General features: G+C 51.5%; 39 protein-coding genes, 1 tRNA gene and 1 pseudogene (1 of these 41 running past the window's edge). 8 read left to right on the plus strand and 33 right to left on the minus strand.

The genetic code is table 11. The features are described 5' to 3' along the window. On the plus strand, positions 1-538 hold the 3' portion of the coding sequence (gene metA / locus HUK38_RS02060) for a homoserine O-succinyltransferase MetA (protein ID WP_182582122.1). Its footprint begins 536 nt before the window's first position; 538 of the gene's 1,074 nt are visible here — the last part of the coding sequence; the start codon falls outside the window, past its left edge; the stop codon is at positions 536-538. 56 nt (positions 539-594) lie between these two features. Further along, a complete protein-coding gene (soeA, locus tag HUK38_RS02065) occupies positions 595-3,492 on the plus strand; it encodes a sulfite dehydrogenase subunit SoeA (RefSeq protein WP_182582123.1) in 2,898 nt (965 codons plus the stop codon). Between the two features lie 60 nt (positions 3,493-3,552). Here soeA and HUK38_RS02070 read toward each other — a convergent pair whose 3' ends face one another. From HUK38_RS02070 to HUK38_RS02090, 5 genes are all read right to left on the minus strand, one after another. Beyond that, a complete protein-coding gene (locus tag HUK38_RS02070; RefSeq protein ID WP_182582124.1) occupies positions 3,553-4,803 on the minus strand; it encodes a DNA methyltransferase in 1,251 nt (416 codons plus the stop codon). 202 nt (positions 4,804-5,005) lie between these two features. Continuing rightward, positions 5,006-5,575 (minus strand): NifB/NifX family molybdenum-iron cluster-binding protein, encoded by a 570-nt coding sequence (locus tag HUK38_RS15485; protein WP_182582125.1) that lies wholly within the window; start codon positions 5,573-5,575, stop codon positions 5,006-5,008. 197 nt (positions 5,576-5,772) lie between these two features. Then, positions 5,773-6,774, minus strand: a complete 1,002-nt coding sequence (locus tag HUK38_RS02080; protein ID WP_182582126.1) for an SLAC1 anion channel family protein — start codon at positions 6,772-6,774, stop codon at positions 5,773-5,775. 247 nt (positions 6,775-7,021) lie between these two features. Further along, the gene (locus tag HUK38_RS02085; RefSeq protein WP_182582127.1) at positions 7,022-7,192 is read right to left on the minus strand and encodes a hypothetical protein; all 171 of its coding nucleotides are present in this window, start codon (positions 7,190-7,192) and stop codon (positions 7,022-7,024) included. 410 nt (positions 7,193-7,602) lie between these two features. Further along, positions 7,603-14,985, minus strand: coding sequence for a hypothetical protein (locus HUK38_RS02090; RefSeq protein WP_182582128.1), 7,383 nt, complete (start codon positions 14,983-14,985; stop codon positions 7,603-7,605). A gap of 123 nt (positions 14,986-15,108) precedes the next feature. Between HUK38_RS02090 and HUK38_RS02095 the strand changes: the two genes are divergently transcribed. From HUK38_RS02095 to HUK38_RS02105, 3 genes are all read left to right on the plus strand, one after another. Beyond that, positions 15,109-15,465, plus strand: a complete 357-nt coding sequence (locus HUK38_RS02095; RefSeq protein ID WP_182582129.1) for a hypothetical protein — start codon at positions 15,109-15,111, stop codon at positions 15,463-15,465. Positions 15,466-16,028: 563 nt separating this feature from the next. Beyond that, the gene (locus HUK38_RS02100; RefSeq protein ID WP_182582130.1) at positions 16,029-16,262 is read left to right on the plus strand and encodes a type II toxin-antitoxin system Phd/YefM family antitoxin; all 234 of its coding nucleotides are present in this window, start codon (positions 16,029-16,031) and stop codon (positions 16,260-16,262) included. A 4-nt stretch (positions 16,263-16,266) separates the two neighbouring features. Beyond that, positions 16,267-16,653, plus strand: coding sequence for a type II toxin-antitoxin system VapC family toxin (locus tag HUK38_RS02105; RefSeq protein ID WP_182582131.1), 387 nt, complete (start codon positions 16,267-16,269; stop codon positions 16,651-16,653). Positions 16,654-16,814: 161 nt separating this feature from the next. On the opposite strand, the gene HUK38_RS02110 is transcribed toward HUK38_RS02105, so the two are convergent. The 17 genes from HUK38_RS02110 to moaA form a co-directional block, all read right to left on the minus strand. Continuing rightward, complete coding sequence (locus HUK38_RS02110; protein ID WP_182582132.1) at positions 16,815-18,551, minus strand: glutamine--tRNA ligase/YqeY domain fusion protein; 1,737 nt, start codon at positions 18,549-18,551, stop codon at positions 16,815-16,817. 154 nt (positions 18,552-18,705) lie between these two features. Next, the gene (gene soeC, locus HUK38_RS02115; protein WP_182582133.1) at positions 18,706-19,686 is read right to left on the minus strand and encodes a sulfite dehydrogenase subunit SoeC; all 981 of its coding nucleotides are present in this window, start codon (positions 19,684-19,686) and stop codon (positions 18,706-18,708) included. A 67-nt stretch (positions 19,687-19,753) separates the two neighbouring features. Next, positions 19,754-20,476 (minus strand): sulfite dehydrogenase subunit SoeB, encoded by a 723-nt coding sequence (soeB, locus tag HUK38_RS02120; RefSeq protein ID WP_182582134.1) that lies wholly within the window; start codon positions 20,474-20,476, stop codon positions 19,754-19,756. A 68-nt stretch (positions 20,477-20,544) separates the two neighbouring features. Next, positions 20,545-21,825 (minus strand): serine--tRNA ligase, encoded by a 1,281-nt coding sequence (gene serS, locus HUK38_RS02125; protein ID WP_182582135.1) that lies wholly within the window; start codon positions 21,823-21,825, stop codon positions 20,545-20,547. Between the two features lie 89 nt (positions 21,826-21,914). Next, positions 21,915-22,571 (minus strand): outer membrane lipoprotein periplasmic chaperone LolA, encoded by a 657-nt coding sequence (lolA, locus tag HUK38_RS02130; RefSeq protein WP_182582136.1) that lies wholly within the window; start codon positions 22,569-22,571, stop codon positions 21,915-21,917. Further along, positions 22,571-23,269, minus strand: a complete 699-nt coding sequence (locus HUK38_RS02135) for a hypothetical protein (RefSeq protein ID WP_182582137.1) — start codon at positions 23,267-23,269, stop codon at positions 22,571-22,573. The genes lolA and HUK38_RS02135 overlap by 1 nt, the downstream gene beginning before the upstream one ends. A gap of 59 nt (positions 23,270-23,328) precedes the next feature. Continuing rightward, positions 23,329-24,096 (minus strand): S-methyl-5'-thioinosine phosphorylase, encoded by a 768-nt coding sequence (locus HUK38_RS02140; protein WP_182582138.1) that lies wholly within the window; start codon positions 24,094-24,096, stop codon positions 23,329-23,331. Positions 24,097-24,128: 32 nt separating this feature from the next. Further along, positions 24,129-24,524 carry a type II toxin-antitoxin system HicB family antitoxin gene (locus tag HUK38_RS02145; protein WP_182582139.1) on the minus strand — a complete coding sequence of 132 codons (396 nt, stop codon included), beginning with the start codon at positions 24,522-24,524 and terminating at the stop codon, positions 24,129-24,131. A gap of 410 nt (positions 24,525-24,934) precedes the next feature. Further along, a complete protein-coding gene (locus HUK38_RS02150) occupies positions 24,935-25,066 on the minus strand; it encodes a type II toxin-antitoxin system HicA family toxin (RefSeq protein WP_182582140.1) in 132 nt (43 codons plus the stop codon). A gap of 153 nt (positions 25,067-25,219) precedes the next feature. Next, positions 25,220-25,414, minus strand: a complete 195-nt coding sequence (locus tag HUK38_RS15015) for a hypothetical protein (protein ID WP_182725703.1) — start codon at positions 25,412-25,414, stop codon at positions 25,220-25,222. After that, positions 25,392-25,667 (minus strand): BrnT family toxin, encoded by a 276-nt coding sequence (locus HUK38_RS02155; protein WP_182582141.1) that lies wholly within the window; start codon positions 25,665-25,667, stop codon positions 25,392-25,394. The genes HUK38_RS15015 and HUK38_RS02155 overlap by 23 nt, the downstream gene beginning before the upstream one ends. Before the next feature lie 182 nt (positions 25,668-25,849). After that, positions 25,850-26,818 (minus strand): tRNA modification radical SAM protein MnmL/YtqA, encoded by a 969-nt coding sequence (gene mnmL, locus HUK38_RS02160; protein ID WP_182582142.1) that lies wholly within the window; start codon positions 26,816-26,818, stop codon positions 25,850-25,852. A gap of 13 nt (positions 26,819-26,831) precedes the next feature. Further along, on the minus strand, positions 26,832-28,136 hold the full coding sequence (locus HUK38_RS02165) for a RuBisCO large subunit C-terminal-like domain-containing protein (RefSeq protein WP_182582143.1): 1,305 nt from the start codon (positions 28,134-28,136) through the stop codon (positions 26,832-26,834). A gap of 3 nt (positions 28,137-28,139) precedes the next feature. Then, positions 28,140-28,568, minus strand: a complete 429-nt coding sequence (locus tag HUK38_RS02170; RefSeq protein WP_182582144.1) for a secondary thiamine-phosphate synthase enzyme YjbQ — start codon at positions 28,566-28,568, stop codon at positions 28,140-28,142. Positions 28,569-28,664: 96 nt separating this feature from the next. Further along, positions 28,665-29,357 carry a DUF3782 domain-containing protein gene (locus tag HUK38_RS02175; RefSeq protein ID WP_182582145.1) on the minus strand — a complete coding sequence of 231 codons (693 nt, stop codon included), beginning with the start codon at positions 29,355-29,357 and terminating at the stop codon, positions 28,665-28,667. A 291-nt stretch (positions 29,358-29,648) separates the two neighbouring features. Then, complete coding sequence (locus HUK38_RS02180; protein WP_182725704.1) at positions 29,649-31,139, minus strand: DUF4214 domain-containing protein; 1,491 nt, start codon at positions 31,137-31,139, stop codon at positions 29,649-29,651. Positions 31,140-31,331: 192 nt separating this feature from the next. Further along, positions 31,332-32,369 (minus strand): GTP 3',8-cyclase MoaA, encoded by a 1,038-nt coding sequence (gene moaA, locus HUK38_RS02185; protein ID WP_182582147.1) that lies wholly within the window; start codon positions 32,367-32,369, stop codon positions 31,332-31,334. 144 nt (positions 32,370-32,513) lie between these two features. Between moaA and HUK38_RS02190 the strand changes: the two genes are divergently transcribed. The 3 genes from HUK38_RS02190 (at position 32,514) to HUK38_RS02200 (ending at position 36,151) form a co-directional block, all read left to right on the plus strand. Further along, positions 32,514-32,587: transfer RNA gene (locus HUK38_RS02190), tRNA-Gly, on the plus strand. 42 nt (positions 32,588-32,629) lie between these two features. Then, positions 32,630-33,751 (plus strand): A/G-specific adenine glycosylase, encoded by a 1,122-nt coding sequence (gene mutY, locus HUK38_RS02195; RefSeq protein WP_182582148.1) that lies wholly within the window; start codon positions 32,630-32,632, stop codon positions 33,749-33,751. 54 nt (positions 33,752-33,805) lie between these two features. After that, on the plus strand, positions 33,806-36,151 hold the full coding sequence (locus HUK38_RS02200; RefSeq protein WP_182582149.1) for a glycosyltransferase: 2,346 nt from the start codon (positions 33,806-33,808) through the stop codon (positions 36,149-36,151). Positions 36,152-36,309: 158 nt separating this feature from the next. On the opposite strand, the gene HUK38_RS02205 is transcribed toward HUK38_RS02200, so the two are convergent. The 11 genes and pseudogenes from HUK38_RS02205 to HUK38_RS02255 all read right to left on the minus strand — a co-directional run bounded on the left by HUK38_RS02205 (position 36,310) and on the right by HUK38_RS02255 (position 41,535). Continuing rightward, complete coding sequence (locus HUK38_RS02205) at positions 36,310-36,987, minus strand: hypothetical protein (RefSeq protein ID WP_238787362.1); 678 nt, start codon at positions 36,985-36,987, stop codon at positions 36,310-36,312. A gap of 310 nt (positions 36,988-37,297) precedes the next feature. Further along, positions 37,298-37,657, minus strand: a complete 360-nt coding sequence (locus tag HUK38_RS15575) for a transposase family protein (protein WP_182582151.1) — start codon at positions 37,655-37,657, stop codon at positions 37,298-37,300. Further along, on the minus strand, positions 37,641-37,916 hold the full coding sequence (locus HUK38_RS02215; RefSeq protein ID WP_182582152.1) for a hypothetical protein: 276 nt from the start codon (positions 37,914-37,916) through the stop codon (positions 37,641-37,643). The genes HUK38_RS15575 and HUK38_RS02215 overlap by 17 nt, the downstream gene beginning before the upstream one ends. Before the next feature lie 287 nt (positions 37,917-38,203). Beyond that, positions 38,204-38,440: pseudogene (locus HUK38_RS02220) on the minus strand (hypothetical protein); the annotation flags it as partial. Positions 38,441-38,524: 84 nt separating this feature from the next. Continuing rightward, positions 38,525-38,794 carry a DUF4160 domain-containing protein gene (locus HUK38_RS02225; protein ID WP_182582153.1) on the minus strand — a complete coding sequence of 90 codons (270 nt, stop codon included), beginning with the start codon at positions 38,792-38,794 and terminating at the stop codon, positions 38,525-38,527. 163 nt (positions 38,795-38,957) lie between these two features. Then, positions 38,958-39,194 carry a hypothetical protein gene (locus HUK38_RS02230; RefSeq protein WP_182582154.1) on the minus strand — a complete coding sequence of 79 codons (237 nt, stop codon included), beginning with the start codon at positions 39,192-39,194 and terminating at the stop codon, positions 38,958-38,960. A 577-nt stretch (positions 39,195-39,771) separates the two neighbouring features. Further along, positions 39,772-40,134, minus strand: coding sequence for a pepsin/retropepsin-like aspartic protease family protein (locus HUK38_RS02235; RefSeq protein WP_182582155.1), 363 nt, complete (start codon positions 40,132-40,134; stop codon positions 39,772-39,774). A 113-nt stretch (positions 40,135-40,247) separates the two neighbouring features. After that, entirely contained in the window at positions 40,248-40,478 is a 231-nt protein-coding gene (locus tag HUK38_RS02240; RefSeq protein ID WP_182582156.1) for a type II toxin-antitoxin system HicB family antitoxin, read from the minus strand. Further along, positions 40,478-40,681 carry a type II toxin-antitoxin system HicA family toxin gene (locus HUK38_RS02245; RefSeq protein ID WP_238787364.1) on the minus strand — a complete coding sequence of 68 codons (204 nt, stop codon included), beginning with the start codon at positions 40,679-40,681 and terminating at the stop codon, positions 40,478-40,480. Before HUK38_RS02245 ends, HUK38_RS02240 begins: the two co-directional genes overlap by 1 nt. Positions 40,682-41,029: 348 nt before the next feature. Beyond that, entirely contained in the window at positions 41,030-41,311 is a 282-nt protein-coding gene (locus HUK38_RS02250; protein WP_202985503.1) for a PIN domain-containing protein, read from the minus strand. Beyond that, a complete protein-coding gene (locus HUK38_RS02255) occupies positions 41,308-41,535 on the minus strand; it encodes a type II toxin-antitoxin system Phd/YefM family antitoxin (RefSeq protein WP_182582157.1) in 228 nt (75 codons plus the stop codon). The genes HUK38_RS02250 and HUK38_RS02255 overlap by 4 nt, the downstream gene beginning before the upstream one ends. Positions 41,536-41,625: the final 90 nt, after the last annotated feature.

Genomic DNA, 41,625 nt, shown 5'->3' on the forward strand with positions numbered 1-41,625 from the left:
TTATCATCCGTTGGTCAGCAATGTGAATACGTTATTTGATGTTCCGCATTCAAGATTTAATGAAATTACGCGGGCGCAATTTGAAGCAGTAGGATGCCATGTATTAGCAGAAAGCGCAATGGCCGGGGTACATCTTGCCGTCAGTGACGATGGATTAAGATTAATCATGCTACAAGGGCATCCCGAATACGACACCATCTCTTTATTAAAAGAATATAAACGTGAAATTCGCCGCTTTATTAGCAGTGACCGTGATAATTATCCCCCATTTCCTGACCATATTTTTAGCGTCAAAATTAAAGCGATTTTAACCGAATATCGTGAGCGCGTTGAATACTGTTTAATACATAGACAAACGCCGCCAGAGTTTCCAGAAGCGCGCATTGCAGCCGGATTGGATAATACTTGGCAAGATACTGCTGAAGGTGTCATGGATAATTGGATGGGTTTAATTTATCGCGTGACGCACAGTGATCGCCGTATTCCATTTATGGATGGCGTGGATCCGCTTAATCCGTTAGGCTTGTCATTTAAATAGTTTAGGTCATGTCAATATTTCTTGATTTTCATTCACTCATTAATTAAAGGTTTGCCATGCTTGATCCCGCCGCCCGTTCTGATCGTGATATTGGCCGCAGTGAAATAAAAGAAACGACTTGCTATATGTGCGCGTGTCGCTGTGGAATTCGTGTTCATTTACGCGATGGCGAAGTGCGGTATATTGAAGGCAACCCAAATCATCCATTAAATGCCGGTGTAATCTGTGCAAAAGGTTCATCCGGTATTATGAAGCAAATATCGCCTGCGCGATTAACACAGCCATTAAAACGTAAGGCTAATGCGCTACGCGGTGAATCCGAATTTGAGGTGATTTCTTGGGATGAAGCCTTCGCATTATTGCAAGAACGGTTAACGAAAATTCGCGCCACTGATCCAAAACAATTTGCATTGTTCACCGGACGCGATCAAATGCAAGCGCTCACGGGTTTATTTGCTAAACAATTCGGTACGCCGAATTATGCTGCGCACGGTGGTTTTTGTTCGGTCAATATGGCAGCGGGCTTAATTTATACGATTGGCGGCTCGTTTTGGGAATTTGGTGGGCCAGATTTAGAGCGCGCTAAATTGTTTGTGATGATTGGCACGGCTGAGGATCACCATTCCAATCCATTAAAAATTGCGTTGTCTAAATTCAAACGGCACGGCGGGCGGTTTATTTCCATCAATCCTATTCGCACGGGTTATTCAGCCATTGCGGACGAATGGGTACCAATTAAACCCGGCACCGATGGCGCTTTGTTATTGGCGTTAATTCACGAAATCATTCGACTGGGGTTGTTTGACCGTGAGTTTTTAGTGCAGTACACCAATGCGGCCGAATTGGTCAATGATGATGCAAGTAGTGATGATTACGGATTGTTTTGTCGTGATCTTGATGCAACCGTGACGGAGGGTTGTAGTGATCCCGAAAATAAACTGTGGTGGGATCGTGATCGCGGGCCGATATTAACGCGCAGTCGTGATGCCAATCCGCGTTTAATGGGTAATTATACATTACCGAATGGCACGGCCGTCAAACCGTCGTTTCAATTATTAAAAGAGCGGGTTGAACCCTATACACCGGAATGGGCGGAAGGCATTACTGGTATTCCAGTTGAGACTATTCGACGATTAGCGCAAGAAATGGGCGTTACGGCGCGGGATCAAAAAATCGAATTACCTATCACTTGGACGGATTGCTGGGATAATGAACATCAATCGGTGACGGGTAATCCCGTTGCTTTTCATGCCATGCGCGGATTAGCAGCGCATTCTAATGGCTTTCATACCATTCGGGCGCTCGGGATTTTAATGACATTATTAGGCACGATTGATCGGCCGGGGGGCTTTCGCCATCGCGCTCCATTCCCGCGCCCTATTCCGCCGTGTCCAAAACCGCCGCATCATCCTGATGCCGTACAACCGAATACGCCATTAGATGGTTTACCATTAGGTTGGCCGGCGCGCCCCGAAGATTTATTTGTTGATGATAATGGCGAACCGGTGCGAATTGATAAGGCATTTTCATGGGACTATCCATTGTCAGTGCATGGGTTAATGCACAACGTCATTACCAATGCGTGGCGCGGCGATCCGTATCGCATTGATACGCTATTTTTATTTATGGCAAATATGGCGTGGAATTCATCAATGAATACGGTTGGCACCCGCCAAATGCTGACCGATAAAGATGAGAATGGCGATTATAAAATTCCGTTTTTAGTCGTGTGCGATGCCTTTTCATCGGAGACGGTGGCCTTTGCCGATTTGGTATTGCCTGACACGACTTATTTAGAACGGCATGACGTGTTTTCTATGCTTGATCGCCCCATTTCTGAATTCGATGGGCCAGTGGATTCGGTGCGTATTCCCGTTTTACCGCCCAAAGGTGAATGCCGTCCATTCCAGGAGGTGTTAATTGAATTGGGTGGGCGATTAGGATTGCCAGCTTTTGTTAAAGCAGACGGGACGCCGAAATATCGCAATTATCCCGATTTTATTGTCAATTATGAAACGTCACCCGGGTCGGGCATTGGTTTTCTTGCCGGCTGGCGCGGTGAGTTTGGTGAGAAGTTCTTAAAAGGCGAACCCAATCCGCGACAATGGGAATTATATGCGGCAAATAATTGCGTGTATCATCACGAATTGCCGCGCAGTTATCAATACATGCGCAATTGGAATAAAGGCTATTTGCATTGGGCGCGGGCGCATGGGTTAACCCGCTGGGCAGAGCCAATTACATTACATATTTATTCAGAAGTTTTGCAACGGTTTCGTTCCGCTGCATTAGGGAAACGTGCCGGACGGCAACCGCCAGATCGCTTGCGTCAACGCATTGCTACCTATTTTGATCCATTGCCGTTTTATTATGAACCATTGGAGACAAGTTTAATTGATAAACGCCGGTATCCATTAGCCGCTTTAACGCAACGCCCAATGGCGATGTATCATAGTTGGGATAGTCAAAATGCGTGGTTGCGACAGATTCATAGCCATAATTATTTGTTTGTGAATCCGCGTTTTGCCGTAACGCATGGGATTGATGATGGCGATTGGATTTGGGTGGAATCGCATTTAGGGCGGGTGCGGTGTCAATGTCGCTTTTCTGAAGCCGTGGAGCCGGGAACGGTGTGGACGTGGAATGCAATTGGTAAAGCGGCGGGGGCATGGGGTTTAACACCGCAAGCGGATGAATCACAGCAGGGCTTTTTATTAAATCATCTCATTGGTGAAGAATTACCCGGCGGGGATGATGAAACGCGGTTTTCTAATTCAGATCCGGTGACTGGACAGGCGGCGTGGTTTGATTTGCGGGTGCGGATTTATAAAGCTGATGCAACAGAACCGCAGGTCACGTTCCCGCAATTTACGCCAATGAAACCATTGCCTGGTCAAGAACCGCGACGGGGAAAATGGCAAGCCTACGTTGCTGGTTTATTCCGGCGTTCATAATTGGTTGACTGTCGTTTAATTGTTCCTGCGTGGTGGCGCAGGAATGATTTTTTCAACGCGCTATTCACACTTTTTCATTACTACAATGTATTCGTTATTCATGGTCGAATCCGTGCGGCCGACGATATTGGTTGGGCTATTTTTTGACGGCATTCGTTTATTCGGAATATTGCGGATCACCGTTTCAATATGCACAAATCCCTGCCGCTCGAATAAACAACGAGTCACTTCATCGGTCGGCAAAGTGATGCCCTTCACTTTACGATTACCCACAACGTAACACACATGCCCGCCCGGTTTAACTGTTTTAGCAACGTTTTCAATGGATTGCTGATACTCCCAATAAAAGGCGCTGACCTCGTTGGCGCGTTTATCATCAATTGCGGCAATTTGTTCCATTGCAGAATTAAATTCATCTAATTCACATAAACTACCGGCAGCGGTGCGTTTTATTTGCCCGCCCATCAATTGATTATCAATGTGAGCGGCGCCATCAATACCCAGCCATTCATTCGCTAATCGGGAAAATTGACCATAGGCGACGGTGGTGCGACTGTCGCCGTAGGGTGGCGAGGTGACAATCAAATCAACACTGCCATTTTCAATCTGTTCTATGTGTTCAACGGTATTAAATGCACAGACTCGGCTGGTCGCGGTGCAGTGCATGTCCAGCAACGCTTTTAATCCCCGTTTATTGCGGGCTAATTTGCCCTGAATTAAACCGAACACGTCGGGATTAAACCGCTGCATTTGCTGGGGCGTCATTCTAAACAGTTTGAATTCACCATTGCGCGTCCAACTGCTTTCGCGCACTGTTTCACTAAACGCCACCTTGAAAAAATTGGCAATGGATTCATCGGTAATGCCGTTAATAAAAGTATTCACCACCGCCAGTTGTGTTTGAACGGGTGGCGAAAACCAGTAATCTATGTTTTTAATGTTCGGAGTGACAACGCTGATTTTGTGAATATCAAACAGAATAGAAAACAGGTAATCACTAAAGTCTTTTAAATATAAATCCAACACCTGTAGATTGAGTGGTGTCGTTTTTGCCTGTGCAATGAGGCGCGCCAGTGGATTTAAATCCGTGCCAATGGCGTGAATATTTTTGCGATTAGCCTCGACTAATGAGGTGCCGGTGCCGCAATAGGGATCGAATAATAACTTGGCATGTTGGCCGTGTTGTGCAATTAAACGCTCGGCAACTTGCGGGATCATCATGGCTGGGTACGCATGAAAACAATGCGTGGATTCTTTGGTATTAACGCCAATGAAATCCCAGGTGGAGTCAGAATAGGATTTGTTGGCCATTCACCAGCACATTTGCGGATGGTTTAATAAGATGCGGAATGGATTGAGAATAAATCGAGCGCGGGGAGTGTGGTTCTTAATTCCCTCTCCCAGCGGGAGAGGGAGAAATCTATCCTAATCTAGTTTTGATCGTTCCACGCTGGCGCATTAAGAACAATCAAATAAGCACTTAATAGCCAGAGGAATAAACAACAGGGCGGGATTAATGCTGGTGACGCCCATTGCCATGCTGGTGGCGACCATGCCCGCAGCCGCAACCGCCCTGCTCCGCGGGCGTGGCGTGGCGTTCATCGCACTCTTCTTGCGAACGCTCCTCGTGACCGCCGCAACACTCGTGGTCAGCGCCCACCGCGACCGCCAAACGTGGATCCGCCGCCGTGTCAGGGTCGGCATCGTCATCATCGTCGTGATCGTGGTCATGTTCATGCTCGTGATCATGCGGCGCCGCCGGCGGAAGTGGGCGCTGCGCTACCAATGCTGCCAGCGCGGTCTCAATTTCGGTTTCGCTGGTGGCAATCACCTGAATACCCGCCCGCCCCATGCGCTGCATAAAGCCCGCGCCCGCCCCGCCAGTCAAGATGGCGTCGAGCTTGAGTTGATAGAGCGGATGATCGGCTTCGTGATAATCGTGCAATGACATTTTCTTTGGTAAATCAAGCCGTTCGACCTCTTGTGCGCCGTCAGCGGCAACTTCATACACAATAAAACGACGGCTTTTGCCCGCGTGACCAGTGATGGTGCGGAAGTTTTGGCTGGAAACTGCAATACGCATAGTGGAATGATCCTGTGATTTTTTAATTGCGGCGTGAATGAAAACAACACGGCGTGTTGTTGGTTATACACTATTTGGTGACTAATGGTGAATTATCAAGTGCCAACAGTGCTGTGGTTGAAAGTATTGATTGGTCACAAAAGATCGCGTTCCCACGCGGCCGCTGGGAACGATCAATGTTTGAGGGCGGCGGTTTATTACACCTGCGGCACACAGATTTTTTCAGCACCGACCGCTTGGGCAGTGCGAAACAATAAAAACACCACCATTAACGTGACGAAAGTTAACAAACACCACGCAATGACGGCAAAGGCCGTTAATTGCGTGACCTGAAACATGATGATGGTGGCGACGGTAATGGCCGCGAGTGGAAATGAATACACCCACCATGATAAATAAAATTGAATACGCGCAAAGCGTTGCGCTTGCGTGATTAATAACAGTGTTAAAAATAGCCCGCTGTAATACAGAATGCGCCCAAAGGCATCAAGATCGCTGGTTTGCATTAAACCAATTAATTGGGCGTAGGCGATAAATCCAACGGCGGGTGGCGCGATGAGAATAAAAAAGGTCGGCATTAAGCGGTCAGGGAGTGGGTTGTGGAATAACACGCGGTAAAAGATGATGGCTAATAATACGAGCCAGAAGAGCATGGCGATGCTAAAGAAAAACCATGATAATTCGGTATAGCCTAATGGAACGCCGGCTAATGGGACGAGCGCGTTGCCGACGATGGGAATGAACCACGCGGGGTTGATGTGGTGAATATCCAATTTATTGTGGTGTAACCAGACGCTCATAATGTAGAGCGTGAGGATTAAATGTAACCCAGTGCCGATCAGCCAAAATCCCGTTGCTAAGATGGGTAGCGATGGCAGGAAGGCGGCGGCGAGTAATAATAAACTCATCGAAATGGTTGGGAAGAAGTTGACCTGAATAGGATGGGTGAATTCGGCAATGACAGTGTCACGGTAGCGAATGAACTTGAGGCAATAGACGCTGGTGGTGAGAATGAATAAACCGAGTGCCACCCAACGTAGGCCGCCGGCCATGTCGGGTTGAAATGCAAATAAGATTTGCGCTTTTTGCCAGGCAAGGGAGACGCCGGTTAATCCCAAAATGATGGAGAAAAATGCGACGGGAAATAATTCTAATCGTGACGGGGTGAGTGGAAAGGGGGCGGGATTGGAAACAGTCATAATTGCGAATCGTGTTGCGTGAATAATGGGGTTAATTAAGTTGGGGTGGTGGTGGTCAATTCAAGCGCGGGGCGGACACCTTGTGAGGTGCTAGTTTAAGCCAATCGAGCGGCATTGGCATTGCGTACTGTCAATTGGTCGCCAAACAGCTCGGCTGACTCTCTCTTTTTGCGGTGAGGCGGTATCACGAAAAAAACCGCTGTTCCATTCATCACCAATTGTCAAAAATTGAATCGTTTATTTTATGCTACCACACTTTTGGTTGAAAATCGGCGGGTGTATCTAATTGAAATACGCCTTCGTGAATTCGTGCTACATACAACCCTTCATTTAATACTTGTGCGCGTAAATCGGGTAATATAGTTAAACTACCGCAACATGATTTATAAAATGGAGTAGTTGATTGGGTTGTCCGCAAATCGCCCCGCGATCAATCCACTATCATCAATCGGGCAAACCAACATTCCCGCTAATAAACCGATGACGCGACGGCGGTTGGTTAATTCCGATTCAACCAAAGGTTCATTCAACTGAATTGGGTTGAACGGGCGGGTGGGAAATGTTGGGTTGTGTGCCGTTTGGATTGGTTATTCATTATCAACACCGCGCAAAGCACACAACCCAACCTACGCGGCTATATTTCAATCACCCAATAAAAAACCCGCCGATCAATTTATCATCAATCGGCGGGGATGTATTGTTAAATCTGTCAGCCCTGTTAAATCCCCCAACCCCCCTTTTGCAAAGGGGGGCTTTTCTTTCTTACCCCCTTTAACAAAGGAGAACTTTCTTACCCCCCTTTAACAAAGGGGGGCAGGGGGGATTTAATCAATCAATTTCCAACCAAATATCGGCTAATTGATGCGCCTGCCCATCGCTGGTTTCATACACACCAATTAAACCAATTTGATTACCGACCGCATCCGTCGGAATCTCCACCGCTTTACTCGCCAGGCTGAATTGCTGGATGTTGAGTTCGGTCAAACTCAGCAATTCTTCCGCTTGGCTGTGACCATCTTGGTTGATGTCGCGCCACACTTGCAGTTGCCCGAAGCTCGTATCGGCGGCGTTGACCACGCCATCGCGGTTGCTGTCCAAGTCAGCCAGTGCCACGAACCCGTCGCCGGCGCGGCTGCCGTCGGCTAAGGTCGTGCCGCTGCCGAACAACTCGCTGCCGTCGTTGACCATGCCGTCGCCGTTGCGATCCATGACTAACCAGCCGTCGTCGCCATTCAACCAACCCACGCGGGCGCTGTTGCCGGTGGCGTAGAGGTCGAAGGTGACGCTGCTGTCGCTGACGGCGATGGTGGCGATGCCGTTGTCGTCCAAGTCCAGCGCCAGCGGGGTGGCGGAAAGGGTGCTACGCTGGGCATCGCTCATAGCTAGGATTTGAGTACCTGTGAACGCCAATGTTGTCGCACAACTCAAGGCGGCGAGTTGCGCGGTAGTGATCCCGGTCAATCCAGTAATGGAGGGGATTTGCGCAGCAGTTAGCTTGGCAAAGGCGTCTGTCGTCATGCTGCCAATCCCAGCAGCGGGTAAACCTGACACAGCACTGAGGGACATGACAGCTACCTGTGCCGGCGTGATAGCAGCGATCTGTGCTGCCGTCATCGCAGCGGTATCCAGTGCATCAAGCCCGCTAAAGGCTTTTGTTGAAATGGCCGCAATCTGCGTTGCGGACAAGGTGAAGTCAACCGCTGCATCAGCCTCAGGCACCCCAGTTCCATTGTCAAACTCGATCAACTTGAATGCCGCAATTTGCGTCGAACTGAGCGCCGCAATTTGTCCGGTGGTCAAGGATCGAATCAGCCCAAGTTCCGTGTTTAAATTCCACTCTGCAATGTGATCCTCCGTTAAACCAGCAATGCCGCTTGTGGAAATCAACGGCAGTTCGGTTGCATCTAGGGTATTAAATTGCGTTACCGTCAAGGACGCGATGTGCGCACTTGTCAACGCGCCAAGTTGGCTATCGAACAAATACTCCATCTTGGCCGCATCACTCAATCTCGCCAGTTGTGCTGTTGTCATACCGGCTAAGGCGGCATTTGAGATATTGTCAATCTTGCCAGCCGTACCCAACGCATCAAACTGCGCCGCCGTCAACGCCGCCACTTGGGTACTTTTCAACGCTCCAACTTGGGCATCTGACAGAGCGGGAATTTGACCCGCGGCTGTCAACACCTTGATCTGCGCGGTGGTCAACGCCTGAATTTGCGTGGTGCTGAGGTGAGGAATGTCAGTAGCCGCAATCACCTGGATTTGACCGCTGGTCAGCTTCGCAATCGCCGCTGTGGAGATGGCAGAGATGCCGTTGGTATTGGCAAACAGATCGGTGATGTCCTCGTTTGGTATTGCCGGGATTTGTTTCGTCGAAAGCGCCGCCAGTTGCGTACTGGTCAAGGCCAACCAATCCTCTTCTATCAACCCACCAATCGCGCTGGACGACAGCGCGGCAAATTGCGCCGAGGTCATGGCGGCAAAGTCTTCCTTGTTAAAACCTTCCAGTTGCGCCGAGCTAAACGCACCGAGGACTGCCGCTGACAAGGCTTTGGCCTGATCGGGTGACAACGACGTCAAATCACCCGCTTGAAATCCCGCCGCTTGCTTAGAGGTAAAGGCCGCGAGTTGGGCGCTGGTCAGCGCTTGTATCTGATTGATTGGTGAGGCAAGTCCAGCACCATCAGTATCATCATTCAACGCCTTGATTTGCGCCGTCGTGAGCGCGGCAATTTGCGCGGTGGTCAGCGCCGCAATGGTGGCTGATCCCAGTTTTGCAAAGTCAGTCGTACCCATCGCCTCAATCGCAGCGGTGGACAGCCAGGGAATTTGCGTACTCGATAAACCACTCAAATCGAGCTTGCCAAATTGCGCGCCCGTCAAAACTGCCAACTGGGCGCTGGTCAACTGCCCAACGTCAGCCGCTTCAATCACGTCAATCTGCGTCGCCGTCAGCGCCTTAATCACCGCCGTTGAAATGGACGGGACTTGCCCGGTGGTCAAATCATCAATCACCGCAGCATTTAACCCCGCCGCTTGTGCCAAGGTCAGCGCCGCGATCTGCTGATTCGTCAAGATTGCAATGTCATCAGAACCCAACGCAGTGAGCATCGCGGTTGGCGTCAGTGCCGCAATTTGCGCCGGACTGAGGGCGAGGAAGTCATCCGTGCCAAACGCGCTCAACTGCGTGGCATCCAACGACTTGAGCGCCGCTGTTGACAGATGACCAATTTGTGAAGGCGTGAATGTCTTCAGTGGGTCAGTCGCCACAGCCCCAATTAATCCATCAGCTTGGCTACTCGTGATTGCCGCCAATTGCGATGGCGTCAAGACTTGGGCTTGGGCTTGAGTCAGGCTTTGCAAAGCCGTTGAGGTCAATGCGGCAATTTGCGCGGGGGTGAAGGCCACCAGTGCATCCGTTATAATGGTTGCAAATTGCAGCCCAGTCAGCCCTTTGATCGCCACTGTTGGCAGAGCGACGATTTGCGCTGAATCAAAGTTTCCGAATGTCGTGGCACCAGTGAGTTGACTGCCTTGCAATGCACCAACCTGTGCGGCGGTCAACTGGTCAAGATCAGCGCCAATCGCTTCGATCTGTGGGGCGGTCAACGCCTTTAATGTTGCCGTGTTGATGTACGGGATTTGGGCGGCGGTCAAATCCGCCAAATCTTCACCCGCAGCAGCGGACAACCCCCCAACTTGCTTGGAAGTCAGCGCGGCAATGTGCGCGTTATCCAACCCGCTAAAATCAACTGCTGCCAGCACGTTGATTTGCGCGGAGGTCATGGCGGCAAATGTTGCGGTTGGCAGTTTGTTAATTTGCGCGGCAGTCAATTCGCCAACGTCCGTCCCCAATCCTGCGATCTGTTTAGCGGTCATGCCGGCAAGTTGAGCGTCCGTGAGATCACCAATTTGCACCGAACTCAGCTCATCCAACGCCTCCGAAGACAGGGCGCCCAGTTGCGCGCCGTCGAGGCTGCCAACCGCCAACCCTTTGACTTGCGTCGTGGTCATGCCCGCAATGGCGGCGGCGGAGAGGTACTTAACATCCGTGTTCAGTGCTGCCACCTGTGCCGAACTGAGCGCCGCTACCTGCGTATTTTTGAGTACCGCCAATTGGGCAGGTTGCAATTGTCCGATCTGACCGCCGTCACCGGGCGCTGCTGTCTGGGTGGTCAAGTTTGCAATTTGCGCAGTGGTCAGCGCCGGTATTTGCGTTGTGGTGAGCAACCCAATTTCAACAGAATTAATCACCTTGATTTGCGCACCGGTCAATGCAGCCAAGACGGCGGTTGGGAGTGCGGTGATTTGCGCGGTGTTTGCAGTAGCAGCGCCGCCGCCACCATCGGGGTCTTCGTTCAACGCCGTCATTTGCTGCAAGGTAATGCCCGCCGCCTGCTTGGCAGTCATCGCGGCCAATTGCGCAGTGGTCAAGCTGGCAAACTGCGCCGTCGTCAACACGTTGATCTGCTCGGAGTTCAGCGCACCGAAAGCAGCCGGCGACAAGTCGTCAATATTCGTCGCCGCTATTTGGGCTAATTCCGCGCCCTTCAAGCCCGGCGCTTGCTTGGCACTGAGCAGGGATAAAAAGGTTTTCGCATCAAAAGTGGTGTCCTCCAATTGGGTTTTACTCATCGCCCCAATCGCAGTGGATGTCAGCAACGCCACCTGCGTTGAGGTGAGGTTAGAAATATCTACATTTGCCGCTTGCAGCGCATTCATACCGGCAATGGTGGCATCTTTTAAACCGCCATGATTTAGCTCTGCAAATTGCTCGGTCGTCATTGCTCCCAGTTGGGCGCTGGTTAATGCCTTCACTTGGTCGGGGGTCAAATCATCAACGTCATCAGGCGTAATGGCTTGAATTTGCGTTGTTGTTAGCGCCGCAATCACCGCCGTCGGGATGTACTTGATATTGTCTTCAGTGGCTACAGTAGCGCCAAGTGCGCCAATTTGGGCGCCTGTCAACCCGGGCGCTTGTTTAACAGTCAACGCCTTGAGTTCCTCTTGACCCAAACCAGCAATGTCAGCCGTATCTAATCCAGCAATGCCCGAGGATGACAACGCGGCGAATTGGGCGGCATTTAATGAATCATCAATATCTAAAGCAAGCGCCGCGACCTGTGCCGAAGTCAACACCGCTAATGCAGCAGTAGTAAAGGCATGTAAATCGTCTGTGCTATTGAACAATGTCAAACTAGCGGGCGTCAGCGCGGGCGCCTGCTTTGCCGTTAATCCGGCTAATTGATCTGAAGTAATTGTCGTCGCCTGAGCCACCGTCAACGCATTGATCGCCGCCGTCGTCAGCCCGCCGAATTGCGTTGAAGATAAGTCAGTAATAGTCACGCCGCTGAATTGTTCCGGCGTCAAACCCGCCAGCGCAGCGGACGATAATTTGCCAACGTCCAATTCCCCAATTTGCGCTGCTGACAATACCGCCAATTGACTGCTCTTGAGGGCGCCAATTTGCGTTGAGTTTAATTGGTCAATTTGGTCATTTGCTGCGTTATTGGCAGTCAACGCCTGAATCTGCGCGGTTGTTAATGCCTGAATCTGCGCGGTCGTCAACTCATCAATCACACCCGTCGCAATCTTACTGATCTGCGTCGGCGTCATTGCCGCCAGCGCCGCCGGCGTGATGTTATCAATCTGACTACTGGATAAAGCAGCAACCGCTGCATCTATTAACCCGCTGATGTTCTTTGACGTTAGCCCGGCAATTTGCGCTTCACTCAGCGCACCAACATCACCGGCATCAAAAGTCGCCACGCTCGCCGTTGACAATGCACCCATTTGTGCAGTCGTGATGACTTTAATTGCGTCTGCTATACCGAGTATTGCCGCCTGCTGCGGATCACTCATTGCCGCAATCGCCGCAGTGGTCAGATTATCAATTTGCGCGGTAGTTAATTCGCCCAAACGCAACGGGTCTATTCCGGGCATTTGTTTAGACGACAGCGCTCCAACCTGTGCTTCGGTCAAGGTTTTGAGATCATTAGCGACCAGCCCTTTCAATCCATCAGATGAAAACGCCGCAATTTGCGCCGTCGTCATGGCGGTGAAATCGGCTGCTTCAAGTGCTTTCACTTGGTCAGAATTGAGTGCCGCTAATACCGCCGACGATAAACCGGCGACCTGTGCTGGCGTGAAATCAGGCAAATAAAGTTTATTTAATCCCGGCGCTTGCGTGGCTTTAATTGCCGCTAATTGGGAGGGGGTTAATTTAACAGCTTGACTCGTAACGGCATCCGTACCGGGTGTTAATGCAGCAAGTGCATCCGATGACAGCCCAGCAATTTGCGCCGTTGTTAATCCGGGAATCGTGACTGGGTTAATTGAAGCAACTTGGGCAGTCGTCATTCCCGCCAATGCACTGGGCGAAAATGCAATGATTTGCGTTTGATCTAATGCGGCAATTTGGCTATTTAAGCCAGTAGTGAGTACACTCAATTGGTCAGCAGTCAACGCGGCCAATTGCGTGGTGGTCAACGCCTTAAAATCGGCGGTTTGAATTGCCTGGATTTGACCCGCCGTATCAAACGATTTAATTGCCGCCGCTGACAGCGAAGGCATTTGCGTTGCAATCAACGTTGCAATGTCATTCGCATCCATCCCTTTGATTTGAACGGAAGTCAACGCCGCAATTTGCGCATTGGTCAAACTGTCAAAATCTGCCGCTTCAATTGCCGCAATCTGGGTTGAGGTTAATTTGCCGATAACCGCAGTGGGCAGCGCGGCGATTTGCGTATCACTGAACTTGGTCAACGTCGCCTCAGATAAGCCCGCCGCCTGTTTCGTGGTCATGGCCGCGAGTTGGCTAGTTGTCAACGCCGCCGCTTGATCTTCGGTTAAGCCCGCCAATGCCGTTGAGGACAGCAACCCAAAGCGGTCGCTGGAGAGATCGTCAATGCTGTCAAATCCAGCATCCCCCGCATCATCTGCATGCGGCACACTCGCCAATTGTTCTGCGGTCATCCCTGAAATCGCCGCGGTCGAAAGCGCATTCAAATCTAGCTGCCCAAACTGCGTCGGACTCATGGCCGCGAGTTGAGTACTCTTGAGCGCCGCGACTTGCGGGGCTTCCAGGCTGGCAACTTGACCACCAACGGTATCCGTCAACGCCTGAATTTGTGCAGTCGTGAGCGCCTGAATTTGGCTCGTGGTCATTTTGACAAGATCATCAAGCGCAATGGCTTGAATTTGCGCGGCACTGAATGCTGCCAATACTGCGGTTGGAAGCAACGATATTTGGTCTGTTGTCAGAGCAATAATATCTGCCGCCTCCAAACCCGGTGCTTGTTTCGCTGTCAACTTGGCGATATTGACGCCTAAGCCTTTGAAATCTTCAGCTTCCAGCGCCGTGATCTGCTCCGATGTTAGAGCCGCCAACGCAGCGGTGGACAGGGCGGCAACCTGTGTTGAGTCCATTTTCGTCAAATCTTCGCCATCAATGGCAACCACTTGTTTCGTCGTCAGCGCCGCAATCGACGTCGTGGACAGACCGTCAAACTGGGTGGTGGTCAGCGCCTGGATTTGCGTGGTGGTCAGCGCACCAAAGGCACTCGGCGACAACAGGTTCAGTTTTCCAATAGATAAATCTGCCAAATCTGTCGCGGAAAACCCGGGCGCTTGGGTCGAAGTGAAGGCGCCGAGTTGATCGGCAGTGAAGGCCTCAAGGTCGGCATCTTCAAATCCCGGCAGGGCGCTGGACGACAGCGCCTTGAGTTGCGCGGTACTGAACAGCTTAACTTGGTCGTTGCTTAAACCCTTCAGTTGGCTTTCAGTTAAGCCCGGCATCGCAGCGGTTGACAGCGCCGCGACTTGATTATTGGGCGCTGTTGTCAATGCCGCCAAATCATCCGTCGCCATGCCGGCGAGTTGTTTGGACGTGATCGAGGCGATTTGGTCGGTGGGCAAGTTGGGAATGTCAGCAGCATCCAATCCCTGTATTGCCGCCGGCGAAATGGCCGCAAATTGTCCTGTGACTGTGGAATTCAGTGTTTGCAGTTGTGCCAAAGTCATGGCATCAACTTGCATCTGCGTTAATGCTGCAATGTTTTCGGTCGGGAACGCAGCAAACTGTGCTGGCGACATCACCGCGATCATAGCGGCTGTTAACGCGGCAACGTTTGCGGTTGGCCAACTCGCAACATCGGCGGTAGTAATCGCCGCGACGTGTTCAGGAGTCATGCTAGAGATAGAGGAATCCATGAGATATTCTCCGATGAGTGGCAATGAAACAACGGTACTTTAGATATAACGCCCAATTGGCGCCATACTTAATAGTCAAGCCTAGTACATTGCGCCGAGTTTTGTGTGACAAAATAGCCAAACGTGACCAAAATCGCAGTTTGGCAGCAGGAAAGTGCGCTGCTGTTGGATCAGCGAGCGCATGGAACCAGAGGTGAAGGGGATTTTGACACGCCCGCCGACCGCCAAGAAATTGACAGCGGCTGGCGGGCAGTTGACCTGATCGTCAACCACCCGTCGTCGTCGAGTAATGCCGACAAGTGCGGCCAGTGTGGGTGTCACCTGCCCCTCCGTGTTGAAGTGCAATGGTGTTCGATAGATAAGCAAATCATACGCCAAAGGATAGACGGCGGCTGTGACCATTCACCCCCTTTGCAAAAGGGGGTCACTCGCGCAGCGAGTGGGGGGATTTCAGCGGGGTTGCCACATAGTATTCAATAAACTGTGTTTTGCTTAGTATGATTTAGGAATGCTAAGTCCAGCATCTCTCTACAGATAACGACTTTGACAGTACATAAATCCGTCGTTATTCTAAGACTGGGTAGCATGTATTTTATAGCGATAACCAAGCGCGTGCTACTCAATCACGCTCTTTAACAAGTTCGAGTATGCGGTTGCCAGCGTAAAACTTGAAACGCATCAAAGAGTTCGCGCTGTAAAAGCATCTGTTTTTGCAGCCTTGGTAGATACACCCCAGTCTGCGGACTGGCAGTTAAGCGTTACTGAGCATTGCTCAGTGCTTAAGAAAAATGTATCGGCTGTGACCGTTGGCAGATCACCGCTTCGTAGCAAAAGTCTCAGTGAGACATGACCAGACTAAACTTAGTCAGGACTTACGCAGTTGAATTCTGCCCCTCCCCCGCTGGGGGAGAGGTTCTGAGTTCCCTCCCCCAGCGGGGGAGGGTTAGGGTGGGGGAGAGATGTCAGTTATTAATCAACAACTTACGAACCAACTGCGTAACTCCTGACTTAGTTATGCAACTCACTTTGGTCATGTGTCTCCCATGCAAAAGATCATTAACGTTCACGAAGCTAAAACGCATCTTTCTCGTCTAATAGAACAAGCCCACGCCGGGGAAGAAATCATCCTAGCCAAGTCTGGTCGCCCTTATGCCCGCTTAATGCCACTCGATGATAAAACGGTTACACGGCAACCCGGGCGATTGCCAGGAACAGTAGATGAGGCATTTTTTGAACCCTTGCCGGAATCTGAATTGATCGGTTGGGAAGGGCGTTAATTTAATGAACCTGCTATTAGACACCCATGCGTTGCTGTGGTGGTTCACTGATGATCCTCAACTCTCAGCACCGGTGCGTGACGCACTGTTGAATACCACTAACACCGTTTTTGTCAGTGCCGCTAGTGCGTGGGAAATTGCCACCAAACAACGCATTGGCAAATTAAACGGTGTGCCGCAGATCAGTGAACGCTTTAATGAACTGGTCATAGCAGACGGCTTTAAACATTTACCCGTGACCTATCTTCATGCTTTACGCGCGGGACATTTCCCGCAAGCACATCGTGACCCATTTGATCGAATGCTGGCCGCGCAAAGTCAAATTGAACGATTAACCCTCGTGACCTGCGATCAAGCATTGGCTGCATTTGATTGCCAACGCTTTTGGTAATTGCTTGCCATGCCTGACCCTTTAAAAACGCTTGGATGACTAAAGGCTTTTTTGAAAATCACGCCATAACGCAATGAAGCAACTTCTCGCATAACAACCATCTCCAGCAGTGAGGCAATTAACCATTCCCACGCGCCCGCCTGAGACCACTTGAATACCAATTAAGCCGCCGCCCGCGTCTGCGACTTACCCCAAGTATCACGCAACGTCACGGTCAAATTAAACACCGGCCGCTCGGCCGTGCTATCCACATCTTTAATAAAATACCCCTCACGCTCGAATTGAAATTGACTCCCCACTGCCGCCGCGGCCGCACTCGGTTCAATAAAACAATTGTTTAATACCTGCAATGAATGCGGATTCAAATCAGCGCGAAAATCCCCCCCGCTCGCGCCGGGCGTCGGCACCGCAAACAACCGGTCATACAACCGCACCTCCGCCGTGCAAGCACTCGCCGCCGCCACCCACTGAATCACCCCCGCCACCTTACGCCCCTGCGGATTCTTGCCCAACGTGTCCAGATCAGCCGTCGCCCGCAACTCAGCAATGCTCCCGTCCGCCGCCCGAATCACCCGCTCACACCGGATCACATACGCATTGCGCAACCGCACCTCACCGCCGAGCGTCAGGCGCTTAAACCCCTTTGGCGGCAGTTCGGCAAAATCATTTTGGTCAATGTACACCTCGCGCCCGAATGTGAGCTGGCGCGTACCAAGTGATTGATCTTTCGGATGATTTGCCGCCGTCAACTGCTCCGCCCGCTCGGCTGGCCAATTCTCAATCACCACTTTCAACGGCCGCAGCACCGCCATCGCCCGCGGCGCGTGGGCATCCAAATCCTCGCGCAACGTACTTTCCAGCAACTCCATTTCGACCAAATTATCCGCCCGCGTCACGCCAATCCGCGCACAAAACTCGCGCAACGCCGCCGGTGTGTAGCCGCGCCGCCGCAATCCGGCAATGGTCGGCATCCGCGGATCATCCCAACCGTTGACCAACTGCTCCGTCACCAATTGCGTCAACAGCCGCTTGCTCATCACGCAGTACTCCAGATTTAAACGGCTAAATTCAATCTGTTGCGGAGGATTCCATTTGACAAATCCCCCCTCCCCCCCTTTTGCAAAGGGGGGTTGGGGGGATTTCGGCACCGACACATTCGCCACGCACCAGTCATACAGCGGGCGGTGATCCTCAAATTCCAACGTGCAGATCGAGTGGGTGATGCCTTCGAGCGCATCCGACAGCGGGTGGGTGAAATCGTAAGTCGGGTACAGACACCAGGCGCTGCCGGTTTGGTGGTGGATCACGCCATGTTTGATGCGGTACAGCACCGGATCGCGCAGGTTCACGTTCGGCGAGGTCATGTCAATGCGAGCGCGCAGGGTGCGGCTGCCGTCGGGAAATGCACCCGCCCGCATCCGTTCAAACAGGGCGCGGTTGTCGGCAATGCTGCGGTCGCGGTAGGGGCTGTCGCGGCCGGGAATCGTTAATGTGCCGCGATAATCGCGCATCTCATCGGCAGATAAATCGCACACATACGCCAAGCCTTTTTCAATTAACTCTAATGCAAAGACGTAGAGTTGCTCGAAATAATCAGACGCGAAATAGAGCCGCTCGCCCCAATCATAACCGAGCCAGCGCACGTCGTATTGAATTGCCGCGACAAACTCGTGGTTTTCTTTTAATGGATTGGTGTCATCAAAGCGCAAATTGCAGGTGCCGCCGAATTCTTCGGCTAATCCAAAGTTTAATGCGATGGATTTGGCGTGACCAATGTGTAAATAACCATTGGGTTCAGGGGGAAAGCGCGTGGCAATGCGCTGATGTTTGCCGCTGGCTAAATCGGCGGCAATGAGGTGGTGAATAAAATTGGTGCGCGGGGCGGCGGTATCGGACATGACGGGTGAATCTCAACAAGGCAATTGATATTTAGGGGGGCAATTCTTTTTTTAACAATAGAGAGTATTTAATTCCCCCCTTTAACAAAGGGGGGCAGGGGGGATTTAATCAAAGCAAGAAATCCCCTTTTGGCAGAGAAGGGAATTCAGGCGGTCAAGCCACCGACTGATAATACAAATTCTGCGGATGCTGCGCGTCGGCAAAAAACAACCAGCGCTCGGCAATTAACCCAGTGTATTGCAATAAAAAAGCAATGATCGGCAGCGTGGCGGATTGACTGACGTAAGCAATCGCAATCAACAGAATTGGCACCGGGAACACCAGAATTAAAAAGCTGGTGCGCATCCGCTGCAATACCGCCGGCGGGGCGTGATGAAAAAACTCCCGCGTATTAAATGATCCCCCAGTGAAACCCTGCGCCCGTTGCGTAATTAAACGGTGGCGCACGCCAATGGCGCTTTGCAAATTACTCTTGGGTTTAATATGCCGATTCCGTAGTAATGATGCGCCGCGACTGACTAAACCAATCACGGTGAAAATGACCGCCCAAGTGCCGTAAAAGGTCACTAAATGATTGCCCAATGCAGCGGAATAGGCGGCGGCTAACATAAAGCCTGATCCCAGACCTAAAAAGGTGAAATTAGCAACGGTCAGCGGTGAATGCCACTCGGCAATAAACTCGACATTGGCATAAATCATCGCGGTCGAAACAAACAGCGCAAATGCCAATACCGCACCAATGACGCCCAATACTAAACTCGCGTCAATAGGCAGTGCATCTGCACCCGCGATGAATAATGGATTCGTCCAACCGAGCCAATGAACTAAGCCATAGAACGCCACCAATATCATTAGGGCCGGTAGAATAATCACCTCCCGCGATAACCACGAGGTGCGCCATTTTGCCGCCGCTCGCCAAGCGCGTTCTGGGCGGCCAAGATGAAAGAACGATGCAATTAAACCGCTGATTAACAGGATAATAGTAATCACACTGCCGCCGACATAAAAACTGGCATCCTGTGCTTCAATCAGTTTAATGCTGGCATAGACTTGACCGGTGACGAGGGCTAAAAATACTCCTTGACCGGCGCCGAGGAGAGTCGTTAAAAGAATGACAGAAAAAGCTGGGTGCATGAAAAAACCTGCGATTCAATCGAATGAAAAACTGTCTTTAGATTACAAACGTGGTCAATAAAAATCATTACCAGGTCACATCATCCAGTGTTTCTTCACCGGTATAAACGGTAATATCTTCATGCCGCAATGGATTATCCGCCCGCCGCAAATCATCTTCGGTAATGTGCATTCGGGTTTTGCGCCGCGGTAAATAATGATTTGACGGCTTGGTTGCCCACTCGGGCATCAATGGATAACCACCGCGCTCTCGAATGGCAATGGACACTTCCGAATCAGGATCATGCACATCACCGAATAACCGCGCACTGGTCGGACAGGCTAATACGCAGGCGGGTTTGCGGCGGTCTTCGGGTAATGAAGGATCAGTAATACGATCAATACACAGGGTGCATTTTTTCATTACCTGCTGCTGCATATCTAATTCGCGCATTCCATACGGACAGGCCCAAGAACAGTATTTACAACCAATACACTTGTCATAATCCACTAATACCACGCCATTATCTTCGCGTTTATACGATGCGCCGGTGGGGCAGACCGGAACGCAGGGCGGTTCTTCGCAATGCAAACAACTTTTCGGGAAATGCACTAATTCAGTATTGGGAAAGGTGCCGACTTCAAACATTTGCACCCGATTAAAAAACGTCCCGGTTGGATGCGCATCATACGGGTTTTCATCTACTAATGGACCCGCCCAGCCGGATGTATTCCATTGTTTGCATGAAGTGACGCAGGCGTGACAGCCGACGCAGACATTGAGATCAATGACAAGTGCGAGTTGAGTCATGGTAAATCGCTATTAAAAGATGAATAATAATCGCCCGCGCACGGTGAACGCGATCTGGTTTATTTGAATTAAAACGCGCTAATCAATTCTAATCCGTTCAAATACGGCCGCAGCGCCGTTGGAATGATGACGCTGCCGTCGGCTTGTTGATAATTCTCCAATACCGCCACCAGCGTCCGCCCGACTGCCAAGCCCGAGCCGTTGAGCGTGTGCAGCAATTCGGGTTTGCCGGTGGCGGGATTGCGCCAGCGCGCCTGCAACCGCCGCGCTTGAAAATCGCCAAAGTTGCTGCACGAGGAGATTTCACGGTAACACTGTTGCCCCGGCAGCCACACTTCCAGATCGTAGGTTTTGGCGGCAGAAAAACCCAAATCCCCCGCGCACAGGCTGACCACGCGATACGGCAACTCCAGCCGCTGCAAAATGGACTCGGCGTGACCGGTCAAATTTTCCAGCGCGGCGGGCGAATCTTCCGGCTGCACCGCCGTCACCAACTCAACTTTTTCAAACTGGTGCTGCCGAATCATGCCGCGAGTGTCCTTGCCATACGCGCCAGCTTCACTGCGAAAACACGGCGTGTGCGCGACCCAACGGCGCGGCAAGTTGACCGCCTCGGTGATGGTATCGCGTAACAAATTAGTCACCGGCACCTCGGCGGTCGGGATCAGGTAAAACTCGCGTTCGCCGGGGATTTTGAACAGATCGGCGGCGAATTTCGGCAATTGACCGGTGCCGTAAAGACTGTCGGCGTTGACCAAATACGGCACATACACTTCGCAATAACCATGCTCGCGGGTGTGGACATCGAGCATGAACTGGATCAGCGCCCGTTGCAGTCGCGCCAGCACCCCGTGTAACACGACAAATCTAGCGCCGGAGATTTTCGCCGCCGCGTCAAAATCCAACCAACCCGCCGCCGTGCCGAGCGCGACGTGATCGCGGGGCGGGAAATCAAATTGACGCGGTTCACCCCAGCGGCGCTCCTCCCGATTGTCGCCCTCGTCCCGCCCATCAGGCACGCTCGCGTCGGGCAGATTGGGCAGTGCCAAACTCAGCTCGCGCAGCGCCGCTTGCACCGCGTCAAACTCAGTTTCACAGGCGCGCAACTCGTCACCGACTGCTGCCACCGCCGCCAGCGCCACACTCGCATCTTCCCCCCGCGCTTTGGCCTGACCAATCGCTTTGGAGTGCGTATTGCGTTGATTTTGCAGAGTTTGCACCTGCAACTGGAGCGTTTTGCGGCGGGTTTCCAACTCGTCAAACTGCGCGATGTCAAGCTGCAACCCGCGCCGCGCCAGTTGCGCTCGCACCAACTCTAATTCCGTCCGCAATAACCGAGGATCAAGCATGGAAATATCCTACGAATTTGATCGTCCCCACGCGCCAACGTGGGAACGTTTAAACAGCGTTACGGCGCACGATCACGGCGCATTAACCATCAATCCATCTGCAAAAAATCGCCCCCCGGGCGTTGTTCAAATTGAAACAGACTAGCGGCCAGCGCCGGATTGCGCCGCACTTTGGTGAAAATAAACCGCGTCAGTTGCCCAAAACGGTCTTCCATCACCAACGTATCCAACTTGCCGCCGACAAAACCGACTTGCAGGCGGACAACTTGAGACTCTTTTGATTTGGGGCGCAATTCCACCCAATCGCGCTCATCGCCCCGGTCAAACTCGCGCAACTTGAACATCTGCTCGATTGGACGGTCACTGACCAGCAACTCAGCCGGCGTCCCTTCCAACGCGGCCGCTTGGCTACGGTGCGACACCTGATTCAGTTCTTTATCCTCAACGTACACCCGCTTGCCATCCGCCAGGATCAACTGCTCATTGGGCGGGCGGTATTCCCAGCGCATCCGCCCCGGACGGCGCAGGTACAGTTGACCACGCGCCTCCATGATCTGCTCACCACCGGCGGCGAGCGTGATTTGGCGGAAATCGGCGCTCAAACTATTTAGCCCGGTCAAATACTGTTTCAACGTCGCCACCGCATCCGCCGCACTCGCCGGACTGGTGAGGCAACAACCCAGCCACACCAGCACGACGAGTGATAACCAGCGCCGCGGCCGCCGGTACAATTGCAGCAACAACATTACTGCTGCGGCGCCGCCGGTTGTTGATAGTACGGCTGCTGCGGATACCCGTAGCGCGGTGGATAACCATACTGCGGCGGCGCGATGTAACCACCCGCAGCCGGCGGCTGCACCCGTCCGTAAGTTGCCTCCCACTGCTGACGGGCAGCTTCATACGCCCGCTGCTGCTGTTCCATCAACCGAGCGCGTTGATCGTCCACCGCCTGCGCAGGCGCTTGCCAAAAACCACCGTAACCGGGTTGTGACTGCGGCGCAGGTTGCGGCTGAGTCGGTTGACTGGCAACGGCCGGGGCGGCGGGTGATTGCGTAATTGATTGACTCGGCGGCGTCACCGGGGCAGGTGTCACCGGAGCAGGTGCTGGCGCGGGTGACACGGCAACTGGCGCAGGCGGCGCATTCGTGACCGGCGGTGCAACGGTGGTCAACACTGGTGCCGGAGCGTCGGGGGTGGGGGCAAATTGAACCGGCGCCGGAGTCGCCGCGGGCGTCACCGCCACCGTCGGCATCGCCGGCCCCGTTGCCACTGCGGTTGACGGCGCCGCAGCGGTCTCATCCGTCGCCTGCCGCTGCTGTTGGCGCTGCTGATATTCCTGATCGAGCGATTTCAAATACAAAAAACCAAAACCCAGTACCAAACTCCACAGCAGCAGTTTGGGAAAAAAACCGCCGGATTTTTTTGTGGGGGGTGTTGCAGCCATGTTTCACTCCTAAGTTATTCAAAAATCATTAAAAATATCGTCTAGCCGGCGCGGAAAACTCAGCACTCGCGCCCTGACACTTGTACCACAGCGCGTAACACTTGCCCAACTTGACCGGCGCAGGCGGTCAAATTGGCGTGAATCTCGTCCATTGTAATCTCACCGGCGGCTTTACCGGCCGCCCAGTTGACCACGAACGTCAGCGCGGCGTAACACAGTCCCAACTCGCGGGCCAAGATCGCCTCGGGCATTCCCGTCATCCCAACCAGATCGCAGCCGTCACGTTCCAAACGGCGAATCTCCGCCGCCGTTTCCAGCCGCGGCCCCTGCGTGACGGCTAAACAGCCAGCGGCGCGAATTGGCACGTTTGCGGCCGCGGCGCTGGTCAACAATTGCTGGCGCAGTGTTTCACAGTACGGCGAGGTGAAGTCACTGTGTAACACAGCGGCGCGCTCGTCACCGCGACTCGAATCGCTGAAAAAGGTCAACTCGCGCCCGCTGGTGTAATCAATCAACTGGTCGGGAACGCACAACACGCCCGGCCCGCAATCCGCCGCAATCCCGCCCACTGCGCCGAGTGCGATGATGTCGGTCACGCCCACCTGCGCCAGCGCCTGGATGTTAGCGCGGTAATTGATCTGATGCGGCGCGATGCCGTGCGTGGCGCCGTGTCGTGGTAAAAATAACACAGGATGCCCGGCCAGTCGCCCGCGCAACAGCGCCGCTGAAGTGTCACCGTAAGGCGTGGTGACGGGTGCGCGGTGTTCGATCACCAAGTCCGGCAGCGTGTCAAAGCCGGTGCCGCCGATAATTGCCAGTGATGTCATGTTTTGCTTTCCAAAATGTGAAAAATGCGCGGTTAACGCAGCGCCGCTCGCGCCGCATCGGCTAAAAAGTCAGCGCGGGTGACGCCGCGTACTTTGGCATGGGCGTCAATTTCCGCCACTAACCAACGCGGCAGCGTGATGTTGACCGGTTCAGCGCCGCTCTCGAAATGTGACACATCCACGTCAACCAGCGCCCACATCCAACCGGCAAATTCTGGATCAGCCTGCCATTCAGCCAGCGGCCGCGGGACGGGAATCTCGACGCCGTCTTCGACCAGCGCTTCGCAATGTAACTCGATTGCTTCGACGGCATTGATGGCGGCGTCCTCGGTGGAATCTCCAGCCGAGAAGCAGCCCGGCAGATCAGGTACCACCACGCCCCAAGCGGTGCTGTCGGTGGCGGGTTCAATCGCAATCGGAAATTTCATGGCGGCGCTCCTTTATTTTAATCCAGCTTGTTTCAGCAGCTTATGCACCAAGCCAACGCCCAAATCCTGTTTAGGGTGCGGTTGCCACATAGTATCCAATAAACTGTGTTTTGCTTAGCATGATTGAGGAATGCTGAGTCCGTTAGCATATTTCTGACAGAGAACGACTTTGACAGTACACAAATCCGTCGTTATTCTAAACAGAGCAGCATGCACCTAATGGCGATAACCAAGCCCATGTTGCTAAATCACGCTCTTTAACAAGTTCGAGTATGCGGTTGCCAGCACGAGTTGCTGGTGTAAAACTTGAAACGCATCAAAGAGTTCGCGCTGCAAAAGCATTCGCTTTTGTAGCTTTGGTAGATACACCCCAATCTTCGGATTGGCAGTTGAGCATTACTCAGCAATGTTCAAGAAAAAAGTATCGGCACGGTGATATGGCCGGGCTTGGTCGGGTGGCGAAACAGATGGTGACTGCCGCGCACCGAGCGCAGCTCCCAACCATCCGCCTCTAATCGTTTGATAAGTTGTTTGCTATTCATAATGGTTATGATAAATCACCGCCCGCCCACTTGTGGCAGCCGCTCGCCGTCAAATTAGCACGTCATGTCATTAGGCAGCTGAATTGAAAACAGCGGCGGCAAAGATGGCGAAATCTAAATCGAACGACTAGCGCGTGACAGTAATGATGTTACTCAAAACGTCGCTATCACTTCCTGATCGAAATGATTTTTGATACGCCCTTTTAACTGATCGGTCTTGGGGCGGCGGCGCAATTTAACTTGCAATGATGCAGGTAGCCCTGTGAATTGAACCGCGTTGCTAATATCTGCATCCGTCCACTCTGGATTATCGTTATTAAGGCGATTAAGATTTGGTCGCTTCTTCATAATACTTTACCTCGCGCTTATTTGCCTTCCTAAAACTGATAACACGGATGCCAGTTGGGTTTTCCACGAAAACCAGCGCATGTACACGTCCGTTCATTTTACCCAGCGCCCGATAACGCACTTCGCCATAATCGTAGCGGTTGTCAACAACAAACAGCGCAGTTTTGAAATCGAACGCCGCCACCCGATCAAAACTCAATCCGCGTTCGGCGATATTGCGAGCGTTCTTTGCAGGATCGTAACTGATATCCATCGAAATTTAATTGTAACGTCCTTTACGTTTTGCGCATCCAGAACGCTTAATAACCGTATTTTTCTGTGGTTGGATATTGACAACACAGCAATCAAGTTTCGCATTCTAACTTAAAGCAATATTCACCCGCCCATGCAATTGATTTTTATTTGCATATCTCCACCCGTTTTAATGGTGTTAAATCATGCTTCATCATTCACCCAATTATTACCGTGAATACCAACCCGCGTGATCTCCCCCGCCAAACACCCCTGCACATACCCCCGCTGCCGCAGCGCCCGTTCAATTCCGTTCAACACCACCCATTTTTTCGCGCACCAGTCCGGCGCCAGCAAAATGTCACGGCTGGCCGTACCGGTGAGACGGTGAAACACAATTTCCGCCGGCGTTCGCGCCACCAATTCCGCCACCGCCGCAGTGTAATCAGCCAGTTGCCAGGGTTGATACTGCCCCGCCCGCCATTGCGCTGCCAACCGCGTCTGCGTGACCACATGCAACGGATGCAACTTCAACCCATCCGTGCCGAGCGCCAGCACCTGCGCCAAACTCGCCTGCGCGGCCGCGGCATTTTCTCCCGGCAATCCAACGATCAAATGCGTGCAAACCAACAACCCGTGCGCCCGCGCCGCGTGGAGCGTGTGGCGATAATCGGCGAACGTGTGACCGCGATTCACCCGCCGCAGCGTCGCATCGCACGCCGACTGCAAACCCAGTTCCAACCAAATCTCATAACCGGCGGCGCGAAAACTCGCCAGCAACTCCAGCACCGCCGTCGGGACGCAATCCGGCCGCGTCCCGATTGACAAACCCACCACGTCCGGCTCCGCCAGCGCCTGCTGGTACAAATCAGTCAGCCGCGCAATATCCGCGTAAGTATTTGTATAGGCTTGAAAATAAGCGATAAACCGCTTGGCACCGGTGCGCTTGGCCAACACCCGCCGTCCGGCGTCAATCTGCTCGGCAATGCTCGGCGCAGCGCGGGCGTGTGGACTAAATGACTGGTTGTTGCAAAAACTACACCCGCCGATACCCTTGCTGCCGTCCCGATTCGGGCAGGTAAACCCCGCGTGAATGGCGAGTTTATGCACCCGTTCACCGTAACGGCGCAGCAAATCCGTGCCGAAGGTGTTGACAAAATCAGACAGTGCCACAATGCCAACAGCTTCAGTGACTGCCGAAGGTCTGCAACGCCGCCGCCAATTCAGCGGGCAAATCGGCCGGCGGCGGGTTGAGCGATTGTCCCGTCGCCAGCACCGCCCACGCCTGTTGCAAACTTGCCGCACCGCCGCGGGGCCCGTGCGGATGACCAAACACGCCGCGGCCGGGGACAAATCCAAAGTTGACGTGACCAATGGTGTGGTACACATGTTCCAGTGTTGCGGCCGAGTCACTGCCGCCCGGCACCGGCAAACTCGGTTTGATGTCGCCAAAGTTCGGATCGAGACACGCGGCAATGTTATCCAGCACCTCGGCCTCGCTGGTCATCATGCGCGGCCCGAAGCCGGGCATGATGATTGCATCAAATCCCGCCAGTCGCTGTAATCGCGTGAACACGCGGCTGTGGACACCGTAACACGGCAGGCGGGTGGCGGCGGCGATGAACGGAAAATGCGCGATCAGCGGCACGGTGGCGTGGCGCCGTAACATCCGCACCGCGCTCAACCCGACCGGCAGCGCGTTGACCAGCACCGCGTTCGCCCCGTTCGCCACCGCCGCGTCGTGCAAGCGCGTCAATTGATCCACCTCGTCGGTGATATTCGCCAAATACAGTTTTGGCACACCCGTTGCTTGCTCTGCCGCCACCCGCGCCCGCCCGAGCAATTGCGCCCGCTCCGCCAGCGGCGACCAGTCGGGATCCGCCAACATTTCATCATCTTTTGCAATATCCAATCCGCCGCACCACGCTTGATGCGCTAATTCAGCAAAGGGCGCGGGCGCTAATCCGATATTCGGTTTAATCACGCCAAAAAAGATCGGGCGATCATACACCTTTAATAATTGACGCAAGCCATCAATCCCGAATTGCGGCCCTTGAAATGCGGATAAAAAACTCGGCGGAAAATGAATATCGAGCAATTTAACAATTGGAATACCGGGCGCAAAAAATGCACCTTCACCTAATACCGCGCTGATTAAATTGGGCAGCCGCGGCCCGAAATTGCGATGCGGATGCGCAATACGCACTTGACATGCGGTCATTGCCCCGCGCACCTCGGGTTGTAATGAATAACTCGGCTCGGGCAAATGCGCGGTGATTTTTAAGTCAATCACTTTTGCGGCAAATTGCGGGCGGTAATCTTCATCAATTCCCACCCGTTTCCATTGCGCGGTAGATTGTTCACTGCACAGATGCGCGGCTGCTAATTCGGGTTCCCCGCTGCATTCAAAATAATACTCCAATAACAAATAGTCTTCGGCATCTAAACTCGCCCAATCGGCAAAGAAACCGCGCACATCATTTGGCTGCATGAGTTATGCCGCTCCCATTAAATGTAAAGTTAAACGGCGCTGCGGACGCGGCCCGTCTAATTCAATAAAAAACACCGATTGCCACCCGCCGATTAATAATTCGCCATTGACAATTGGAATACTCACCGACGCGGTCATTAACAACGCCATTAAATGCGAATGCGCATTATCCCGCCCGTCGGTCGCCACGACATTATGCGCATAATCACCATCACGCGGCACGAAGCGTTTCAAAAAAGTCAACATGTCGCGCTGTAAATGCGGCTCGCATTCATTGATATTCACGCAAGCGGTGGTGTGCGCGGACATGACTGTTAATAATCCATTGTCAATCCCCAGCGGTTTAATCCGCTCGCGTATTAATGCGGTGACATCGATGATTTCAATTGGTTGGGTGGTGGCAAGTTCGAGATACTCAATTGCGGTTAGCATGATTGTTCATTGCTCAGGTTGGGGGTTGGTTGATTGAAAAAGTGAGTTGTTTAATAAAGTTGTTTTAGCGTCAATTATTAATCGATGACCACGCGGCTACCATTCTTTAGGCGTGAAATTAGTTGGGCTATAAATATCAATCTGTTCGCCATTTTGACACAAAACATATAATCCCCGCGCCATCGCGTATTTAGCAACCTTTTCTTCCACCACCATTCCCGCCACCGCCCCCATGACACGATGGTTTTGATAAATCGGCTGCACTTGTTTAAGTTTTGCCATGCGCTCCAAATGGGCATCAATATGTTCTTCAACCAATTTGCTTTTGCATTCAACGCCAATTAACGCTCCATCATTGATGACGAGGAGATCAATTTCCAGCGCCACTCCATTGCGTTTGGCGGTAACACCAGGATAAACGGCGTGAACGTCAATTCCCTGATCACGAAATAAACGCACAACGGCGGGGGCGACCATGTGTTCAACGAATTCGCCAAGACGATTGCCAATATCACCGAGGTTTTTTGATAGTTGTTTAATGAAACGCTCGGTTTCCCGAAATCTACGGTCAGTTTCCTGAGACATTTCTTTCATCTGACGGTCAGTTTCCTGAGACATTTCTTTCATCTGACGTTCAGTTTCTCGAAATGATTCTTTTATTTGGCGCTCAGTTTCCCGAGATGATTCTTTCATTTGGCGCTCAGTTTCTTTCTGCGCTTCGGCAACTTCACGTTGTGCCTCGGCAACTTCACGAAATAAATTAAGAATTTCTTCATAAGTGACGGACATAAGTACTGCCTCCAATTTTCAATACTGATTAGCCTGAGTAGCGGTATTCTAACCTGAATGATTCATTGCTGATCGTTCCCACGCTGTGGCATGGGAACAATTGCTAAATTTCAAGCAGGCAATTAAAGAGAACGAACCGCAGTATTATGATTGGGGTTATTTAATCTGCAAGTGGTTCAAGTAAATCAGGACTTTTTTTATTAGTAGTATACTAAATAAAAGCAAAAATAGCATTTCCGATGGTTGCTGCCAGATATTAAATATCTAGCAGCAAAAAATATATGTCAGTAGTTATTCTTTAACAGCAGTCAATAGTGCAGGAATAATAGCGATTGCTTCATCGCGGGTTGCGACATCTTGTGTAACCCCAGCCAATATATTGGTGCCGCCCACAATAAGTCCTGATTGATTAGCAGAATTGAGTTGACTAAATATGATGTTGTGATCGTTTTGATAATCAGCAAAAGCTAAAGCTACTTCAGTACGATGTTTAAAACGCATCATATCAGACTGCGCATCGACTGATTGATTCGCCCACCCGCCGTTAATCATCATAACAATCATGTAATCACGGCTACGGTCATTATTCAACTCCGTTATCCAATAATTTCTACCATCTGTGTCAGCCTCACGCCCAAAAATGTTGCGATACACTTCGTCAATAAAACGACCGTCGTTCAGTGTAGCAGGATACATCTCAGTAACGAGTGGTTGTTCAAAAAAACTTTGCGCCACTTCTTCAAGTGTCATTGCTCCACTATCTACCTGATTAATCCAATAATTTAATCCCTCAGCATCCATTGCATAGCCAACCGTTGCCATATAAAGCTCTGCGATTTTCCACCGTGTGGTTTGCTCACGAACGACTGTATTAAACGATGCGATAATTTGCTGGTTTTGTGCATCATTTAGAAATAAATCATCAATAGCAACTGTACATACTGGTACTGTTCCTTGTGCTGCACATAAACCACCCCAACCTATAAAACCATTATTATCACTTGCAGTGAGTGTCAGTGAATCTCCAGCATTGAAAATGGCATTACAAATACTATTGGCACCGCAACTCAAACCGTCTGGTTGGCTAGTTACTTGACCATTGCCCATCACAATCAGTTGTATCGCACGTTGACTAGATGTGATTATCGGTTCAAAGACAGCAACCGCTTGTTTAGAACTGCTCAAAGTTCCAGGACAGACAGGGTTAGTATTGCACCTGCCTCGTTGCCATTCCTTGAATAGCCAACCATCAGATGGGATAGCGGTCAATGTGATTGCGGAGTTAATGGGAAACGTACTTGTGCAAAAAAGTGTGCTGCAATCAATGCCCGCCAGATCGCTCACAACGTGACCCTGACCAATAACAAACACCATAAGCTGTGCGTTATTAATAGTGGCGGGAATCTCGGCAGTATAGTCATCATATATTAAGGTGAATGCTTGGCTCCAATCTGGGGGCGTTGAGTACGAGTTATAGGTCAGTGTGAATGTGCTGTTGATATAAACGTCTCCACATTGACTATCGCCTGTTACAGTTTTCAAGCTAACGCCGTTATATTGAACATTGTTTTGAATAACAACAAAGTTACCGCTGCAAATAAATGGATGCCCCTCTACAAGCTCAATATCCATCGTGATGACGTTATCATCAGACCGTGAAATACTAATGTTAAAACTGTCGCCACCACGCTCCCATCCTTGCGCCGAAAATACCTCAGTTGCAAATGATGGCATGGTAGTAAAAGTGACGGCGGTTGCGAATGCAAATGCAGAGAAGCGCATATTGATTTCCTTTAAACTATTTTATTCAAAAAACAACAAACAAACTAACATACGCGATAAATTTAGGAAATTATTTTGTCATAATTAGCACCTCTAAATGCGCGATAACTCAAACGCCTGTTTAATATTTTGTAATGAAAGCATGACAGTCTCCAAATACGGTTAAATAGCAAAAAATTGATTAAACCTTAACTAACCCCCAATCCGATTCATGGTACAGATTGGCGGCGCAGTTTCACTCAATTCTGGCGGCTGTTGATTGCCGGTATCAAACCCATGTGCTTTCGGTTTCATTGCCACCGCCGCGCAAATTGCGTGCAGAATTGGCGCATCATCATTCGGATTAGCGCGTAAAATAGCGCGTAAATCAATTCCCAAATCGCGCTGCCCGAGGCACGGTAATAATTGACCCGTCGCGGTCACGCGCATTCGATTACAGCGTTCACAAAAATTATGACTGCGCGGCGAAATAAAACCAATGCGCGTCTGTGTTCCCGCCACCCGCCAATACCGCGCCGGCCCGCTGGTAGTTTCAGTGGTCGGTAATAATTCAAACTGCTGTATTAAACGATTGCGAATCGTCGCGCTGGGGTAATAATCCAATGCCGATTCATTTGCCGTTTCATTGCGTTCCATTAACTCGGCACCCAGCGGCATCTTTTCAATAAAACTCAAATCCAATCCCCGCGCAATCGCAAATGCAGCCAGATCAAACACCTCGTCGGTATTATAATCTGCCACAATCACGCTATTGAGTTTAATACGCTGAAAACCCGCCGCCAGTGCCGCGTCAATCCCCGCAATCACTTGGTTTAAATCACCGCAACGAGTCAATTGGCGAAAACGAGCGGGCTGGAGTGAATCAAGACTGATATTGATCCGCGCAATGCCGGCCGCCTTTAATGCCAATGCGTGGCGCGCCAATTGCGTCCCATTGGTGGTCAAGGTTAATTGATGATCGCTGCCTAACGTATTTAATTGCGCAATTAACCACAGCACATTTCGCCGCAATAACGGCTCGCCGCCGGTAATACGAAAATGCCGCACGCCTAATGCAGTAAAACAGCGCCCTAGCCGCACCAATTCTTCCAGCGTTAATAATTGGTCACGCGGTAAAAACTGCACCGTGTTACTCATGCAATACACACATCGCAAATCACACCGATCCGTCACCGACAAGCGAACATAATTAATGTGACGACCGAATGAATCAACCAATTGAGTAGTCATAATGACCGCGTGAAAATATCGAATACATGATTAAAAATATCAAATCAAAACCGGCCGATTTGATGAAAGATGCGGCGTAATTAACCCCATCATTTATTGACCACTTGCCATCCCGCGCAAAAGCTATTACAATCATCACCTCAAGCGGGTGTGGTTCAATGGTAGAACCTCAGCTTCCCAAGCTGATGGCGTGGGTTCGATTCCCATCACCCGCTCCACTTCCCCCCGTACCGTATTCTATAGCTGCTTGACCGCCGCCCATGCCCGCCGATTTGCTGACCTGCACGACGGCCGCGCCCCCGCCCGCTTGGACACCTGACACCTTCGCCCCGGCAATTCTAAACTGGTTTGCCCAGCACGGGCGTCACGATCTGCCCTGGCAACCGCCCACCACGCCCTACCGCGTCTGGGTTTCTGAAATCATGTTACAGCAAACGCAGGTCGCGGTGGTCACGCCGTACTTCACGCGCTTTGTGACACAATTCCCCACGCTCGCGGCATTGGCATCCGCGCCACTTGATGCAGTTTTGCAACAGTGGTCAGGTCTCGGCTACTACGCCCGCGCTCGGCATTTGCACCGCGCCGCGCAATTGGTGGTTAAACAACACTGTGGCGAACTGCCCACGACGTTAGAACAGCTCACCGCGTTGCCCGGCATCGGGCGCTCCACCGCCGGTGCAATTTTGTCACTTGCCTACGGACAACGGCAGGCGATCCTCGATGGCAACGTCAAACGGGTGCTAACTCGTTGTTTTACCGTGACTGGTTGGCCGGGCGAACCCGCCGTAACCGCGCACTTGTGGACGCTGGCTGACCAGTTGACGCCGAGCGCCGCCACCGTTGCCGCGTACACGCAGGCGATCATGGACTTAGGTGCGACATGTTGCACTCGCGCCAAACCCGACTGTGCGCACTGCCCGCTGGCGCCGCGCTGTCAAGCACTGGCGCTCGGTCAAGTGGCAGATTATCCCGCGCCGCGCCCGCGTCGGGACTTGCCAGTGCGAGCGGTGCAGTGGCTCGTGTTGCGCAGTGCCGACACTGGCGCAATTTTGCTACAGCAGCGCCCGCCGAGCGGGATTTGGGGCGGATTGTGGACATTACCCGAGCTGCCGCTCGAATTTGACGCCGCGCAGTGGTGTCTTGCACACACTGCGTCGCAACCTGACCACAGCGTCACATTAGCGCCACGTCGCCACACCTTCACCCATTTTCATCTCGACATTTGGCCAATTGTGATGACACTAAACACCGTGCCAACGCAATTCACCGCGGCGGCGGGGCAGCAATGGTTTTCAGTTGATGACTGTCAAACACTCGGCATTCCAGCGCCGTTGCGGCGGTTATTAGCAGAATTGTCAAGCATCACGATAAGCGGCAATTAAACTGCGCAAATCCCAATACATTTTAATCAAACCTGACATGAAAGCATCGGTGAGATGTCAATTAAAACCCGTTTAGTTTTTGAATGGCGCCGCATTCGTCACGCGCTCGCCGCATTATTGCACGTCGGCAATACGCGCACACGGGTTGTGATGTTAGAAGCACAACTCGCGCAGCAGGCGGCGATTCTCACGCAATTACAACAACAATTGAATCAAACGCAGCAGCAACACGCGGCCGCATTTAATCAATTACAACAACAAGTTGCTGATGAGGCGCAGCGCCGCGATGAATTGGCCAATCAATTGGGTGAATTGGTGCAATGGTTAGCGCAGAATGAACAACGCTCGGCGCAGCGGGCGGAATTGACCATGACACTGATGCAAAAGATTGCCGAATTGGTGGAATGGTTGGCGCACCAAGAAGCGCGGCTGCAATTGCAAGCGGTGCGGTTGAATGATTTTCAACAGGATCAGCAGCGCGAGTTTGCGGCGGTACGCAATGAACTGGCTGAATTAAAAACCGCCGTGCCGCGCTTGGCCGGAACGGTATTAACCACGATGCGCCAGCCATTGGATATGAGTATTCAGCGGCAATTGGATGAATTACGCGCTGATTTAAGACAACGGCAATTAACTGTCGCTGTGGCGTCAAACATACCTGTCGCGCCGTTACCACCATTGCGGTGTTTTGACGCGCCGGTGCCGTGGTTGCCGGCGCATCCGGGGCGGGATTATCTAGTCACGCAGCCGTACACGTTACTGTATGTCGGTGCATTGCAGCCCGATCACGCCCAGTCGCGGCTGCTTGAGTGTTTATATCAGTTACGGCGGGTGGACGATGGTAACGTCGCGTTGATTTTAGCCAGTCCGCTCGGCGCGGCGGATGACGCCAATTACCTCGCCGCGTTGACGGAATACGCCGCGCAACTCGGGTTGAGCGATCAGGTGGAACTGCGCCCACAAGCGAATTCGGCTCAGTTATCAGCGACTTATCACGCGGCTGATCTGTACTTGAGTTTGGCCGAGCCGAGCGTTTTGACCAATTCGGCCACTGTCGCGGCAGTGCAACGAGCGCTGTGGCACGAGTTGCTGGTGCTGGTGTACGGTGTTACGCCGATCATGCCGATGGCGCAGTTATTACCTAACGAAGCGCGGTTGACGGCGCTGGCGGCGGATCAGGTTGTGGCGGAAATTAAACAGGTGTGGTGTGATCGCAACCGTCGCCAGCGGCAGTGGGCCGAGCAGCGGCGGCGGTCAGGTTACGCGCCAGCATTGGTCACGGCGCCGCTGACGGTGCGCATCGAGGGGCCGTGTGATTCGAGCTACAGTTTGGCGTTGGTCAATACCGGCGTGGCGCGGGCGTTACATCACGCGGGCGATCAGGTGGCGTTGTATCAAACTGACGGTTACGGTGACACGCGCCCGCAACGTAGTTTTTTGGCGACAAATCCTGACTTGGCGCCATTGACGCGGTCGCGGTTGCGGCAGGTGATGGTGACTTTACGCAACGTGTATCCGCCGCGCACCAATGCCCTGCGCGGGTTGGTGCGGATCATTGGTCCCTACGGGTGGGAGGAGTCAGGTTTTCCGCACCAGTGGATCAGGGCGTTTAACCGCCGGCTGTCGGGCGTGTTGTGTTTATCGGATTATGTCCGAGATGTGTTGATCGCTAACGGCTTGAAAATTCCAGCAATTACGACGGGGTTGGTGGCGGATGCGTTACTCGATCACAGTCCCCGCGCACCAGCGGGCGTGACGTTGCCGGGCGGGTATCGGTTGCTGCATGTCTCATCGGGTTTTCCGCGCAAGGGTGTTGATGTGTTGTTACAGGTTCACAGCCGCCTGCCGCCGGAAATGGCGTTAATTATCAAGACCTTTGCCAATCCGCATAATGTGGTGGAGGCGGAGTTGACGCGGTGGGGGTATCGGCGGCAGGGGCGGGATGCGGTGGCGAGTCGCTGGGTGAACGGGCCGCGGCGGGTGCTGGTGATTGAGGTGGAGCTGGCGCCGGCGGAGATGGTGTGGCTATATCAGCAAGTAAATCAATTAGTTGCGCCAAGTCGCGGCGAGGGGTTTGGGTTGCCGATGGCGGAGGCGATGTTGTTTGACGTGCCGGTGGTGACGACGGATGCCGGTGGGCAGCGGGATTTTTGTACGCCAGAGACGGCGTGGTTGGTGCGATCTCGATTGGTGGCGGCGCAGACACATTTTGCCCTGCCCGGGTCGCAGTGGGCGGCGCCGGATGCGGCAAGTTTGCGGGCGGCGATCTTGGCGGTGCGGGCGGCGAGTGCGGCCGAGCGCCGATCACGCACGACGGCGGCGCGGGCGTTGGTGCTGGCGCGCTACAGTCAAGCGGCGGTGGCGTGGCGGATTCATGCGGCAGTGGTGGCGTTGAATTAAGTGTTCAGGCTCAATGCGGAGAACATCGTGACTGGACGGCTCGAACTGACAATTAAGTTTTCGGCTTTACCGCAAGCCATGCCAGTGAAGGCCGACATGAAGAGGAGAATCTCGCGGTGCAGGTGTTTGAGAAGAAAGGGAAGGTGGATTAATCAATTTCACTGTCTTGAACCTAGTCTCTTCTGTTGATATTCGTTGCAGATGCGAGGACTCGTAGAATAAAAATAATTGACTTCATTGCCTTGATCATCCTTCCTTTTTGCAAGTAATGAACGACTCCCATTTGAGTTATTAACAATCTTATAATCGTATAAATTGGAATATTTTGCTCTAATTTTATTGAGCTGTTCTTCCAAACTAGCAACTTGAAATTGATAGCAAAGTGGCGCTTCTTTAGGGATATAGTCTGTAGGCGGCGTGTCAGCGGCAAAATAGATGTTTTCTAAATTTAATATTATTTTATCAAATGAATCCATAGGTTCACCTGCTACATTACCGCTTCCGTCGTATTGAAACTCTTTTCCAACAGTTATTCTTACTTTTTGACCTTTAAATTTTACAGGCATTTCTGCATTTTCATTCCATTTTTGACACAAGGCAGCAGTGCATAAACCGGTATGTTCTTTCCCATTAGACTTTATAATAGTTAAGTAACAATTATCTCCACATTCATATTCCGAAATTACCCCTTCAATGATCCTATCTTTTGCGTTACCGATAGTTAAATAAAAACTACTTACAAAAAGTATCCCAACAGCAGTTATTTTTTTCATCATAATATCCTTTAAGTATTGAAAAGCAGAACACCAAGTTTCTATTGAATATTGACCAACCATAGAAGAATTCTAATTTCTTCTTACTAAGCAGTTAGTCAAAACCTTGACTGTTATAGTCAATCCAACATAAGACGACCGCTAAGACAGGCATAACCACTTGATTATAATTGCATTGCTGCGATCAAATTATCCTGGATCGGCTGTAATAGCCTATCTGTTTAGTTGGCGCCTTGTTTAACGGGAGGTGATTTTACAGCATTATGAAGTTGGGCTTCTGTGGAAATTTAGGTGTAGGGCAAGTGTGGCGAAGTTGGTCACTGAGGGCGGGGTTGCCACATAGTATTAGAGTTGTTTTAACTAGCAAAATCAGCTAGTTAGCTAGGTTGAAATTCCACAATCCAGCACAAACACCGAGAATTTTGTCATACAAATCAAAGTTATGAATACGAAGCCGATCTGAAAGAATACGAAATCGCTTTAATCCAGCAATACTATGCTCAACAAAAATACGCTCTGAAGCAAGCTGTTTATTGGTAGTTTTTAGTTCATTTGTTAATGGTTTATTTTTAGATTTCTTATGTGGAATTGAAACGTTTTTGCATGGATAACTATTAACAATTCCGGTGTATCCTGAATCAACTCTAATTGTACAATTTTCAAACCAGGGTAGCTCGGGTGGAAATTCTTGTTTTAATAGATGAAAGTCGTGTCTTCTACCGCCATGAAGCACTCATTCCACAAACAACGCCTAAAGCATCATAGGTCAGTCCTGATTTAAGACTAAATAAGGTGAACAATAAAAGCTCCTCTTCATTATTAATACAATAGCCAATATTAACCTCAACTTTTCGTTTAGATAGTTCTGTTTTATAAGTCTGAAAATAAGCATTTTTGAAATGATCTAGCAAAATAAAAAACCGTTCTCTAGTCATACCAATCGTGGCGCTCCATTGCCGATCTTGCTTTAGGTCTAACGTTGTAATTTTCATTTATTTTTCTCGTGGTATTTGGAGAAATTTTATTGCACTATCATTCATTCTTTACGTTAGAACAACTCTAATAAAAAAACCGCCCCGGTTGCCCGGCGGCGGTTGGTTGATTTCAATTCCAATTCCAATTCCAATTCAAGCAACGGTTAATTGAATTTTTCCCTTTTGATTAAAACCCCCTAACCCCCCCTTTGCAAAAGGGGGGCTTTACTCTTACCCCCCTTTGCAAAAAAGGGGGGGATTTCTTCGGGGGAAATGTCAGGTTGTGTGCCGTTCGGGTTTGGTCATTATTCACCAATCCCGCGCATGGCACACAACCCAACCGACGCGGCTATATCAGGACAAACAGTCAGAAATGATTGTTCAGGAAGTGAGCATTCGTAGAGAGTTTCAGGATCAATATCAATATTTCCGGGCCAAGTGACAGTGCCGTTTTCGACATAGGCACCTAGAAAAGCATGACTAGATTTTAGGCGCACCCAAGGCTTTTGATCCATGTAGGGCGCCATCTCAAAGTAGCGGCGTTCCCCGTTCTCAAATTCAAGTAAAAGGCTGAAATCAGCCTTAGCCGTCACATGAATGACATCAAGTAACATAATGATATTCCATTATTTGAGCGGATCAATACGAAAAGGTTCAACACCTTCTTTGGCAAGTTCCCAATTTGCCAGCAATTCATCGCGATGCAAATCTGTCCACACTTGCACCATGCGCAATTGTCGTGGTGGGAAATCACCCGCCAACACGGCACCATCGTTGATAGCAATCGCCGCCTGAAATCCCTGATAGCGAACATGAATATGAGGCAAATGATGTTTTTCTCTGATCTCGAAAAACATCGAGACAATCACACCATAAAACATGCTAATCGTCGGCATTCGTCAATTCCGGTTAGTGATTGTTGCCATGAGTATAAACCACTCCACCCACAAAAACCCGCCGCCCAATTCTTCAATCAAGCGGCGGGCATGTTCATTCCTTTCCCCCTCCTTTAATAAAGGGGGGGCGGATTTCGGGTCACGCTTCGCGGCGCAACCCAATCTACGCGGCTAATTCGGGAATGTCCAACTCGATACGCAGTGGATGAATACCCATTGCCCACAAATCCGTCACCGCTGAATCAATGGCTGACTCCAGACAAGCGGCCTCGCGATCACATGCGACGTACATTTGCCCATGGTGTGATCCAATACTCATGTCTGAGTAACGACCATACAGCGCATTGACGAGCGCATCATCAATGGTGGGTATAGGTAATGAAAAACTAAAAATTTTCATTTACAGTTTTAACCTGTGTGATCACATTAGTCAACAGCGCGACGGATACGCACTGCGTGTGCTTACGAATGAGCCGGTGTACTGTGAACATGGAATGAACACCCGTTGCGGGATTTCAATGGACAGAGCAATTTGCCCCAAATGTGGGCGTGACCAGTTGCTTTCACGCACCGCCCGCCGCGATTCTGAGCATACTCAATTGCCGCCCTGATTTCCTTATTTGGATGTTGTGTTGCCATTTTTCAATCAGTGAGAACCGGTCATTTCATTTGATCATTCATTAAAAACCCGCCCTGCAATTCAATTCACAGGGCGGGCATTTTCATTCAATCATCGGGTCACACCGCGCGGCGCAATCCAACCTTTGCTGTTGCACAGTTTGCGTATAAACCATTCCAAACAAAAAAACCGCCCCGGTTGCCCGGCGGCGGTTGGTTGATTTCAATTCCAATCCAAGCAACGGTTAATTCGATTGAATTGGGTTGAATGGGCGGGAAATGTCAGGTTGTGTGCCGTTTTGTTTGGTCATTGATTATCAACACCGCGCATGGCACACAACCCAACCGACGCGGCTGCTTCATTTTAATGGTTTGGCTGACATTTTGCGCAGCGAGCGCGTGGCTGGATCAACGCCAATGCCAGTATTTTCCAAAGCGACCACGCCTAACAGTGGTTCGCAGTCGTCTGGTCCAAAAATAATTTGGGTGACTGTTTCTGCGCCCATGAAGGCGACCCGCGCAAATCCATACGGGTATTCAATGACGCTGCCATCCGCCAGTTCATAGACATCTTTGCCTTCAATCATAATGCCCGCAGCGTGTAACGCGACACCTGAAGCTAAACAATCAATTGCACCGGTATCGACTAAAAACTCTGCGGCATACGCAGGTTGCGTTTTAGCGAGGTTACTGACTGTCACCGTGACATAACTTAATCCCATGGTGTGTTCCACAGCAAAATGGTTGTTTCATAAAAACCTGCCGCCCGATTTTTCAATCAAGCGGCGGGCATTTTCATTCCCTCACGGGGTCACGCCTCGCGGCGCAACCCAATCTATGCAGCGACGGCATCCCGCGCTCGCGGGACGGGGATAGGACGCCCATCTGCGATGTGCGCAGCCATCCAACAGTCGAACGCACCTCGCGCATCGGTGAGCGCTTCCTCTGGCGTTTCGCCATCCGCCAAGCAACCCGGCAGGTCTGGAAAGGTGGCGAGAAATCCGCCGCCCTCGGCAAGGGTCAATGGACTGATCGTCACGGGATACTCTTCAAATCGCGGTTGCATCACTGCCTCCAGTCAATCAGTGCGATGAAATGCGTCACATAGATGGGTTTGATCGGCTTACGCGCTGGGACGGACACTTCAAGCGGGCAGCCGTCTTTCTGGAATATGACATGACTGCCGCCGGTTCGCCGAATTTTCATCCCCGTTTGCGCGGCAATTGCTTCGAGTTGTTCTATTCGCCAATCGCGTGGATTATGGCGCATTTATGCTAACAGTTTTTCTAATTGCGACATTTGCGATTATTTCAGTATTGCGTATTAGTTAAGCATAACACAACACAATAAAAAACCCGCCGCCCAATTTTTCAATCAAGCGGCGGGCATTTTCTATTTGATTAAATCCCCTCGCTGCGCTCGCCCCCCCCTTTTTCAAAGGGGTGGAGGGGAATTTTCTCAAGTCAGGTTGCCAAACAGCGGCAACCCACCTGACGCCGCTATTCGCGTGCGTCCAACCGGTACAGATGTCCATCCCAATCCAGAATTTTTTGATCGGCCGTTACCAATGGGACATTGCGGTCGAGGGCGGTTGCGACAATGAACCGGTCGGCGGGATCACGATGCAAGTTCGCTAGTTGGCAAGACCGCAGGGCGAGGCGTCCGTCGAGCTGGTATTTCCACCAGCCCCGCCTGTAGCCAGTCTGCCCGCCAGCGTTCAGCCGGCACGGGCAGAACAATGCGCCCGCGCTCGACGAGCATGGCCACTTCCCAGAAACTGATCGCACTCACCGCTACCGAGCCGGCGCGCCAGCAAATTTCGATCTGACGCCGTGCATTCGATCCGAGCGCCGGGTCATTGCGATCCATCCACAGCAGGGTGTGCGTATCGAGAATCACGCCAATACTTGCCAGAGATCATCCAGTGGAGCGATGACATCGCCGTGGATTTCCAGCGTTGGATGGAGACCGAACGGCGAGTCAAGGCGGCCGCCGGAGCAAGGACGGAGTTCGGCAACAGGCCTGCCATTTTTAGTGATAACCCATGTCTCACCGGTGATGGCGACCCTATCCATGAGGGCTAGGCATTTGGCTTTGAACTCAGAGGCTTGGATCGTTTGCATGATGGTGCGCTCACATTGACTATTCAGATGACTATAGTCACTAAGATGGTCAATGTCAATTCAGCCAAGCGCCAAGTCATCAGGATGACC

It is taken from the genome of Thiospirillum jenense (assembly GCF_014145225.1).
Classification (GTDB): Bacteria; Pseudomonadota; Gammaproteobacteria; order Chromatiales; family Chromatiaceae; genus Thiospirillum; species Thiospirillum jenense.

Coding starts and splice junctions, on each gene's coding strand:
- HUK38_RS15015 (WP_182725703.1), bottom strand. CDS start 25,414: ATGAAGAAGCGACCAAATCTTAATCGCCTTAATAACGATAATCCAGAG.
- HUK38_RS02155 (WP_182582141.1), bottom strand. CDS start 25,667: ATGGATATCAGTTACGATCCTGCAAAGAACGCTCGCAATATCGCCGAA.
- moaA (WP_182582147.1), bottom strand. CDS start 32,369: ATGACTACTCAATTGGTTGATTCATTCGGTCGTCACATTAATTATGTT.
- soeA (WP_182582123.1), top strand. CDS start 595: ATGCTTGATCCCGCCGCCCGTTCTGATCGTGATATTGGCCGCAGTGAA.
- HUK38_RS02150 (WP_182582140.1), bottom strand. CDS start 25,066: ATGAATAGCAAACAACTTATCAAACGATTAGAGGCGGATGGTTGGGAG.
- HUK38_RS02070 (WP_182582124.1), bottom strand. CDS start 4,803: ATGGCCAACAAATCCTATTCTGACTCCACCTGGGATTTCATTGGCGTT.
- mutY (WP_182582148.1), top strand. CDS start 32,630: ATGCCCGCCGATTTGCTGACCTGCACGACGGCCGCGCCCCCGCCCGCT.
- soeC (WP_182582133.1), bottom strand. CDS start 19,686: ATGCACCCAGCTTTTTCTGTCATTCTTTTAACGACTCTCCTCGGCGCC.
- HUK38_RS02080 (WP_182582126.1), bottom strand. CDS start 6,774: ATGACTGTTTCCAATCCCGCCCCCTTTCCACTCACCCCGTCACGATTA.
- HUK38_RS02205 (WP_238787362.1), bottom strand. CDS start 36,987: ATGGTTGGTCAATATTCAATAGAAACTTGGTGTTCTGCTTTTCAATAC.
- HUK38_RS02245 (WP_238787364.1), bottom strand. CDS start 40,681: ATGCGCCATAATCCACGCGATTGGCGAATAGAACAACTCGAAGCAATT.
- HUK38_RS02140 (WP_182582138.1), bottom strand. CDS start 24,096: ATGACATCACTGGCAATTATCGGCGGCACCGGCTTTGACACGCTGCCG.
- serS (WP_182582135.1), bottom strand. CDS start 21,825: ATGCTTGATCCTCGGTTATTGCGGACGGAATTAGAGTTGGTGCGAGCG.
- HUK38_RS15485 (WP_182582125.1), bottom strand. CDS start 5,575: ATGCGTATTGCAGTTTCCAGCCAAAACTTCCGCACCATCACTGGTCAC.
- HUK38_RS02145 (WP_182582139.1), bottom strand. CDS start 24,524: ATGAAATTTCCGATTGCGATTGAACCCGCCACCGACAGCACCGCTTGG.
- soeB (WP_182582134.1), bottom strand. CDS start 20,476: ATGACTCAACTCGCACTTGTCATTGATCTCAATGTCTGCGTCGGCTGT.
- HUK38_RS02175 (WP_182582145.1), bottom strand. CDS start 29,357: ATGTCCGTCACTTATGAAGAAATTCTTAATTTATTTCGTGAAGTTGCC.
- HUK38_RS02110 (WP_182582132.1), bottom strand. CDS start 18,551: ATGTCCGATACCGCCGCCCCGCGCACCAATTTTATTCACCACCTCATT.
- HUK38_RS02090 (WP_182582128.1), bottom strand. CDS start 14,985: ATGGATTCCTCTATCTCTAGCATGACTCCTGAACACGTCGCGGCGATT.
- HUK38_RS02165 (WP_182582143.1), bottom strand. CDS start 28,136: ATGCAGCCAAATGATGTGCGCGGTTTCTTTGCCGATTGGGCGAGTTTA.
- HUK38_RS02225 (WP_182582153.1), bottom strand. CDS start 38,794: ATGCCGACGATTAGCATGTTTTATGGTGTGATTGTCTCGATGTTTTTC.
- HUK38_RS02180 (WP_182725704.1), bottom strand. CDS start 31,139: ATGCGCTTCTCTGCATTTGCATTCGCAACCGCCGTCACTTTTACTACC.
- HUK38_RS02170 (WP_182582144.1), bottom strand. CDS start 28,568: ATGCTAACCGCAATTGAGTATCTCGAACTTGCCACCACCCAACCAATT.
- HUK38_RS02105 (WP_182582131.1), top strand. CDS start 16,267: ATGAACCTGCTATTAGACACCCATGCGTTGCTGTGGTGGTTCACTGAT.
- HUK38_RS02240 (WP_182582156.1), bottom strand. CDS start 40,478: ATGCAACCGCGATTTGAAGAGTATCCCGTGACGATCAGTCCATTGACC.
- HUK38_RS02215 (WP_182582152.1), bottom strand. CDS start 37,916: ATGAAAATTACAACGTTAGACCTAAAGCAAGATCGGCAATGGAGCGCC.
- HUK38_RS02230 (WP_182582154.1), bottom strand. CDS start 39,194: ATGAAAATTTTTAGTTTTTCATTACCTATACCCACCATTGATGATGCG.
- HUK38_RS02100 (WP_182582130.1), top strand. CDS start 16,029: ATGCAAAAGATCATTAACGTTCACGAAGCTAAAACGCATCTTTCTCGT.
- HUK38_RS02255 (WP_182582157.1), bottom strand. CDS start 41,535: ATGCAAACGATCCAAGCCTCTGAGTTCAAAGCCAAATGCCTAGCCCTC.
- lolA (WP_182582136.1), bottom strand. CDS start 22,571: ATGTTGTTGCTGCAATTGTACCGGCGGCCGCGGCGCTGGTTATCACTC.
- HUK38_RS02135 (WP_182582137.1), bottom strand. CDS start 23,269: ATGGCTGCAACACCCCCCACAAAAAAATCCGGCGGTTTTTTTCCCAAA.
- HUK38_RS02235 (WP_182582155.1), bottom strand. CDS start 40,134: ATGGGATTAAGTTATGTCACGGTGACAGTCAGTAACCTCGCTAAAACG.
- HUK38_RS02200 (WP_182582149.1), top strand. CDS start 33,806: ATGTCAATTAAAACCCGTTTAGTTTTTGAATGGCGCCGCATTCGTCAC.